This window comes from Subsaximicrobium wynnwilliamsii (genome assembly GCF_007997225.1).
GTDB lineage: Bacteria > Bacteroidota > Bacteroidia > Flavobacteriales > Flavobacteriaceae > Psychroserpens > Psychroserpens wynnwilliamsii.
Map to the genome: position 1 here is coordinate 115,344 of NZ_VORM01000001.1, position 57,671 is coordinate 173,014.

At 40.7% G+C, this 57,671-nt stretch carries 44 protein-coding genes (2 of these 44 cut by a window edge); 16 read left to right on the forward strand and 28 right to left on the reverse strand.

The features are described from left to right. A protein-coding gene (locus ESY88_RS00505) for a hypothetical protein (protein WP_147084894.1) crosses the window boundary here: on the reverse strand, window positions 1-742 show its start. Its footprint begins 806 nt before the window's first position; 742 of the gene's 1,548 nt are visible here — the first part of the coding sequence; the start codon lies at window positions 740-742; its stop codon lies off the left edge, out of view. A gap of 146 nt (window positions 743-888) precedes the next feature. Here ESY88_RS00505 and ESY88_RS00510 point away from each other — a divergent pair, with 146 nt between their 5' ends. From ESY88_RS00510 to leuB, 4 genes are all read left to right on the forward strand, one after another. After that, on the forward strand, window positions 889-2,064 hold the full coding sequence (locus ESY88_RS00510) for a 2-isopropylmalate synthase (protein ID WP_147084895.1): 1,176 nt from the start codon (window positions 889-891) through the stop codon (window positions 2,062-2,064). Window positions 2,065-2,090: 26 nt separating this feature from the next. After that, the gene (gene leuC / locus ESY88_RS00515; protein WP_147084896.1) at window positions 2,091-3,476 is read left to right on the forward strand and encodes a 3-isopropylmalate dehydratase large subunit; all 1,386 of its coding nucleotides are present in this window, start codon (window positions 2,091-2,093) and stop codon (window positions 3,474-3,476) included. A 116-nt stretch (window positions 3,477-3,592) separates the two neighbouring features. Continuing rightward, the gene (gene leuD, locus ESY88_RS00520) at window positions 3,593-4,180 is read left to right on the forward strand and encodes a 3-isopropylmalate dehydratase small subunit (protein ID WP_147084897.1); all 588 of its coding nucleotides are present in this window, start codon (window positions 3,593-3,595) and stop codon (window positions 4,178-4,180) included. 258 nt (window positions 4,181-4,438) lie between these two features. Next, entirely contained in the window at window positions 4,439-5,557 is a 1,119-nt protein-coding gene (gene leuB / locus ESY88_RS00525) for a 3-isopropylmalate dehydrogenase (protein ID WP_147084898.1), read from the forward strand. A 48-nt stretch (window positions 5,558-5,605) separates the two neighbouring features. On the opposite strand, the gene argH is transcribed toward leuB, so the two are convergent. The 17 genes from argH to gltB all read right to left on the reverse strand — a co-directional run bounded on the left by argH (window position 5,606) and on the right by gltB (window position 32,368). Continuing rightward, window positions 5,606-6,895 (reverse strand): argininosuccinate lyase, encoded by a 1,290-nt coding sequence (argH, locus tag ESY88_RS00530; RefSeq protein ID WP_147084899.1) that lies wholly within the window; start codon window positions 6,893-6,895, stop codon window positions 5,606-5,608. A gap of 131 nt (window positions 6,896-7,026) precedes the next feature. Beyond that, on the reverse strand, window positions 7,027-8,088 hold the full coding sequence (locus tag ESY88_RS00535; RefSeq protein ID WP_147084900.1) for a M20 family metallo-hydrolase: 1,062 nt from the start codon (window positions 8,086-8,088) through the stop codon (window positions 7,027-7,029). Next, entirely contained in the window at window positions 8,085-8,861 is a 777-nt protein-coding gene (argB, locus tag ESY88_RS00540; protein WP_147084901.1) for an acetylglutamate kinase, read from the reverse strand. Before argB ends, ESY88_RS00535 begins: the two co-directional genes overlap by 4 nt. Window positions 8,862-9,036: 175 nt before the next feature. Next, entirely contained in the window at window positions 9,037-9,972 is a 936-nt protein-coding gene (locus ESY88_RS00545) for a Rossmann-fold NAD(P)-binding domain-containing protein (protein ID WP_147084902.1), read from the reverse strand. Between the two features lie 204 nt (window positions 9,973-10,176). Continuing rightward, a complete protein-coding gene (locus ESY88_RS00550; RefSeq protein ID WP_147084903.1) occupies window positions 10,177-11,304 on the reverse strand; it encodes an aspartate aminotransferase family protein in 1,128 nt (375 codons plus the stop codon). 204 nt (window positions 11,305-11,508) lie between these two features. Further along, the gene (gene proC / locus ESY88_RS00555) at window positions 11,509-12,309 is read right to left on the reverse strand and encodes a pyrroline-5-carboxylate reductase (RefSeq protein ID WP_147085065.1); all 801 of its coding nucleotides are present in this window, start codon (window positions 12,307-12,309) and stop codon (window positions 11,509-11,511) included. Between the two features lie 188 nt (window positions 12,310-12,497). Further along, window positions 12,498-13,475, reverse strand: a complete 978-nt coding sequence (argC, locus tag ESY88_RS00560) for an N-acetyl-gamma-glutamyl-phosphate reductase (protein ID WP_147084904.1) — start codon at window positions 13,473-13,475, stop codon at window positions 12,498-12,500. Beyond that, the gene (locus ESY88_RS00565) at window positions 13,472-14,707 is read right to left on the reverse strand and encodes an argininosuccinate synthase (RefSeq protein WP_147084905.1); all 1,236 of its coding nucleotides are present in this window, start codon (window positions 14,705-14,707) and stop codon (window positions 13,472-13,474) included. Before ESY88_RS00565 ends, argC begins: the two co-directional genes overlap by 4 nt. Continuing rightward, window positions 14,691-15,335: a GNAT family N-acetyltransferase gene (locus tag ESY88_RS00570; protein WP_147084906.1), complete on the reverse strand. Its 645-nt coding sequence runs from the start codon at window positions 15,333-15,335 to the stop codon at window positions 14,691-14,693. The genes ESY88_RS00565 and ESY88_RS00570 overlap by 17 nt, the downstream gene beginning before the upstream one ends. Window positions 15,336-15,681: 346 nt before the next feature. Next, on the reverse strand, window positions 15,682-17,259 hold the full coding sequence (locus tag ESY88_RS00575; RefSeq protein ID WP_147084907.1) for an NADP-dependent glyceraldehyde-3-phosphate dehydrogenase: 1,578 nt from the start codon (window positions 17,257-17,259) through the stop codon (window positions 15,682-15,684). Between the two features lie 15 nt (window positions 17,260-17,274). Next, a complete protein-coding gene (gene ilvA / locus ESY88_RS00580) occupies window positions 17,275-18,540 on the reverse strand; it encodes a threonine ammonia-lyase (RefSeq protein ID WP_147085066.1) in 1,266 nt (421 codons plus the stop codon). 110 nt (window positions 18,541-18,650) lie between these two features. Next, the gene (gene ilvC / locus ESY88_RS00585) at window positions 18,651-20,159 is read right to left on the reverse strand and encodes a ketol-acid reductoisomerase (protein WP_147084908.1); all 1,509 of its coding nucleotides are present in this window, start codon (window positions 20,157-20,159) and stop codon (window positions 18,651-18,653) included. A gap of 800 nt (window positions 20,160-20,959) precedes the next feature. Then, window positions 20,960-21,493, reverse strand: a complete 534-nt coding sequence (gene ilvN / locus ESY88_RS00590) for an acetolactate synthase small subunit (protein WP_147084909.1) — start codon at window positions 21,491-21,493, stop codon at window positions 20,960-20,962. A gap of 244 nt (window positions 21,494-21,737) precedes the next feature. Beyond that, window positions 21,738-23,474, reverse strand: a complete 1,737-nt coding sequence (gene ilvB / locus ESY88_RS00595; RefSeq protein WP_147084910.1) for a biosynthetic-type acetolactate synthase large subunit — start codon at window positions 23,472-23,474, stop codon at window positions 21,738-21,740. 229 nt (window positions 23,475-23,703) lie between these two features. Continuing rightward, window positions 23,704-25,383 carry a dihydroxy-acid dehydratase gene (gene ilvD, locus ESY88_RS00600; protein ID WP_147084911.1) on the reverse strand — a complete coding sequence of 560 codons (1,680 nt, stop codon included), beginning with the start codon at window positions 25,381-25,383 and terminating at the stop codon, window positions 23,704-23,706. An 827-nt stretch (window positions 25,384-26,210) separates the two neighbouring features. Beyond that, window positions 26,211-27,677, reverse strand: a complete 1,467-nt coding sequence (locus ESY88_RS00605; RefSeq protein ID WP_147084912.1) for a glutamate synthase subunit beta — start codon at window positions 27,675-27,677, stop codon at window positions 26,211-26,213. Window positions 27,678-27,862: 185 nt separating this feature from the next. Further along, window positions 27,863-32,368: a glutamate synthase large subunit gene (gene gltB / locus ESY88_RS00610; RefSeq protein ID WP_147084913.1), complete on the reverse strand. Its 4,506-nt coding sequence runs from the start codon at window positions 32,366-32,368 to the stop codon at window positions 27,863-27,865. Between the two features lie 698 nt (window positions 32,369-33,066). On the opposite strand from gltB, the gene ESY88_RS00615 reads away from it, so the two are divergent. From ESY88_RS00615 to metK, 3 genes are all read left to right on the forward strand, one after another. Next, the gene (locus tag ESY88_RS00615; protein ID WP_147084914.1) at window positions 33,067-33,405 is read left to right on the forward strand and encodes a P-II family nitrogen regulator; all 339 of its coding nucleotides are present in this window, start codon (window positions 33,067-33,069) and stop codon (window positions 33,403-33,405) included. Window positions 33,406-33,413: 8 nt separating this feature from the next. Then, entirely contained in the window at window positions 33,414-34,646 is a 1,233-nt protein-coding gene (locus tag ESY88_RS00620) for an ammonium transporter (RefSeq protein ID WP_147084915.1), read from the forward strand. 366 nt (window positions 34,647-35,012) lie between these two features. Beyond that, window positions 35,013-36,266 (forward strand): methionine adenosyltransferase, encoded by a 1,254-nt coding sequence (gene metK, locus ESY88_RS00625; protein ID WP_147084916.1) that lies wholly within the window; start codon window positions 35,013-35,015, stop codon window positions 36,264-36,266. Window positions 36,267-36,341: 75 nt separating this feature from the next. On the opposite strand, the gene ESY88_RS00630 is transcribed toward metK, so the two are convergent. The 7 genes from ESY88_RS00630 to ESY88_RS00660 all read right to left on the reverse strand — a co-directional run bounded on the left by ESY88_RS00630 (window position 36,342) and on the right by ESY88_RS00660 (window position 44,761). Continuing rightward, complete coding sequence (locus tag ESY88_RS00630) at window positions 36,342-37,151, reverse strand: GLPGLI family protein (RefSeq protein ID WP_394343944.1); 810 nt, start codon at window positions 37,149-37,151, stop codon at window positions 36,342-36,344. A 576-nt stretch (window positions 37,152-37,727) separates the two neighbouring features. After that, window positions 37,728-40,460 carry a carboxypeptidase-like regulatory domain-containing protein gene (locus tag ESY88_RS00635; RefSeq protein ID WP_147084918.1) on the reverse strand — a complete coding sequence of 911 codons (2,733 nt, stop codon included), beginning with the start codon at window positions 40,458-40,460 and terminating at the stop codon, window positions 37,728-37,730. Window positions 40,461-40,834: 374 nt separating this feature from the next. After that, on the reverse strand, window positions 40,835-41,728 hold the full coding sequence (locus tag ESY88_RS00640) for a GLPGLI family protein (protein WP_147084919.1): 894 nt from the start codon (window positions 41,726-41,728) through the stop codon (window positions 40,835-40,837). Window positions 41,729-41,835: 107 nt separating this feature from the next. Further along, window positions 41,836-42,657 carry a GLPGLI family protein gene (locus ESY88_RS00645; RefSeq protein WP_147084920.1) on the reverse strand — a complete coding sequence of 274 codons (822 nt, stop codon included), beginning with the start codon at window positions 42,655-42,657 and terminating at the stop codon, window positions 41,836-41,838. A 269-nt stretch (window positions 42,658-42,926) separates the two neighbouring features. Then, complete coding sequence (locus ESY88_RS00650) at window positions 42,927-43,595, reverse strand: TlpA family protein disulfide reductase (protein WP_147084921.1); 669 nt, start codon at window positions 43,593-43,595, stop codon at window positions 42,927-42,929. Between the two features lie 50 nt (window positions 43,596-43,645). After that, a complete protein-coding gene (locus ESY88_RS00655; RefSeq protein WP_147084922.1) occupies window positions 43,646-44,371 on the reverse strand; it encodes a TlpA family protein disulfide reductase in 726 nt (241 codons plus the stop codon). A gap of 30 nt (window positions 44,372-44,401) precedes the next feature. Further along, on the reverse strand, window positions 44,402-44,761 hold the full coding sequence (locus tag ESY88_RS00660; RefSeq protein ID WP_147084923.1) for a hypothetical protein: 360 nt from the start codon (window positions 44,759-44,761) through the stop codon (window positions 44,402-44,404). 123 nt (window positions 44,762-44,884) lie between these two features. On the opposite strand from ESY88_RS00660, the gene ESY88_RS00665 reads away from it, so the two are divergent. The 6 genes from ESY88_RS00665 to ppk1 all read left to right on the forward strand — a co-directional run bounded on the left by ESY88_RS00665 (window position 44,885) and on the right by ppk1 (window position 51,159). Beyond that, a complete protein-coding gene (locus tag ESY88_RS00665; RefSeq protein WP_147084924.1) occupies window positions 44,885-46,426 on the forward strand; it encodes a sensor histidine kinase in 1,542 nt (513 codons plus the stop codon). Then, window positions 46,419-47,099: a response regulator transcription factor gene (locus tag ESY88_RS00670; protein WP_147084925.1), complete on the forward strand. Its 681-nt coding sequence runs from the start codon at window positions 46,419-46,421 to the stop codon at window positions 47,097-47,099. The genes ESY88_RS00665 and ESY88_RS00670 overlap by 8 nt, the downstream gene beginning before the upstream one ends. A 201-nt stretch (window positions 47,100-47,300) precedes the next feature. Further along, entirely contained in the window at window positions 47,301-47,468 is a 168-nt protein-coding gene (locus ESY88_RS20800; RefSeq protein WP_189702477.1) for a hypothetical protein, read from the forward strand. A 106-nt stretch (window positions 47,469-47,574) separates the two neighbouring features. Then, a complete protein-coding gene (locus ESY88_RS00675) occupies window positions 47,575-48,357 on the forward strand; it encodes a hypothetical protein (protein ID WP_147084926.1) in 783 nt (260 codons plus the stop codon). 2 nt (window positions 48,358-48,359) lie between these two features. After that, window positions 48,360-48,974, forward strand: coding sequence for a deoxynucleoside kinase (locus ESY88_RS00680; RefSeq protein ID WP_147084927.1), 615 nt, complete (start codon window positions 48,360-48,362; stop codon window positions 48,972-48,974). A 160-nt stretch (window positions 48,975-49,134) separates the two neighbouring features. Beyond that, window positions 49,135-51,159: a polyphosphate kinase 1 gene (ppk1, locus tag ESY88_RS00685; protein WP_147084928.1), complete on the forward strand. Its 2,025-nt coding sequence runs from the start codon at window positions 49,135-49,137 to the stop codon at window positions 51,157-51,159. Window positions 51,160-51,302: 143 nt separating this feature from the next. Here the strand turns inward: ppk1 and ESY88_RS00690 are convergent, their stop codons facing one another. Together ESY88_RS00690 and ESY88_RS00695 are read right to left on the reverse strand one after the other, a co-directional pair. After that, a complete protein-coding gene (locus ESY88_RS00690) occupies window positions 51,303-52,772 on the reverse strand; it encodes a serine hydrolase domain-containing protein (protein ID WP_147084929.1) in 1,470 nt (489 codons plus the stop codon). Between the two features lie 71 nt (window positions 52,773-52,843). Continuing rightward, window positions 52,844-54,424: a DJ-1/PfpI family protein gene (locus tag ESY88_RS00695; protein ID WP_147084930.1), complete on the reverse strand. Its 1,581-nt coding sequence runs from the start codon at window positions 54,422-54,424 to the stop codon at window positions 52,844-52,846. 925 nt (window positions 54,425-55,349) lie between these two features. Here ESY88_RS00695 and ESY88_RS00700 point away from each other — a divergent pair. Genes ESY88_RS00700 through ESY88_RS00710 form a run of 3 tightly spaced genes read left to right on the forward strand, consistent with a single transcriptional unit; the run spans window position 55,350 to window position 56,533 of the window. Next, window positions 55,350-55,925, forward strand: a complete 576-nt coding sequence (locus ESY88_RS00700; protein WP_147084931.1) for a hypothetical protein — start codon at window positions 55,350-55,352, stop codon at window positions 55,923-55,925. Continuing rightward, the gene (locus ESY88_RS00705; protein WP_147084932.1) at window positions 55,912-56,136 is read left to right on the forward strand and encodes a hypothetical protein; all 225 of its coding nucleotides are present in this window, start codon (window positions 55,912-55,914) and stop codon (window positions 56,134-56,136) included. The genes ESY88_RS00700 and ESY88_RS00705 overlap by 14 nt, the downstream gene beginning before the upstream one ends. Window position 56,137: 1 nt before the next feature. Beyond that, on the forward strand, window positions 56,138-56,533 hold the full coding sequence (locus ESY88_RS00710) for a protein-export chaperone SecB (protein WP_147084933.1): 396 nt from the start codon (window positions 56,138-56,140) through the stop codon (window positions 56,531-56,533). Window positions 56,534-57,586: 1,053 nt separating this feature from the next. Here ESY88_RS00710 and ESY88_RS00720 read toward each other — a convergent pair. Continuing rightward, window positions 57,587-57,671: the 3' end of an amidohydrolase family protein gene (locus tag ESY88_RS00720; RefSeq protein ID WP_147084934.1), read on the reverse strand. Its footprint extends 1,364 nt past the window's final position; only the last 85 of its 1,449 coding nucleotides appear in the window; the start codon falls outside the window, past its right edge; its stop codon occupies window positions 57,587-57,589.

The following is a 57,671-nucleotide window of genomic DNA, read 5'->3' on the forward strand; positions in this document are numbered from 1 at the left end:
ATTTGTAACAGTTCAGAAAATCCTGCATCAAGAAACTGTACCATAAATTGGCATTGTACAGCCATAATTTTTCGCGGAAACCCAATTCCTGAATGTTGTATTTTGGCAAACGCTCCTTAAAATAACTGGTTACCATTCTACTTTCATCCTCATTTTTCACGTAACCTGTTTTGAGGATAACACTGTACAATTGCAAGGACAAATTGGACAATTTACTTGCAATCACATTGAGCGAACTGATCTCTTTTGCCTGCACCGCAAGCTCATCTGCCCTGGTACTTATGCTTCGGGTAATGTACTGGGACTCGATAATTTTCTCGAGTTCGACGATTTCATAGGCTAAGTTTTTCTCTTCATGCTGCAGTGCGACTTCCTTCGATTTATCTAAAATCTTAAGACTTTGCTTGTAAAGCCCTTTATGGTATAGAATGGATGCAAAATCCAATTGTTCCCTTATTTGGGAGCGGATATTTTGATGCGAGGGATTCAGTTTTAAACTGATCAAAATCTGTTTATATAAATGCGCCTTGACATTTGCCAGCTGTTGTTTCTTGACGATCTTGGTCTTTAAAATAGCAGTCTCATCATACACCGAAGCCTTATCCAAAACATTGAACAGATTCAAGAATTTAGAATCCTGATTCACATCCAAACGCCCCACATAAAGCTTGAATTGACGTTTTTCAGACTTGGTCAATGATTTAACAAGTAAAAATAGATTATCCTTTTGGTCCTTAGTCATCTAGCAAAAAACGAGTTATAATACTGAATATCAATTTATTGAGAATTGTTATTTCCACTGAACGTCGTAAACTTACTGCGAATCCCCTGAAAAACAAGTATCCAAAGTATAAATTCGTTAGCTAACACGAAAATAAAAGTTGATAAATGTCTGATAATAACATCCAAATTTTTGACACTACCCTAAGAGATGGCGAGCAAGTGCCAGGTTGTAAACTGAATACCAAGCAAAAACTGGTCATTGCAGAAAAACTCGATTTTTTGGGTGTAAATGTGATAGAAGCTGGTTTTCCCGTTTCAAGCCCTGGCGATTTTAAATCGGTTTCCGAAATCTCGAAATTGATAAAAAACGCTACCGTTTGCGGATTGACAAGAGCCGTGGAAAACGATATCAAGGTTGCCGCGGAAGCTTTAAAATATGCCAAAACACCTAGAATCCATACGGGAATTGGCACCTCAGACTCCCACATCAAATATAAATTCAACTCTACCCAGGACAAGATTCTAGAACGTGCTTATGAAGCGGTAAAGTATGCTAAAACCTTTGTGGAAGATGTAGAATTTTACGCCGAAGATGCCGGTAGAACAGATAATGCCTTTTTAGCACGCATTTGCGAAGCGGCCATAAAAGCTGGTGCTACGGTGTTGAATATCCCTGATACCACTGGCTATTGCTTGCCCAATGAATATGGCGCTAAAATGAAATACCTCATGGAAAATGTCAAGGGCATTGAAAAGGCGATATTGTCCTGTCATTGCCATAACGATTTGGGGCTTGCCACAGCAAATTCAATAGAAGGCGTGATCAATGGCGCACGTCAAATTGAATGCACCATCAACGGGATTGGCGAACGTGCGGGTAATACCGCCTTAGAGGAAGTAGTCATGATTTTGAAGCAACACCCTTACCTCAATCTAGACACCTCCATCAACACAAGACATTTATATGCACTAAGCCAATTGGTTAGTGAAAGCATGGGCATTTACACCCAACCGAATAAGGCCATTGTTGGTGCCAACGCTTTTGCACACAGCTCGGGCATTCATCAAGATGGGATGATAAAAAATAAGAATACGTATGAAATCATTGACCCAAAAGATGTTGGCGTCACCGATTCTGCCATTGTATTGACCGCCAGAAGTGGACGTGCAGCATTGGCCTATAGAGCCAAAAATGTGGGTTATGATTTGACCAAACTTCAGTTGGATGATGTTTACGCCAATTTCCTTCATTTTGCAGATGAGAAAAAGGAAATTGATGATAACGATATCCACCACATCATTGAAAGCAGTAAGGTGTATCAACAGATCATTTCAGCATAACTTTCAAGAATTTTGTTACAAAATCTATGACTAAAAAAACACTATTTGATAAAGTTTGGGATGCACACGTGGTGGATACGATAGCAAACGGTCCTCAGATTCTCTATATCGACAAACACTTGATTCATGAGGTCACGAGTCCGCAGGCGTTTCAGGAACTGGAAGACCGGGATATTCCTGTATTCCGTCCAGACCAGATTGTTGCTACTGCCGATCATAATACGCCCACCATCAATCAACATCTGCCCATCCAAGATGAATTATCCAGGAAACAGTTGGAGCAGCTTTCAGCAAATTGTAAAAAGAATAACATTACACTTTACGCTTTAGGCCATAAATACAACGGAATAGTACATGTAATGGCACCAGAATTGGGCATTACCCAACCAGGGATGACCATTGTTTGTGGTGATAGCCATACCTCAACACATGGGGCTTTTGGCAGCATTGCGTTTGGTATTGGCACCAGTCAAGTGGCGCAGGTTTTTGCAAGCCAATGCTTATTATTGACTAAGCCTAAAAGTTTGCGAGTAACTGTAAATGGCCATTTGAAAAAAGGGGTTTTAGCTAAGGATGTGATTTTATACATCATCGCAAAAATAGGCACCAATGAAGGCACCGGTTATTTTTGTGAATATGCAGGCGATGTGTTTGAAAACATGAGTATGGAGGGTCGCATGACCGTTTGCAACATGAGTATTGAAATGGGCGCTCGAGGTGGAATGATTGCACCAGACCAAACCACTTTCGATTATGTCACTGGACGCGAATTTGCACCAAAAGCTGAGACACTACAAAACAAGATTACGTATTGGAAAACATTACCCACAGATGCTGATGCCACTTTTGACAAGGAATATCATTTTGACGCTGAAGACATTGAACCAATGCTTACCTATGGCACAAACCCAGGGATGGGGATCAAAGTGTCTGGTCACATTCCAGAAACCAGCGATGTCTCTTTTGAAAAATCATTACAATACATGAATTTTGAAAAGGGGGAAAGCCTCATTGGCAAACCTATAAATTTTGTGTTTATAGGCAGCTGCACCAACTCCAGAATCGAAGATTTTAGGGTTGCTGCAGAGTACATTAAAGGCAAACAAAAAGCACAAAACGTAACCGCTTGGTTGGTTCCCGGAAGCAAGCAGGTGGAATCTCAAATAATTGCCGAAGGCTTAAAAACCATATTTGACGATGCAGGCTTTGAATTGCGACAACCAGGATGCAGCGCCTGTTTGGCGATGAATGATGATAAGATCCCGCAAGGGGAATATTGCGTTTCAACCTCCAACAGGAATTTTGAAGGCCGGCAAGGACAAGGCGCAAGAACCATTTTGGCTAGTCCTTTAATGGCGGCAGCCACTGCGGTGGAAGGCAGGATTGTGGATATATCGAAGCAATTGAATTGAAAAAAACAGGCCACGAATTTATTTTATTCGTGTATTCGTGGCCAAAAAATAACTATAATTAAAAGTCCCCTTTGGGGATTTAGGGGCAAAAAGATACCCGCTTTCGCGGGCACAAGATGAAGAAATTTACAACCTTAACAGCAACCGCAATACCATTGGATATCGAGAATGTCGATACCGACCAGATCATTCCTGCGCGTTTTTTAAAAGCCACAGATAGAACAGGTTTTGGCGAAAACGCGTTTAGGGATTGGCGCTTTGATACAGATGGAAGCATCAACGACACATTTGTTTTAAACAATGATAACTACTCCGGTAGCATCTTGGTGGCGGGCAATAATTTTGGCTGTGGCTCCAGTAGGGAACATGCGGCTTGGGCTTTGAATGATTATGGATTTAAGGTTATCGTCTCCAGTTTTTTTGCAGATATTTTCAAAGGAAATGCACTCAACAATGGCTTATTGCCAGTACAAGTTTCTGAAGATTTTTTAAAGATTTTAATGGGAACTGTGCTTAATGATGCCAAGACTAAAATAAAAGTAAATCTCATTGACCAGACGATTTCTATTGAAGACACGGCACATTCTGAAGCATTTGAAATAGATGCCTATAAAAAGACCTGTATGATCAATGGGTATGACGATATTGATTATCTGTTGAGTAAAAAAGAAGCGATTGCGGCATTTGAAGGGAGTCTTCAGTAGGTAGTAGGTAGTTGGTAGTTGGTAGTTGGTAGTTGGTAGTTGGTAGTAAGAATGAAACTCCTGCAAGGTTTCCAAAACCTTGTAGGTATGATTGAAAAAATCATTCATTTCGATGAAAATAGATGCTTAATTGCAGCGTTTACTGTTGGATTTTTGACCAAATAAAGAAAAAGAGTTCCATAGAAATGGAACCTAAAATATAAAATAATAAATGGCAGGATGATTTCGAAAGCTTTCAGGACTGCCTTCGCAGGAATTATGAAATTAAAAATAGCTGTTTTGCCAGGAGATGGCATAGGACCCGAAGTTACCAAGGAAGCCATTAAGGTGCTAAAAGCCATTGCGCAGGAATTTGACCATTCCTTTCAATTCAAATACGCATCGGTTGGTGCAGTGGCGATTGAAAAATTCAACGATCCCTTACCAAAAAAAACCTTGGATTTATGCAAATCCACAGATGCCATTTTATTTGGTGCCATAGGCGACCCGAGATTTGACAACGACCCTTCGGCGAAAATTCGTCCGGAGCAAGGGCTTTTGAGATTGCGCAAAGCATTGGGCTTATTTGCAAATGTACGCCCCGTAAAAGCTTATGATACGCTTCTAGCAAAATCCCCTTTGAAACGAGATATTATCAAGGGTACCGATATTTGTATCTACAGAGAGTTGACTGGCGGCATCTATTTTGGCGAAAAAACCTTGAGTGACGATGGCAACCATGCGACCGACTTGTGCGATTATACTCGTGAAGAAATTGAACGTGTAACCCATTTGGCTTTTAAAGCAGCACAAAGCAGAAAGCAGAAAGTAACCTTGGTTGATAAGGCCAATGTTTTGGAAACCTCACGTTTATGGCGAAAGGTTGTCACAGAGATCGCTGCGGAATACAAAGACGTCAAGCTCGAATTTCTATTTGTCGATAATGCAGCAATGCAAATCATCTTGAACCCGAAACAGTTTGATGTGATTTTAACTGAAAACATGTTTGGCGACATCATAAGTGATGAAGCCAGCGTAATTGGCGGAAGCATTGGCTTATTGGCATCTGCTTCAGTAGGTGAAAAATACGCGATGTTTGAACCCATTCACGGCTCTTATCCGCAGGCAAAAAACTTAGGCATTGCCAATCCTATCGCGTCCATTTTATCGGCCGCCATGCTTTTGGATCATTTTAAATTGTTTGAAGAAGCAGAATTGATTCGTGAAGGCGTAGAACGTTCCCTAAAACTTAACATTACCACGCCAGACCTCAACACCAAATACGAGCATATCTCGACGAGTAAAGTGGGTGATTTTATTGAGGATTTTATCAATAACCCGAAAGATAACAACATGAATTTTGCCAACATCCACTTGGGACAATCTACTATTATTTAATTTAATATATTGTTAGTCAATTAAAATGGTAGTAAGAGAAAAGCATCTTTAGGGATGCTTTTCGCGTTTTGGGAATTTCGCTTTAATCTGCTCCAAACACAAATCCCCAATGCTGCCGGCGTGGGTATGTTGTTTTGACCTATCAGGTTCATAGGTGCCATCTTGTACTTGCTTGCCGATAATTTGATAAGCCTCTCGAAAGCTCATGCCTTCCTCTACCAAAGTGTTGATGTTATCTACTGTAAAGAGATATTGGTATTTCTCATCATTTAAATCTATGGTTTTCACTTCTATTTGCTGAATGGCATAATCGAAGATATCCAGAATATCAACCACATCATTTATAGCAATGATCATGTGCTCCTTCAGCAATTGATAATCGCGATGGTAGCCACTCGGAAGATTATTGGTAATGAGCAGCATTTCCGTTTGAAGCGCTTGTATTTTATTGCATTTTCCCCGAATGAGCTCAAAAACATCAGGGTTTTTCTTGTGTGGCATGATGCTGCTGCCTGTGGTCAATTCATCTGGAAAACTGATAAAACCAAAATTCTGACTCATATACAAGCAAATGTCCATGGCAAATCGGGACAGTGTATTGCACAAACTTCCCAATGCCATAGAAAGCGTGCGTTCGCTTTTTCCGCGAGCCATTTGCGCTGCGACTACGTTGTATTTTAATGTAGCAAATTGCAATTCCTTAGTTGTGAATTCCCGATCAATATTAAAGGAACTTCCGTAGCCAGCAGCAGAACCTAAGGGATTTTGGTCCACGGTCTTAAATGCTGCATTGAGTAAATAGACATCATCGACCAACAGCTCAGCATAAGCCGAAAACCAGAGTCCGAAGGAGGAAGGCATCGCCACTTGCAAATGCGTATATCCAGGAAGCACTTGCTCTTTATGAGTTTCGGCGAGCTTTAACAAGCTGTTAAAAAAGGCTTCGGTCTTATCCTGAATCAGATTTAAACTATCCTTATAATACAACTGCAAAGCAACCAAAACCTGATCGTTTCGAGATCTTGCGGTATGGATTTTTTTTCCGACCTCGCCATATTGCTTCGTGAGTTCGAACTCAATTTTAGAATGCACATCTTCAAATTGGGCATCAATGTAAAAGGTTCCTTCGGAAATGTCTTCCGCTAAAACCTTAAGGCCCGTTTGCAACTGCTCTAATTCCGAAGCATCCAAAATCCCAATGTTATGCAGCATTTTAGCATGCGCCATGGAAGCTCGCACATCATATTTGGCGATGTGTAAGTCCACTTCCCGGTCGTTGCCAACGGTAAACTGTTCTATTTTTTTATCGATACTAATACCTTTGTCCCAGAGTTTCATAAATTCCTGCGAAAGCAGGAATCGCTTCCCGCCATCTTTTTTTAATTAATTTCTTTTTTGACTGAATCAGTAGTTAGACCTACAAGGTTTTTGAAACCTTGCAGGTCGGTAAAACCGTCTTAATTCTATATTCAGAATATCCGCTCCAGCAATTCAACATACAACCCAATACCTTCCTCAATTTCCTTTAAATAAATAAACTCATCTGCAGAATGCGAGCGTGTGCTATCTCCTGGACCCAGTTTCAATGACGGACAAGCCAACACCGCTTGGTCCGACAAGGTTGGCGACCCATAAGTTTCGCGTCCCATGGCCAAACCTGACTGCACCAAGGGATGCTCTTTGGGAATGGAAGAGGAATTTAACCTTAAACTTCGAGGTATTATGCTATCGCAAGGCGATTCGTTTTGGAGCATTTCTGCAATTTCCGCATTGCTGTAACAATCGTTGACCCGCACATCGATGACCAAATCCACTTCCGCCGGAATCGCATTGTGTTGTTCCCCAGCCTTGATTTGCGAGACCGTCATCTTTACCTCGCCCAAAGTCTCAGAGGTCTTTTTGAAGCTATAATCCTTAAACCATTGCAGCACCTCAATGCAATTATAAATGGCATTATCGGGATTGGGATGCGCTGCATGACTTGGCCTGCCCTTTACTTTGGCATCAAATACCACCAGCCCCTTCTCTGCAATGGCAAGTTGCATCAAAGTGGGTTCGCCCACAATGGCAACATCCACCTTTGGCATGATTTGCAGCATGCTGTTCAACCCATTTGACCCACTATTTTCCTCTTCTGCGGAAGCCACCATGACCAAATTATAATTCAAATCTTCGTGTTCATAGAAATAGGTAAACGTCGCCAACAAAGACACCAAACAACCACCAGCATCGTTGCTGCCAAGACCGAATAATTTACCATCGGCAACAATTGCCTTAAAAGGGTCTTTGGTATAGGCAGAATTTGGTTTGACGGTGTCGTGATGCGAGTTCAACAATAGGGTTGGCTTGGCTTCCTCAAAATTTTTATTGACTGCCCAAACATTGTTTTTCGTTCTTGTAGCGTCAATGTTATGCGTTTTGAACCATTGCTCAATCAGCTCAGCCGTTTTATCCTCTTCAGAAGAAAAAGACTGGGTCTCAATTAGATTTTTCAGTAAGGCAATGGCCTCTTGTGTAAGTGTCGCGATCATTTGGTGATGGTTGTAAAATTAGCATTCGGGTTACTCAACATTTCGGGTTTACCGATGCATACTTTATTGACATTCTTCTGAATCGCATAAATGCAATTAAGGAGTTTGGGCAGCATGCCTTCGGAAATGATACGTTGTTGCATCAAATCTTGATAATTTTCAGTACTAATGTGTTTAATAACGGAAGTTTCATCGTCCACGTCTCGAAGCACACCATTTTTTTCGAAGCAATAATACAATTCTGTCTCATAGGTGTTCGCAAAAGCAATGGCCAATTCTGAAGCAATCGTGTCGGCATTTGTGTTTAATAGTTGTCCGTTTTGGTCATGGGTCAAGGCACAGAACACTGGCGCAACCCCTTGCGTTAACAACACTTCCAAAACAGCAGTGTTCACTTGCGCTATATCGCCAGCAAAACCATAATCAATTGGTGTTGCCGGTCTCTTTTTAGAAACAATGGTATTGCCATCGGCACCAGAAAATCCAATCGCATTGCAATGTTTCGCCTGCAATTGCACGACGATGTTCTTGTTGATTTTACCGGCATAGACCATGGTAATGATGTCTAAAGTTGCAGCATTGGTCACGCGCCTGCCATCAATCATGTTGACCTCCATCCCTAAATCGGTCGCAAGTTTTGTGGCCAGTTTGCCCCCACCGTGAATCAGGATTTTTGGGCCTTCCAATTTGGCGAACAGTTCTATAAATGCGGACAAGCTAGACGCATCATCAATTATATTCCCTCCAATTTTTATGATTTTTAGTGTTTTCATCTTTGTGCCCGCGAAAGCGGGTATCTTTTAATTTCAGCTCTGATTTTATAAGTAGTTCAATAGTTTCATAAATCCGACGCTAAGAGTTCCGAACAAACCGCTCATCAGACCTCACAGTCCCGAAAGCTTTCGGGACGGTGAGGTCTATAACGAAGTCCAACGGTGTTGCTCATCACTACAAACCTTCCAAAATATGTTTTAGCACTACTTGCGCTGCAAAAGTGCGATTGTTAGCTTGCTTTATCACTAGGGAATTGTCGCCATCCAACACCGCGTCCTCGACCACCACATTCCGCCTTACCGGTAAACAGTGCATAAATTTTGCCTTACCCAATTTTGCTTCGGTCATCATCCAATTGGGGTCTTGGTTTAAAATTTTTCCGTAGTCCTTAAAATTGCTCCAGTTTTTGACATACACAAAATCGGCATCTTTTAAAGCTTCCGTTTGCTTGTGATTGATGGGTGTGTTTTTCGTAATCGCTTCATCCAGTTCATACCCCTCGGGATGCGTGATGCTAAAATCAACTTCCATCATCTGCATCATTTCCACAAAGGAATTGGCGACTGCCTGCGGCAAAGCTTTAGGATGTGGTGCCCAAGACAAAACCACTTTAGGCCTTGGTTTATCGGCCAATTCTGAAATGGTAATCGCATCGGTCAAGGCCTGAAGCGGGTGGGCGGTGGCGCTTTCCATGTTAATAATTGGCACCGTTGCATATTTTTCGAAACTGCGCAACACGTATTCAGACTGGTCTTTGGCCTTATCGGTTAAACTCGGGAATGCGCGAACCGCAATCACATCGGCATATTGTGAAATCACTTTCGCTGCTTCCTTGATGTGTTCGGTACTGTTGGTGTTCATTATGCCGCCATCTTCAAACTCGATGTTCCAAGCGTCGTTGACGTTGAGAATGCTAACGTTCATGCCCAAGTTTCGAGCAGCTTTTTCGGTACTCAAACGCGTTCGCAAACTGGCATTGAAAAACAACATGACCAAGGTTTTATGCTTGCCCAAATGGGCATACTCGTACGGATTCATTTTCAGCAAAATGGCTTCTTTTATGAGTTCCTGTAGATTTTTGATGTCGTTGATTTGTGTGTATTTTTTCATGCCCTGTCCGCGAAAGCGGGTATCTTTTATGCTTTCCCCTAACGTCGATAACTATCGGAACCTAAGGGGAATGTTAATTTCGTTCTCAATTTAAAATTTTATCAAACCTACAAGGTCTTTAAGACCTTGCAGGTTGGTCGATTTGCGTGCTTTGGGGTTCAAACCTAACAGGTTTTAGAAACCTGTTAGGTTTAGTTTGTCACGTCATTTTAGTTCGTAACGAAGTGCCTCAAACAATTTATCTATGTGCTTTTCCTGAATGGTCAATGGCGGAAGAATGCGAATCAAATTAGGATTTTTTGCACTTCCCGTAAAAATGTGATGCTCGTAAATAAGAGCTTTTCGCAATTCTGAAATTGGAAACTCAAACTCCAAGCCTAACATCAAACCTCTACCTTTGACTGATTTCAAGCCGGGCAAACCTTCTGTTTTACTTCGGAAATAGTCTGAAACACGCTTCACATTTTCCGTCAATTGTTCTGTTTCCAAAACCTTTAAAACCGATAAAGTCGCAACACAGGCGAGATGGTTACCGCCAAAAGTGGTGCCCAACAAACCAAAAGAGGCCTTAATTTCAGGATGAATCAAAATACCTCCAACTGGAAATCCGTTGCCCATACCTTTAGCTATAGAAATGATATCTGGAGTTAAGCCATGTTTTTGAAAGGCGAAAAAATCGCCTGTTCTTCCAAATCCGGATTGCACTTCATCGGCGATAAAAACGGTGTTGTACTGCTTGCACAATTTTTCGAGACCTTGATAAAATCCGGAAGTGGATTCATCCAAACCGCCAACGCCTTGGATGCATTCAATGATTACTGCGCAGGTTTCCTCTTTTTTTAGAATGGCTTCCACCGCTTCCAAATCGCCCAATGCCACAAAATCGACTTGCTGTTGTGCGTTTAAAGGCGCTACGATTTTAGGATTGTCGGTAGCTGCAACCGCTGCAGAGGTTCTTCCGTGAAAGGCATTATTAAAAGCTAAAATCTTCTTTTTTCCATTGTGAAAAGAGGCCAATTTTAAGGCATTCTCATTGGCTTCCGCACCAGAACTGCACAAAAATAATTGGTAGTCTTCACAGTTTGAAAGTCTGCCCAATCGCTTTGCCAATTCTTCCTGCAGCGGATTCTGAATCGCGTTGCTATAAAAACCTAATTTTTCAACTTGATAGCAAATCGCCGAAACATATTCAGGATGCGAATGCCCAATGGAAATTACCGCGTGCCCACCATATAAATCGAGGTATTCCACGCCTTTGCCGTCATAGACATAAACATCTTTGGCGCTTACTGGCGTCACATCGTATAAGGGATAAACGTTGAATAGGTTCATGGGTTTATGTTTTCAAACAGTTCGTTTGAGTTGATGGTAATTATTTTTCAATTCAGACCTACAAGGTTTTTGAAACCTTGCAGGTCGGCGTGCTAACTTTGCAGGTCGGCGCGCAAAGCATTTAGGGCGGTTTGCAAACCTTGCAGGTCGCTCCAATATGTCATTGCTATCCAGATAATTATCGGGAGACGCACTCTTTTTATTTTAAATCTGCTCTTTCTTTATGTTACTAATTTTGTTAAACGACGCCACCATCCCTTGAATCAAGGACGAGCTTAAACCTTTGTGTTCCATTTCGTTCAGGCCTTCTATGGTGCAGCCTTTTGGTGTGGTTACGCGGTCTATTTCCTCTTCGGGATGTTTTTTATTCTGAATCAATAGACTTGCAGCGCCTTCACTGGTGTACATCGCCAATTCCTGAGCTTCCTTGGCATCAAAACCCAATTGTATGGCGGCTTGGGTGCTGGCACGAATGAGTCGCATCCAAAAGGCAATCCCGCTGGCGCAAACCACGGTGGCAGCTTGCATCTGAGTTTCAGGAATGACCAAAGAATGCCCCAATCGGTTGAAAATCGCTTCTGCAACCTTAATTCGCTTGGAGCCTTGCCCGTTACTGCATAAACAGGTCATGGATTTCCCAACCGCAATCGCGGTATTTGGCATGGCCCTGATGATGAATTGCTCCTGCCCCACGATGGCTTCTATCTTAGCAATCGAGAATCCGGTAACCGTAGAGATAATAATGTGTCTTTCAGTTAGCGATAACTTAATGTCGTTCAAAATACTTTCCAAATGTGAAGGCTGCACTGCTAAAATCAAAATATCCGACTTCTGTACCGCTTCCAGATTATCACTGGTCAAGCTTACGTTTTTGTAGCCTTCAAAGTCTGAAATGGATTCCAAATTGCGTTTTGTGAGCCAAAGTGTGGTTATGGCGTTGGTGGTAACCAAGCCTTTTGCGATGGATTTCCCTAAATTGCCGGTGCCTATAATTGCTATTTTCATCTTAGTGACCGCGAAAGCGGTTATCTGTTTCATTAAACTTGTTTTTTTAGACCTTTCTGTCCCGAAAGCTTTCGGGATGAAAACCTGACAGGTCTTTCGTATGCTCTGTCTTCCGTCTGCCCTCTCCCGTCTTCCGTCTTCCGTCTTCCCTCTTCCCTCTTCCGTCTTCAGTCTCCTTTTCTAATTCTTTAAAAATAATTCGCCTTCAGCCTCAACCCTTCCGTCTCCTCAAAACCAAACATGAGATTCATATTTTGAACCGCTTGGCCTGAAGCGCCTTTTAAGAGGTTATCGATACAACTTGTGATCAATAATTTGTTATTGTGCTTCTGTAAGTGCAACAGACATTTGTTGGTGTTGACCACTTGTTTCAGATGAATATCCTCCTCGCAAACCACGGTAAACGCAGCGTCTTTATAAAATTCCAAATACAGCCTTTTTGCCTCTTGCAAGCTGCCTTCAAAATTGGTGTAGGCAGTTGCAAAAATCCCTCTGGAAAAATTACCTCGGTTAGGAATGAAAAGTACTTCCGAAGAAAAATTGGTTTGTAATTGCTTAATACGCTCGTTGATTTCGCCCAAATGTTGATGCGTGAAACTCTTGTAATGTGAAAAGTTATTATCGCGATAGGTAAAATGTGTGGTTTCGGAAAGAGCCGTTCCCGCTCCTGTAGCGCCTGTCACTGCGTTGACGTGAATGTCTGCCTTCAGTAGATGTATGTCTGCCAAGGGTAAAATGGCCAATTGGATAGCAGTCGCAAAACAGCCTGGATTAGCGATGTAATTTGCTGTTTTGATGTCTTCCTTAAACAATTCAGGCAAGCCGTAAATGAAATCCATACCTTTAAAATGTTGGTCATGTTCTAGTCGGAAATCGTTGCTCAAATCGATAATCTTTGTGCTTTCAGAAAATGCGTTACTCTCTAAAAAAGCTTTGGAATGCCCGTGGCCTAAACATAAAAACAACACATCCACTTCGGGATTCAAGTCGCTGGAAAACTTCAAATCGGTACTGCCCACCAAATCCTGATGCACCTTTGAAAGTTTGTTTCCCGCATTTGAGGTGCTGTAAACGAAATCGAGTTTCGCTTCCTTATGATTGAGCAACAACCGAATCAATTCCCCAGCAGTATAACCTGCGCCTCCAACAATGCCAACTCCTATCATAATGTTTGATTTACTTGATGGTATATCTTGTTTTGATTGGCGAATATTTTGATGAAGCCCTTGGCCTCTTCTGCGGTCCAACCTGAGTTTACCTCGCCATATGCGCCGAATTTGGCGTTCATCAAATCGTGTTCAGAGCGAATGCCATCCAAAGAAAAATGATAGGGTTTTAAGGTAACGATGACTTCTCCGGAAACTTGTGCCTGGCTGCTCTCTAGAAAGGCTTCCATGTTGCGCATCACAGGGTCCAGATATTGACCTTCGTGCAAATGCATTCCGTAGAAACTGGATAAATAATCCTTATGCTGTAATTGCCATTTGGTCAAAGTATGTTTTTCCAATAAATGATGCGCTTTGATGATGACTAAGGCCGCAGGCGCCTCAAAACCAACGCGCCCCTTGATGCCCACAATGGTATCGCCCACATGAATGTCGCGACCAATGGCATAGGCGGAGGCCATATCATTAAGCACCTCAATATTAATTTCAGGACTGTTCTCAACGCCATTGACCGCAACCAATTCGCCTTCCAAAAAACGCAACAGCACTTTTTCTGGGTCGGAATGTTTCAATTGCGACGGATAAGCGGAATCTGGCAAAGGTTTTTCCGAAGTCAAGGTTTCTTCCCCGCCAACACTGGTGCCCCAAAGGCCTTTGTTGATGGAATACTTGGATTTTTCCCAAGACGAATCCACCCCATGTTGCTTGAGGTAATCGATTTCTTCCTGACGCGTTAATTTCTGGTCCCTAATGGGCGTTATGATTTCGATATGAGGCGCCAAGGTTTGGAAAATCATATCGAAACGCACTTGGTCGTTTCCTGCGCCGGTGCTTCCGTGGGCAATGAATTGGGCATCAATACTTTTGGCGTATTCCACAATTTCAATGGCTTGAATGATGCGTTCTGCACTTACTGAAAGCGGATAGGTGTTATTTTTAAGCACGTTTCCGAAGATTAAATATTTGATGACTTTCTCATAATAGGAAGCCACCGCATCGATATTCTTATAAGTAGAAACACCCATTTTATAGGCATTGCTCTCAATGTGTTCTATTTCTTCGGAAGAAAAACCGCCTGTGTTGACGCTTACCGAATGCACCTCGTAGCCCGCTTTGCTTAAGCTCACAGCGCAGTAGGAAGTATCCAAGCCACCACTGTAGGCCAAAACCAATTTACCCGATTTCTTGCTTTGCGATTGCGCTTCCGAAGAAGAATTAGTTGCTTCCTTCATTAGTTTGATTTTTAACTTTTCTCAATAGCATGGTTTGTTTGATGTTTTTCAAACGCGTCCACACTTTCTTGTCGTAAACATGCTCCTGACTCTCAATGCTATGTTTTGCTTTTGGATCGTATAACATGCCCGTACACAAACACATTTTTTGCTCGGTACGTTGCAGCACATCATAGTTTTTACAGGTTTGGCAGCCGTTCCAAAAGGATTCGTCATCGGTCAATTCTGAAAACGTGACGGGTTTATAACCCAAATCGCTATTCATTTTCATGACCGCCAATCCTGTAGTAATGCTGAACACCTTAGAATCTGGAAATTTTTTACGGGAGTGGTCGAATATTTTCTGTTTGATTTGCTTGGCCAAGCCCATTTTACGATAGCTGGGATAAACAATCAAGCCCGAATTGGCCACGAATTTCGCGTGGCTCCACGCTTCAATATAGCAGAAACCCGCGAAGTTCTCACCATCCAGCGCAATGACAGCGTTGCCATTTTCCATTTTGCTAATGATGTATTCTGGGGTACGCTTGGCGATGCCTGTACCTCTATCTTTCGCTGATTCCGCTATGGTATCGCAAATAATCTGGGCATAGACCGAATGGGATTTGTTAGCAATAACAATGTCCATTGTTTTGATTTATAAATTAAAATAATATTGAGATTGTGTTTTGAGAAAGAACCGGACTCACCTAAGTTCAAAAAATAGAGTGTACACCCAAAGGGCGACGCAACACCATGGGGAATCTCCTCAAGGCTTTGCTCGTTAAAGCAAGGCTATTTGAAAAATAAGATATGAAGTGGAAATGACTCAAAATAAAAAATATAAACGTTAATGGCTTCTTTTTAAGATTCAGAATGCACAGCGCCTGCGCAAAAATTGTGCGGGACACTCGGGACGTCTAGTATTTTGATTGATGATCATATTCAAATGTACTATTTTATTTTTCAACTCAATTTATTTTAAAAGTGTTTTTTTACAATAAATAATCGGTGCTCACGAAGTTTGACGCTTTACTATCCAACAAATTTTCGAGAATGGCATTGTTATAATCATTGTCTTTAGAAGCCACAAATGTACGGATGGAGAATGAGCGCAAGGCGTCATAAACACTCAAAGTGCCCACTGCAGAATCCTTTCTTCCCGTAAACGGATACACATCTGGCCCACGTTGGCAAGAACTGTTCAAATTGACCCTACATACTAAGTTTACCAAGGCATCAATGAGTGGCGCCAAGGTCTTGACATCACTACCAAACAAACTCACTTGTTGGCCATAATTGGAAGCTGCCATGTCATCTAAAGGCTTATCAATATCGCTAAAAGAAAGCACCGGAATCACAGGGCCAAACTGCTCTTCTTGAAAAACACGCATGTCTTTTGTTACCGGATACAATACCGCTGGATAGATATAATTGTCGGTGGTTTTACCGCCCTTCTCATTCAATATTTTTGCTCCTTTTTCTAACGCGTCATCAATCAACTCTTGAATGTAGGCTGGTTTATCTGGCTCTGGGAGTGGTGTCAATTTTACTCCATCGTCCCAAGGGTTTCCAAACTTAAGCGCATCGACTTTGGCCGAAAAGCGCTTATTGAATTCTTCTACGATGTCTTCATGTACATAAACAATTTTCAATGCTGTACAGCGCTGACCGTTGAATGAGGTTGTTCCTGAAATGCACTCATCAATCGCCAAATCTAAATCGGCATCTTTTAGAACTATAGCAGGATTTTTTGCTTCCAAGCCCAACACCAGTCTCAAACGGTTGCTTTTTGGGTGTTGGTTCTGCAAGGCATTAGCCGATTTACTATTTCCAATTAAAGCCAACACATCCACTTTTCCAGTTTTCATGATTGGACTTGCAACCGTGCGACCACGACCATAAATAATGTTGACCACACCTTTTGGAAAACTACTGCGGAAGGCTTCCAACAAAGGAGAAATTAGCAATACGCCAAACTTTGCAGGTTTGAAAATCGCAGTATTCCCCATAATCAATGCAGGAATCAATAGCGCAAAAGTTTCATTGAGCGGATAATTATAGGGACCCAAGCAGAGTACAACACCTAAAGGACCGCGTCTAATGTGTGCACGAACGCCATCATGCTTTTCAAATTTGGCGTTGTCCCGATCCAATTGCTTATATTCTTCTATAGTATTGTAGATATAATCGACCGTACGATCAAATTCTTTTTCAGAATCTGGTAAGCTTTTTCCAATTTCCCACATCAACAGTTTAACCACCTCATCACGTTTGGTTTTCATTTGAATCACAAACTTCTCCATGCATATTATACGGTCTTTGACCTTCATGGTTGGCCAAAGCCCTTGTCCTTTATCGTATGCATTGACTGCAGCATCAAGCGCTTCCAAAGCTTCAGTTTCACCCAAGGTTGGGATAGTTCCTAATAAGGTTGGTTTGTAATCTTTCGTAGAGGAAATTGAGGAATACACCTCTGAAGATTCGCCAGTCCATGGTCTTAATTCGCCATTTATTAGGTAGGTGTCTTGTTTTATTTCGGACTTTATTTGAAATTTTTCTGGAATGGTCATCGTGTTATTTTATGTTTATACTAAAAATTGAAATAAATCAGGTTTGTCATTAAGGTAGTCCCCAAAAAAGTTGCGCAATTTCATTCTAGCGATCAAAGGCTGCAAGTCTTTGGCATCCTTCAACTGAAGCCCCACTACTGCAGCACCATTCTCCCGATTGGTTTTTTTGGTGTACTCAAAATGCGTGATGTCATCGTTTGGGCCTAAAATTTCGACCACAAATTCCCGTAATGCTCCCGCGCGTTGTGGAAATTTGATAATAAAATAGTGTTTTAAATTGGCATATAGTAATGCACGCTCCTTAATTTCGGCAGTTCTTGTAATATCATTATTGCTTCCGCTTATCACGCAAACCACATTTTTACCTTTGATCTCTTCAGCATATTGGTCTAAAGCGGCAATGCTCAAAGCGCCTGCAGGCTCAATCACAATCGCTTCCTTGTTGTAAAGATCCAAGATGACTTGGCATATTTTACCTTCATCCACAGTGATCACATCGTGTAGATTTGCCCTACAGATTTCAAAATTGAGGTCGCCCACACGTTTTACCGCAGCGCCATCCACGAAATTCTCTATATTATCCAGCTCGGTATTTTGATTGTTTTTAATGGAAGTAGACATGGATGGTGCACCTTTTGGTTCCACACCAATCACTTTGGTTTGCGGCGATAATTCCTTGAAAACCGCAGACAACCCTGCCGATAAACCGCCGCCTCCCACCGGCACAAACACATAATGGATGGGATGCTCGAGCGCTTGGTCAATAATCTCCAGACCTACCGTAGCCTGCCCTTCAATCACTTTTTTATCGTTAAATGGGTTTATAAAGGTTTTATGCGAATCCTCACAGTGCATCATAGCTGCATGAAAGGCATCGTCATAGGTATCACCTATCAAAATCACATCGATAAACTCCTCACCAAACATTTTGACCTGTTCAATTTTTTGATTTGATGTTGGCGCAGGCATAAATATCGCGCCTTTAATCTTCAGTAATTTACAAGAAAGCGCTACACCTTGTGCGTGATTTCCAGCACTGGCACAAACGATTCCGTTTTCGGTTTCCGCAGCCGATAAGGATGACATCTTATTGTAAGCACCTCTTATTTTATAGGAACGCACTTGCTGCAAATCCTCGCGCTTGAAGAGAATATTACATTCAAATTGTTTAGAATGCCGCACATTTTTCATCAAAGGCGTCACAGCAGCAACACCTTCCAATTTTTTTGCAGCTGCTTCTACGGAAGCTAAGCTTGGGTAATATGTGGTGGTTATTTGCATAGTATATTCCTGCACAGGCAGGAATCTTTTGATTTTATTCAATTCATATAAAATTTCCCTAAATGACCTCTAAGCCCCGAAGCTTCGGGATTAAAACCTTAGAGGACTAACTATGATGCCAAAACCGATGCTTCAGCATCCACCTCATCAGACTTTATCACTTTCATGGCAGTCATGGCAGCGCGTAATCGTTTCCCAACTTTTTCGATGGAATGGTTTCTGATGGCATCATTTGCTGCAATCAATTCAATATTATCAACTGAATTTGAATTTGAATAGGATTTCCCAATAACCGAAGTATCGACCGATTTCATAAAATCTGCCAATAGTGGTTTGCAGGCATGGTCAAATAAATAGCAGCCATATTCCGCAGTATCGGAAATCACACGGTTCATCTCAAATAATTTCTTTCTGGCGATGGTATTGGCAATCAAAGGCAACTCGTGCAAGGACTCATAATACGCCGAATCCTCAACAATCCCAGCGCTTACCATAGTCTCATAAGCCAATTCCACACCCGATTTTACAAAAGCCACTAATAAAGTACCATGGTCAAAATAGTCCTGTTCTGAAATGTGCTCTGAAGTCAGTTTTGTTTTTTCGAAAGCCGTCTCACCGGTTTCAGCACGCCATTTCAAAAGGTTCACATCGTCATTGGCCCAATCTTCCATCATGGTTTTTGAGAAATGTCCGGAAATGATATCGTCCATGTGCTTTTCAAATAAGGGGCGCATGATGTCCTTCAATTCTTCGGAAAGTTGAAAAGCCTTCAGTTTTGCAGGATTGGATAAACGGTCCATCATATTCGTGATACCGCCATGTTTCAGCGCTTCGGTAATCGTTTCCCAACCATATTGTATCAATTTCGCAGCGTAATTAGAGTCGATACCTTCAGCAACCATTTTATCAAAACTCAAGATAGCACCTGTTTGCAAAAGACCGCACAGCATGGTTTGCTCGCCCATCAAATCCGATTTTACTTCTGCGATAAACGAAGACTGCAATACGCCAGCCTTATCGCCTCCGGTAGCCACCGCATAAGCTTTGGCCTGGTTCCAACCCTTGTTTTCCGGGTCATTCTCAGGATGTACCGCAATTAATGTGGGCACACCGAAACCGCGTTTGTATTCCTCACGTACCTCGGTACCAGGACATTTTGGCGCCACCATAATAACCGTTAAGTCTTCTCGAATTTTAGTGCCTTCCTCAACAATATTGAAACCGTGCGAATAACTTAGGGTCGCTCCTTTTTTCATCAAAGGCATCACGGTTTTTACCACATTGCTGTGTTGCTTATCGGGAGTGAGATTCAACACCAAGTCGGCAGTGGGAATTAAGTCGTCGTAATTGCCAACTGTAAATCCGTTTGAGCTCGCGTTTTTGTAGGACTCCCGCTTTTCATCAATGGCAGCTTGGCGCAGGGCATAGGAAATATCCAAGCCAGAATCGCGCATGTTCAAGCCTTGATTTAAGCCTTGCGCGCCACAACCTACGATGACGATTTTCTTGCCTTTCAAAGCGGTCACGCCATCCTCAAATTCTGAGGCGTCCATAAATCGGCATTTTCCCAATTGTTCCAATTGCTGTCTTAATGATAAAGTGTTGAAGTAATTTGACATGTCTTTTATTTATTTTACTGAAATTTATTTTGAAAATTGATGTTGTTAAATTTTAGAGAAGAGAAAATAGAGCCTAGAGTATAGACTTGATTTTATTAAACCTAATCATTCTTCTGTCATTCATCTTTTTTCTTTTTTCTCTTTTGTATGTTCTCTTTTCTATTCTAATTGTCAACTGCTGTTACTATCACCCTCAGACCTATAAGGAGACCTCCTACGTCGGCGACACTTTGCAGGTCAGCCACCTTTGAATGAATTTGAAACTAAGGTCTTTTTTGTCTATGCTCTAGGTTCTATTCTCTATATTCTAAACTCTATTTTTTCAATGGTGCAAAAACGCTTCCCTAAAATTCTAGAAAAAAGAATATAGAAGCTAGAAAATAGACTTGATTTTATTGAGCCTCATCATTTATCTATCGTTCATCTTTTTTATTTCTCGCTCTTCTATGTTCTTTTCTCTCCTCTAATTCTCAATTGTTGTTTTACTGTCATCCTCAGACCTACAAGGAGGCCTCCTGAGTCGGCGGCACCTTGCAGGTCAGCCACCTTTGAAGGAATTTGAAACTAAGGTCTTTTTTGTCTATGCTCTAGGTTCTATTCTCTATTCTCTTTGCTCTACCCTATTTTTAGACTCGTGCTATATTATCGTCTCAGACCTACAAGGAGGCCTCCTACGTCGGCGACACTTTACAGGTCAGCCACCTTTGAAGGAATTTGAAACTAAGGTCTTTTTTGTCTATGCTCTAGGTTCTATTCTCTATATTCTTTTCTCTTTTCTTTATATTCTAAACTCTATTTTTTCAATGGTGCAAAAACGCTTCCCTAAGCATGGTCGAAATCCGCATTTCATCTTTAGTGACCGCAATGCGACCCGAACGTGTGTATTGCATAATGCCGAAAACACTGAGCTCTCTTGAAAGCATATCGATTTCCTCTTTTCTGCCCGATTTCTCAATGACAAAAAATTCTCGGTTTACCGTAACAATGCGTGCGTTGCTTTCTTTGATGATGTTCTGAATTTGGCGTTCTTCAAACAACAAAGCCGACCTCATCTTAAAAATTGAGGATTCCTGATAAATGATATCATCTTCGGTATGATAAAAGGCCTTGATAACCTCCACTTGCTTCTCTAACTGCCCAATGATTTTTTTAATGCGCTCTTCGGAAAGTTCCACAACAATGGTCCATTTTGAGACATTTTCAATCTCGGAAGCCGAAGAATTAATGCTCTCAATGTTGATGTGTCTCCGCTGAAAAATCGCCGAAATACGATTGAGCAACCCGATATTATTTTCGGTGTATATAAAAACGGTGTATTGTATGTTGTCGTTCATTGTTTTTCTATTTTAGAGGGAAGTTGGGTAGAGGGTGGAATCTAGAGTCTAGAGTCTAGATTTGATTTTATTAAACCTCGTAATTCATCAATCGCTCATCTCTTTTCTTTTCTCGCTTTTCTATGCTCTTTTTCTAATCTAATTTTAGACTCTTTCTTTTTTTAAACTAATTTTAGGCTCTTCATGTATTTTCGTGGTCAGACCTACAAGGAGGCCTCCTTCGTGGGCAACACCTTGCAGGTTTTTACTCCAAACGAATCTCAGAAACACTTGCTCCAGTAGGAATCATCGGGAAAACATTGCCTTCTTTTTCCACGCGCACTTCAAGAAAATACGGCCCTTCAGTTTCCATCATGGTTTTGACCGCTTCTTTTAAATCTTCTCGTTTCGTCACTTTATTGGCTGCGATGCTATAGCCTTTGGCAATGGCGACAAAATCTGGATTTACCATTTCTGTGGAAGCGTAGCGTTTTTCAAAGAAGAGTTGTTGCCATTGGCGCACCATTCCGAGGAATTCATTATTTAAAACCACGATTTTTACTGGTGTTTTCTGCTGAAAAATAGTGCCCAATTCCTGAATGGTCATTTGGTACCCACCATCGCCTATAATGGCGACCACCTCACGGTCTGGAGCCGCCATTTTTGCGCCAATGGCTGCTGGTAAGGCAAAACCCATGGTGCCGAGACCTCCAGAGGTAATATTACTTTTGGTCTTATTGAAATTGGCATACCGGCAAGCCACCATTTGATGCTGGCCCACATCGCTCACAATCGCTGCATCGCCTTTGGTTTGGATGTTGATTTCTTTTAAAACCTCGCCCATGGTCAGGCCTTCCTTGGTGGGATATAAGTCGTGCTTAATGACTTTCTCATATTCCACATCATATAAGTCTTTAAATCTTTGATGCCATTCTTGATGGGTTTTTTCTTCCAGCAGCGGCAATAGGGCCTCAAGACTTGCTTTCGCATCGCCCAATACCGCAATGTCGGTTTTGACGTTTTTATCCACTTCCGCAGGGTCAATTTCAAAATGGATGATTTTTGCCTGTTTGGCATAACTCGCCAGATTACCAGTAACACGGTCGTCAAAACGCATCCCAATAGCGATGAGCACATCGCAATCGTTGGTCAATACATTAGGCGCATAATTACCGTGCATGCCTACCATACCTACATTCAATGGATGTGAGGTTGGGACGGCCGAAGCACCTAAAATCGTCCATGCTGAAGGGATTCCCGCTTTTTCGATAACCGCCTTAAACGCGTCTTCCGCTTTGCCTAAAATCACACCCTGTCCCCATACGATAAATGGTTTTTTCGCCGCATTTATAGCTTCCGCAGCCGCTTTTAAAGTGGCTTCATCGGTTTTAGGAACCGGTTTATAGCTTCTAATTCCTGTACATTTTTCATACTTAAAATCGAATTCCTCAAACTGTGCGTCTTTTGTAATATCAATTAATACAGGCCCTGGCCTTCCACTTCTAGCGATATAAAATGCTTTCGCCATGACTTCAGGAATTTGCGATGCTTTGGTAATTTGGTGGTTCCATTTAGTAACCGGTGTGGAAATACCCACAATATCGGTTTCTTGAAAGGCATCACTGCCCAACAAATGCGAGCCTACTTGACCCGTAATGCAGACCATAGGTGTGGAATCGATTTGCGCATCGGCGATACCGGTAATTAAGTTTGTCGCTCCCGGCCCAGAAGTCGCAATCGCGACGCCCACTTTCCCAGAAATTCTGGCGTAACCCTGCGCAGCATGGGTTGCCCCTTGCTCGTGTCGCGTCATGACATGGTGGATTCTATCCTGATACTTATATAGCTCATCATAAACAGGCATGATGGCACCGCCAGGATAGCCGTATAAAATGTCAACGCCCTCGGCCAATAGACATTTGATAACGGCTTCGCTGCCCGAGATGCGCTCGGTAACTTGTGAATTATTGGTTTCTTTTTGTATGGTTTGTGTTGCTTTCATAGGCTTAATCCTCCCTTAATCCCTCCAAAGGAGGGAAACTGTTATTCCTCCATAACCCTCTCCTCCCTTAATCCCTCCAAAGGAGGGAAACTGTTCCTCCCTAACTCTCCCAAGGAGGGACTGTGGCGGGAATACTTTTGAGTGATGGTTTAATTATTATTTGATTCTAGTTCCTCTTATGTCTTGATTCTTGGTTCTATCTTCTATCTTCTCTCGGCAAATTCTGTTTTCAAAACTCATCTGTTACGCAGCCTTTTGAAGCTGAAGAAACCGTTTTTGCATATTTATAGAGGACGCCCCGTTTGAATTTCAAGGCGGGTGCTTTCCAGTGTTGTCTTCTCTTCGATAATTCTTCTTCGGAAACTTCCATGGTAATCGTATTGGTTTCGGCATCAATGGCAATCATATCGCCATCTTTTACCAATGCTAGGTTCCCGCCCTCTTGGGCTTCTGGTGTGATGTGACCCACTACGAATCCGTGCGTGCCGCCTGAAAATCGCCCGTCGGTAATTAGGGCGACATCCTTTCCTAAGCCTGCACCCATAATGGCTGCGGTAGGTTTGAGCATTTCGGGCATGCCAGGACCGCCTTTTGGACCTTCGTATCGAATGACCACCACGTCGCCTTTTTCGACTTTTCCGTCACGAATACCATCGTTCGCTGCATATTCGCCTTCGAAGACTTTCGCTTTTCCGCGGAAATGCAAGCCTTCCTTACCTGTGATTTTTGCGACGCTGCCTTCCGTAGCTAAATTTCCGTAGAGCATTCTTAAATGTCCGGAAATCTTGATGGGTTCCTCAATGGATTTTATAACATCCTGACCTTCCGCCAAATCATCCACATCCAATAAGTTTTCGGCCAAAGTCTTCCCTGTAACTGTTAAGCAGTCGCCGTGGATGAGGCCATTTTTCAGCAAATATTTTAAAACCGCAGGGATGCCTCCAACACGATGCACGTCTTCCATGAGGTATTTTCCGCTGGGCTTTAAATCGGCCAAAAATGGTGTATTGTCACTAATCTCCTGAAAATCCTTCAGCGTAAAATCAATTTGAGCCGCTCGGGCAATGGCCAAAAAGTGGAGCACCGCATTGGTAGAACCACCTAAAATCGTGACCAATCGTACGGCGTTTTCCAAAGATTTTCTGGTAATAATATCGGAGGGCTTAATATCTTTTTCCAACAGCAATCGCAAAGCTTCGCCAGCTTTAACTGATTCTTGCTGTTTGGCATCACTCAAAGCCGGATTGGAAGAATTAAAAGGCAGCGTCATGCCCAAAGCTTCAATTGCCGAAGCCATGGTATTGGCAGTGTACATGCCACCGCAGGCTCCAGCGCCCGGACAGGCTTTCTCCACGATATGTTGATATTCGGTCTCGTCCATTGTGCCTGCGACCTTACTGCCCCAAGCTTCAAATGCTGAAACGACATCCAGTTTTTTACCATTATGGCAACCAGAATCGATGGTGCCACCGTAAACTAAAATGCTGGGCCTATCCAACCGAATCATCGCCATCAAGGCGCCTGGCATATTTTTATCGCAGCCCACAACCGTAATCAAGCCATCATAACTCATGGCCTGCACCACGGTTTCCATAGAGTCGGCAATGATATCTCGGGAAGGCAAGGAATAGCGCATCCCTGGAGTTCCCATAGAAATCCCATCACTTACACCAATGGTGTTGAAAATGAGCCCAATGATGTCCTCGTTTTTGGTGCCTTGCTTGACCAATTTCGCCAAGTCATTGAGATGCATATTACAAGGGTTGCCCTCATAACCTGTACTCGCAATCCCAACCATGGGCTTATAAAAATCTTCCTTTGTTAATCCAATCGCGTGCAACATCGCTTGCGCTGCAGGCTGGGTTGGGTCTTGGGTAACGGTTTTACTGTACTTGTTTAATTGGCTCATAATAAAATTTGATGAGACGAAATTAACCACTTGATTTTCATTGCTCTTAGAATTTGGGATTCGGAAGCTAAACCCAAGGCTCGAAGTGCCTATTTATTTTACTGAAAATCAGGGTTTTGACCTGGGCTAATTATGATGTTCAGGCGTGTTAATTTATTGTGGATTTAGAAGAATTTATCAGATGAATAATTTTTCGCTCTTAAAATGAGAATTCTCTTATTCTGAAGCTTTATAAATTGCGTAGCATAAAGCCTTTGATTAAATTTTTGATTGCTGAAAACTATTTAGAAAAAGCACTATAGTGAAATCGGAAAACAATGAATTTAAATCAATATTGTCCGACAAAGACTTAAGACCGCTGCGCTGCAAGACATAAGACTTGATTCGTAAACATTTGAGAATTAAGCCCATCTGATTGTCATTTTCACAACCAAAACTTAAAATGTCTTTAAGAGTTTAAGCAAGCTATTATATTTAAAATTTGCCTAAAAGCTTGCTGCTGTTAACAAAATCGTTGTTTATAAAAGTTTAATCGGACAACAATGAACTTAATCTTTTAGTAATTTGGGGTATTATAAGATTTCTCATTTTGTCAAGTCCCTGCTAAGATGGTGGATAATAAGAATATCTGCCCTTTTATTATTGATGACTTTGTAGGTTATTCTATAGCGCCCTTGGATGAGTTGCCTTAAATCTGCTCTTTCAAATTCTGGCTACGGAAACCTCTCAACTCGCAGTGACCCATATGAAAGTCTGTGTTTTTTTTGACCAAGATCCCGATAATTATCGGGACTGCTTCTGCCCTTCGGCATACAAGTTCGCAGGCATTAAGCTCGGGGTAAATCGCCCTCATCTTTCCTTGGCAAATTAGAGCTGCCCATCAAATAAGAATCGACGTGATACGCTGCTTCGCGACCTTCGGAAATCGCCCAGACAATGAGTGATTGTCCGCGTCGCATATCGCCAGCGGCAAAAACGCCTTTGACGTTAGTGGCATAATCTTTTATGGTCGCCTTGATATTGGTCCTGAAATCCATTTCGAGTCCAAATTGATCGGCCAAGGTTTTTTCCGCCCCCGTGAAGCCCAGTGCCAACAGCACCATATCACATTCCCATTGTTTTTCGGTACCTTCCAATTCGCGGAGTTCTGGGCGTTCGCCTTGCTTTAAAATCCATTCGACCTCAACGGTTTTGAGAGCCACGAGGTTTCCGTTTTTGTCTCCTATAAATTCTTTGGTCGAGACACTAAAAAAGCGCTCCACGCCTTCTTGGTGGGACGAGGTCGTTTTCAAGCGCATGGGCCAATACGGCCACGGTTGATGTGCGGGGCGACCTTCGGAAGGCTTACTCAGAATCTCAAAATTTGTGACCGATTTAGCGCCATGCCGGTTGCTGGTGCCAATGCAATCGCTGCCGGTATCGCCTCCACCAATCACAATCACATTTTTGTCTTTTGCGGAAACGATATCCTTTAACTCTAGCAATCCGTCAACATATTGGTTATTTGGTTTTAGGAAGTCCATAGCTTGATACACGCCTTTCAAATGATTTCCCTTGATAGGGATGTTTCGCCTTACCGTTGCACCTCCACATAAAACTACGGCATCAAAATCGGCTTTGATGGTTTCTACACTAATATTCTTGCCAACCTCAGCATTGGTTTTGAAGTGGATGCCTTCTTCCTCTAGAATCGCCAATCGCCTATCGATGACCTTTTTTTCCATTTTAAAGTCAGGAATCCCGTAGCGCAACAAACCGCCCACTTTAGAATCGCGCTCAAAAACGGTAACCTCATGGCCTGCGCGGTTCAATTGCTGTGCTGCTGCGAGACCTGAAGGCCCTGAACCTATGACTGCCACTTTTTTATCGGTACGTATTTTTGGTGGATGTGCTGTTATCCAACCCTCTTCAAAGGCGCGTTCAGCAATGATCTTTTCTATATTTTCTATGGAAACCGGGTCTTCATTGATGCCCAAAACGCAAGCTTCCTCGCAAGGTGCAGGGCATAAACGTCCCGTAAACTCCGGAAAGTTATTGGTAGCATGAAGAATCTGCGCCGCTTCCTTCCAGCGACCTTTATAGACTTTATCGTTAAAATCTGGGATGAGATTTCCCAATGGGCAGCCGCTATGGCAAAACGGAATTCCGCAATCCATACAGCGCGCCCCTTGGTCTTTCATCGCCTTTTCCTCTAAGGGAATGGTAAATTCCTGATAGTTTTTTACCCGCGTCTCAACCTTTACATAAGGTTCGTCCTCTCTTTCGTATTCTAAAAATCCTGTTACTTTTCCCAAAATTGTTATATTATATTAATTCGTGCCACGTTATTATATGGCGTCCCCTTTTATATATCGTCCTTTCAGGACTTTAGGGTTTTAGTTATTATTTGTTTTGTGTCGTTAAGTCTTAAGTCATTTGCCTATCACGTCCTAAAATAAAAAAAATTCAGACACTACTTTAGCAACCAATCTGGACCTGACTACGCTTCCACTTTTTGCTCTTCTTCCAATCGCAACAAGGCCTGTTTGTATTCTTCTGGCAGAATCTTGACGAATTTTGGAAGCTCATTCTGCCAATTTTCCAATAAGCGTTGTGCCAACGGACTCAAGGTCGCATTGTAATGATTTTCGACCAGTGCTTTTAATTCTGAAATATCTTCAGGAATTACCACCTCGTCCAAGTTCAAACCTTCGGTGTTGCAATTGGCTTCAAAAGTGCCTTTCGGGTTATAGACATAAGCGATACCACCGCTCATTCCTGCACCGAAATTTCTTCCGACTTCGCCCAAAATAACTGCGCGACCGCCGGTCATGTACTCGCAACCGTGGTCACCAATGCCCTCCACAACCGCATGTGCTCCCGAGTTTCTCACGCAAAAACGCTCGCCAGCTTTGCCGTTGATGTAAGCTTCGCCCGATGTGGCGCCATACAATGCCACATTGCCAATGATGACATTTTCTTCAGGAACAATCGTTGCTTCCTCAGGTACTTTTACAATCAGTTTGGCTCCCGAAAGGCCTTTTCCGAGGTAATCGTTGGAATTCCCATTGATGGTAAAGGTCAAGCCCTTGGTGGCAAAAGCACCAAAACTTTGACCTGCAGACCCTGTGAAATTAATTTTCAAAGTATTCTCCGGTAAGCCCTGGGCACCATAGATTTTTGAAATTTCATTACTCAATATGGCGCCGAAAGCACGGTCGCGATTGTTGATTTTCGATTCTATGACCGTTTTTTCCTTTCTGAATAAAGCAGGATGTGCCTGACGAATGATTTCAAAATCCAATGCTTTTTCCAACTGGTGGTCTTGGGTTTCGGTATTGTATAGTTTCGTCCCTTCTGGAACCGCCACTTGATGCAATATTGGTGTCAAATCCAAGCCCAGTGCCTTATAATGTGAAATTGTTTTATTGCGATTGAGTTTGTGTACCTGACCCACCATTTCATCCACCGTTCTAAAGCCCAATTGCGCCATAATCTCACGCAGTTCTTGAGCGATGAAATACATGAAATTGACCACATGCTCTGGTTTGCCCTGAAATTTCTTCCGCAGGTCTGGATTTTGGGTCGCAATCCCAACCGGACAGGTATTCAAATGGCAAGCGCGCATCATGATACAGCCCGAAGCAACCAGTGGCGCTGTGGCAAAACCGAATTCCTCTGCTCCCAAAAGACAAGCAATGGCCACATCGCGGCCGGTTTTCATTTGCCCATCGCATTCCAAAACCACTCGGTTTCGAAGGTTGTTCATGACCAAGGTCTGCTGGGCCTCGGCAAGCCCTAATTCCCAAGGCAAACCAGCGTGCTTGAGCGAGGTCAAGGGCGATGCACCTGTACCACCATCATGGCCAGAGATTAAAATCACATCGCCTTTCGCTTTTGCAACGCCTGCTGCGACCGTGCCTACGCCAACTTCGGAAACCAATTTAACGTTAATCCGAGCCTCGCGATTGGCCGATTTCAAGTCGTAAATCAACTGCGATAAATCTTCAATAGAATATATATCATGGTGCGGTGGTGGCGAAATCAAACCCACATAAGGTGTGGAATTTCTGGTTTTGGCAATATCCGGATTCACTTTTGGACCAGGTAATTGTCCGCCCTCACCAGGTTTTGCCCCTTGTGCCATTTTTATTTGGATTTCCGACGCATTGGTCAAATAATTGGAGGTTACCCCAAAACGACCTGAGGCCACTTGCTTGATGGCAGAATTTTTCCAATCGCCATTGGCATGTTTGTAAAAACGTTCTTCGTCTTCACCGCCTTCACCAGAATTACTTTTTCCGCCGATACGGTTCATGGCGATGGCAAGATTTTCGTGCGCTTCCTTAGAAATAGAACCGTAAGACATGGCTCCAGTCTTAAATCGCTTCACGATTTTTGTCCATGGCTCGACCTCTTCCAATGGGATTGGGTCATAATTGGCGAACTCAAAAAGCCCGCGAATGGTCATGAGCTGCTTGGTTTGCTCATTAATCAAATAGGAATATTCCTTATAAGTCTCATGCTTGTTGCCACGAACCGCCTCCTGCAATTTCGCAACCGTCAATGGGTTGAAACTGTGCTTTTCCCCATGACGCCGCCATTTGTATTGTCCGCCAAACTCCAGGTTTAAATCAGCATCAACCGCATTGGTTTTATAGGCTTTTTTATGGCGTTTGTAGATTTCCTTTTCAATCTCTCGCAACCCGATACCTTGAAGTCTCGTGACTGTATTTGGGAAGTACTCATTGACCACTTTTGTATTGAGCCCAACACACTCAAACAATTGTGACCCGCGGTAAGAATTGAGCGTGGAAATCCCAATTTTGTTCATCACTTTGAGGACGCCCATCCCAATCGCCTTATTGTAATTTTTGATGGCAGTCAAGTAATCCATGTTCTCGATTTCCTTTTGCTGCACTTGTTTCTGAACAATTTCGTTGACAATGTACGGATTAATCGCACTCGCACCATAGCCAAACAATAGGGCAAAATGATGCACTTCACGTGGTTCAGCAGATTCAATAACGATGCTCACTTTGGCACGTTTGCCAATTTTGTAGAGCTCATGATTTACGTAGGAACAGGCCATCAAAGCAGGGATTGGCGCTAACAGTTTACTTACACCCCTATCGGAAAGTATGATGATGTTTCCACCTTCATCGATGGCCTCAGAAGCGGTCTTGACCAAATGCTCGAGTGCAGATTCCAATCCGTTGAGACCTTTATCGACTTCATAGAGCATCGAAATGGTCGTGACCACAAAATGCGGATTGCTCTTATAGTTTTTGATTTTATCCAAATCGTGTTTCGAAATAACCGGATTTTGGATTTTAAGCTTTCGGCATTGATTTTCGTTGATTTGGAAGAGATTCGCATCCATACCCAAGGTAAGACTGATATCGGTAATCAGTTTTTCACGAATGCCGTCCAATGGCGGATTGGTAACTTGAGCAAACAACTGCTTAAAGTAATTGTAGATAAGTTGCGGTTTTTCGGAAAGTACGGCGATAGGCACATCATTTCCCATAGAACCGATGGGCTCCTTGGCATTTTGCGCCATAGGTTTGATGAGCACACTCAAATCTTCTTCAGTATAACCAAAAACCACTTGACGTTTAGCCAAGGCATCCTCTTTATGTTTGATAGGGCCTTCTTTTGCTGGAATTTTTGCAAGGTGCACCAGATTATCGTCCAGCCATTTTTGGTAGGGATAGCGCGTCACGATATTTTCCTTTATTTCCGCATCGTTGATGATTCGACCTTGATTCATATCTACCAAAAACATTTTGCCCGGTTCTAGACGACCATGCTGCTCAATATTTTTAGGGTCGATGTCGATAACGCCAGTTTCCGAAGACATAATAACGAAACCATCTTTGGTAACGGTATATCTAGACGGTCGCAGGCCATTTCTATCGAGCACCGCGCCAATATAGTTACCATCGGTAAACGGAATACTCGCTGGCCCATCCCAAGGCTCCATGATGCAAGAATTATATTCGTAAAAAGCGCGTTTTGCCTGCGACATTAGCGGGTTGCGCTCCCAAGCTTCGGGCACTAACATCATCATGACTTCTGGGAGTGAGCGACCCGTCATCAACAATAATTCGACCACCATATCCATTTGTGCGGAATCTGATTTGCCTGGTAAAATTATGGGGAAAATGCTTTTGATATCCTCGCCAAACCAATCACTCTCCATCAATTCCTGTCTTGACAAGACTCGGGAAACATTGCCACGAAGCGTGTTAATTTCACCATTATGGCACATATAACGGAAAGGCTGTGCCAAATCCCAGGTGGGGAAGGTATTGGTTGAAAACCGTTGGTGCACCAAGGCCAATCTGGTCACTAAACTCGGGTCCTGTAAATCGATATAATACAATTTGATATCCTCCGGAATCAAGAGCCCTTTAAAGATGATGGTCTTTGTGGAGAGGCTCGGCAGGTAAAAACGAGCGCTTTCAGATAATTTTGACGCAATTATAAAATGTTCGGTCTGTTTTCTGGCGGTAAATAATTTAAGGTTGAAATCAAAATCGGTTTGATGTTCTTCGCCTTTAGCAATGAAGACTTGTTTTGTGAACGGTTCCGTTTCCGCAGCGATTTTACCGATAACTTCAGAATTTACCGGCAAATCGCGCCAGCCCAAAATCTTGAGCCCTTGGCCTTTCATAAAAAGTTCCAATTTTTCGATACAGAAGTTGCGTTGGTTTTCTTTCTTCGGAAGAAAGACGTTGCTTACCGCGTATTGACCAAACTCAGGAAGTTGAAATTCACAGTTTTTCACGAAGAACTCATGCGGAATATCGATTAAAATCCCAGCACCATCGCCAGTTTTACCATCGGCACTCACAGCCCCGCGATGTTCCAGTTTTTCAAGAATCTCGAGCGCTTTGTGGATGATGCTATTTGAAGTATTGCCTTTGAGGCTGCAAATAAAACCCGCACCACAATTGTCGTGTTCAAATTCTGGTAAATAAAGGCCTTGGGCTGCTAACATATGTGGAGTTGTTTTGTGCTTTTTCTGAAGCGTTGAACCTCTAATATAAACGGAACGTACTGATTTATAAAACCTCACCTGCACTTTTCCGAATATGACAATTTCAAGTACAGTAATTGCAAAATTCCTATTTACAGATGGGTTAAATTCAGATATCAACAATTGCGTTTAATTCAATGAAGACTAACTTAATATAAGAAAATATTTTAAAAACTGACTCATTGAGAAGAATAACCCAAATAAAAGGAGTGGAAACTAAGAATTATTTAATTGTAATTTATCGAATCAATAGTATTTAGCGTGAAAATACGACATACCCTAAATCTTTAGGGGTAAAATATCTCTATGTGGTAAAAATTAAAACTTGACCCCAATTTTTTAGGGGTCAATACTTTTTATATATAGTTTTATAGCGAATAAAACAAAAAAGAACCATTTATAGAATTGAATTTGAACGAATTTATCCTATTCTCAATAATTATGGAATTAACGCAAGACGATCCCGCCGGAAAAACTCAAAATCAGCGGAAGCATGGAGGTCTATAGAAATACAATTATAGCGGCAGTAGTTTATAGATTCAAAGCAACAAGCTCGGGGAAAGCCCACAAGTTATGAATTGAAAGATGTTCTTTGTATTTCGAGGCAAGCCTCGGGGGAATAAAACCCTCTGCAGGGATTAAAAACCAACGCAATCATTATGAAAAAAGTAGAAGCAATCATTAGAAAATCCAAGTTTTCCGCAGTAAAAAAAGCACTTCACGAGGTTGGCGTCAACTTCTTCTCCTATTGGGATGTCACTGGGTTGGGCAACGAGAAAGAAGGCCATGTTTATAGAGGCGTGTCTTATAGCACTAGCGATATACAGCGACGCTATTTGTCTATTGTGATCAACGACGACTTTGAAGCCGCCACCATTAAAGCCATTCTTGATGCTGCCGCCACTGGCGAAGTTGGCGATGGGAAAATAGTTGTTTCAGACATCGCAGAAGTTTACAGGATAAGAACCGGAGAAAAAGGCGCCGACACTTTAAAATAACCAACCCTATGGAGTTACTTACAATAAATAACGTTTGGATGATGATGTGTACCGCTTTGGTCTTTTTCATGCATCTCGGCTTTGCGCTTTTAGAAATAGGCCTGACCCGTCAAAAAAACACGCTCAACATCCTTTTCAAAAACGTCTTTATCATTACCATTGGATTGTTATTATACTGTCTCGTGGGCTTTAACCTCATGTACCCCGGAGAATTCAATGGCTTTTTTGGATTTGCAGGATTCGGACTTGACTCGCCCCTAACCGCCGATGGCGCTCTAGATCTAACTTATAATGAAGGCTACACCTATTGGACCGATTTTTTATTTCAAGGCATGTTTGCAGCAACCGCAGCGACTATTGTTTCTGGTGCTGTGGCGGAACGCATGAAGATACTCCCATTTATGATTTTCACCATCATTTACGTTGGCTTGATTTATCCCATTGCCGGCTCTTGGAAATGGGGCGGCGGATTTCTACAAACACTTGAAACACCATTCCATGATTTTGCAGGCTCAACCTTAGTACACTCGGTTGGTGGCTGGGCAGCAGTGGTTGCCGTTTGCCTGCTAGGCGCAAGAATAGGCAAATACAAAGACGGAAAGCCACAAGCCATCCCAGGGCACAACATCCCACTGGCCACAGCGGGCGTACTCATTTTATGGCTGGGCTGGTTCGGTTTTAACGGAGGCTCGGTACTCTCTGCCGAACCTGGAATGACCTCATTGGTGTTGGTCAATACCTCCTTGGCAGCTGCTGCGGGAGGCGTGGTATGCATGTTAGTCTCCACTGTGCGTTATAAAAATCTGGATTTGACCATGTTTCTCAACGGAATTTTAGGAGGCCTGGTTGCCATTACTGCAGGCGCAGACCAGATGGCGCCTACCGATGCCATCATTATTGGCGCTATTGGCGGAGCCATTATTGTATTCGCGGTGTCTTTGATTGACCGCTTAAAATTGGACGACCCCGTAGGCGCCATTGCAGTACATCTAATTTGTGGTATTTGGGGAACTCTGGCGGTTGGCCTCTTCGGAAATTTAGCCGGAGGCAATCAATTTTTGAGTCAATTGATAGGTGTTGGATCTTATGCGCTGTTCTGCATTGTTTCCTCATTCATCATCATTTTCTTTTTAAAGAAAACCATTGGAATTAGAGTTTCCGAAGCTGAAGAGCTTGATGGTCTCGATGCCCATGAGCACGGGATGGAAGCCTACCCCAATTTTAGATTGAATGAACACTAACCCAAATCGTTTTTATTTCGAGGATAGGCCTTTAGAGATTTTTTCTAAGGGCTTATTTTTTTTTAACACCTATTTTAAGCTGTTCATTTTTCATAGTTTCAATATTATATGTACTTTTGACCACAATTAAAGAGAGGAAAAATTTGTTCTGATTGCAACCTCTTCCAGTTTTGGGGCATCTTTAAAATAGGTGTTAAAACCAACTGGAAATAAAATGCTAAAGCAGTTACCATTCAACTCCCTTAGCCTCTCCCAGAATTAGTGAAAACACTAATTTTGACCTCTCCAAAACAGAGGTAAAGAAAGCGTTTCAATCAAGAACAAATCATTCTTATAATTGTATAATTAATTATATAAAGAGAATTTATGTCGTATTTATTTACTTCGGAAAGTGTTTCTGAAGGCCACCCAGACAAAGTCGCAGATCAAATTAGTGACGCATTAATCGATAATTTTTTAGCCTTTGACCCCGAATCAAAGGTCGCTTGTGAAACTTTAGTCACTACTGGTCAAGTCTTTTTGGCTGGAGAAGTCAAATCAAAAACCTATCTGGACGTTCAAAAAATCGCAAGGGATACCATAAATAAGATTGGCTATACCAAAGGCGCTTATATGTTTGATGGCAGCTCCTGCGGTGTGCTTTCAGCCATCCACGAACAGTCTGAAGATATCAATCGCGGTGTCGATAAAGCCAATAAGGAAGAGCAAGGCGCAGGCGATCAAGGGATGATGTTTGGTTATGCCACCCGTGAAACCGAAAATTACATGCCTTTGGCTTTGGACCTCTCTCACCGTATCCTCAAAGAGCTTGCAGTATTAAGACGCGAGGAAAAGGACATTACCTATTTGAGACCCGATTCTAAAAGCCAAGTCACTATTGAATATAGCGATGATAATAGTCCGCAACGTATCGATTCCATCGTAGTTTCTACCCAACACGACGATTTTGCAGATGATGAGACGATGCTGGCAAAAATAAGAAAAGACATTATAGAGATTTTAATCCCGAGAGTGGTGGCCAAATTGCCTGAACAGCTTCAAGAACTGTTCAATGACGATATTACTTATCACATCAATCCCACAGGGAAATTTGTAATTGGAGGCCCTCATGGCGATACTGGATTGACTGGTCGCAAGATTATTGTGGATACTTATGGAGGGAAAGGTGCCCATGGTGGCGGCGCTTTCTCAGGAAAAGACCCGAGCAAAGTAGATCGATCGGCTGCTTATGCCACCAGGCATATTGCAAAAAACATGGTTGCCGCAGGCGTTTGTGACGAAATTTTAGTACAGGTTAGTTATGCCATTGGTGTGGTAGAACCCACTTCCATTTTTGTGGAAACCTATGGCACTTGTCCCTTCAACATTACCGATGGGGAAATCGCTCAAAAAGTACGCAGCCTTTTCGATATGCGACCAGCAGCCATTGAAAAACGCTTAAGGCTACGTCAACCCATGTATAGCGAAACAGCGGCTTATGGCCACATGGGGCGCACCTCAGAAACCGTTAGTAAAACCTTTGAACAATTCAATGGCGAATCGGTAACTTTGGATGTGGAGCTCTTTACTTGGGAAAAGTTGGATTACGTGGATGAGATCAAAGCCGCTTTTGGCTTATAAGCAGCAACATTAATCACAAAAAAACCTCTAGTTTCAAAAGCCAGAGGTTTTTTTGTGTTTCTATTTTAGTGAATATTATCCGCGACTGCGGCCAGTGCGATTGCTTCTAAATTCTTTCATTTTCTCAACAATGGTCGCTTGGTATTGGGTTTTAGTGATGTCTTTCCCCTTTTCTGGCGCTTTAATTTCCAAGCGCTCTGCTGGATTGAGAACCAGCTTAGAACATAACATCGTGGTATCTCCCGCGCTTACCTCCAAAATCAATCCGGGAAGTCCCCAATATTCTGAAGGGCCGTGACCCACTGGTATTTGTGGTGAGTACCAAGCCTCCACCTCTGTCAATTGCAGCGTTTCTTCCGACGCAGTTTCTTGAGTTCCTTCGGCGGTAGCGCTACTATTTTGTCTCAATTTATCCCAAGAAAAAGAGTACCAAGTCAACTCATTTGTCGGGATAGATGCCGTTGCTTTAAAGCAAGTATAATCTCCTATCTGTTTTGTTTCTGAGCCTAATTTCCAAGAGATGGGTTGCAGGCTGTCTTTTACCAAAAACCGTTTTCCGTAAAACTCCTGTTCCTGAATTTGAGCATTGGTTTTCACATTTTTATACTGGTCTCCTGCCGCAAAGTTTTTTCCCCATGAATCTGTCGCCCCAGAAATGGCATCCAACTTATCATTTTCCTTAAAAAATGATTCTGTTTTATTGAAAGTTAGCGTGTAGGTTTTCTCGAGCCGGTTCTTTAATTGGGCCTTAACCTGTTTCTTTTGCTCTTCAGATAATCGCGCTCCCCAATCTCCCAAATCCAAAGAAGACTTTGAAATATAAGTCGCTTGACCTTGAAAGTCTTTAGCGCCCTGTGCGTTGCCTGCAATTGGACTTAGTGTCATTAAAGCAAGACTTAGAAGGCATTTAAACGTGAAATTTACAGGTTTCATAAGCTCTGAAATTGAAGGTTTTGTCTAACAAAAATAGACGAAAGCTAAAACGCCTTCTGTTTTTGCCTTAAAATTAACAGGTTATGAAGCACATAATCTGTTAGCTAATAAAAATATGGCTTTTTTTTTAAATTACTGAATCTATGAGCAACTAAATGAACACCTCGATGCAAGCATACGAGGTAACAAATCCCAAAAAACAAATTCCAAATTCCAAAAAAGGAAAAACGAGGCAAGCATCGGGGGAATTAAACCCTAAGAGATTAAAACCTTCTAAGGGTTTGTTCATTTCTCTGCTTTCTTCGGAAAAACAACCTGCTTCCCTTGTGCGATAAAAAGCATGCCATGGGTTCGAGACCGCCCATGTAACAATTTAGAATGACCTCATGTTCTCAAGTTTAGCCTCTATTTGCAAACACATACCGCGTATCCCATAGAATAAGCAGAAGTTAAAAAAAGATTGCTTCTCTCAATAATTATCGGGATCGCATTGACCTTTATAGATTGGATGCATTAACGTGTATCAGCTTACAGCGTATAAATCAACCGAAACGTCACAAATCGAGGCTGGATGAAGGTTTCTGAACTAAATACCGAAATGGCATTGGCACCGTTGCTAACTTGTGAATCCACATCCAAAAGATTCGTGGCACGCACCTGATACTCCAATTTGGCGTCGCGGTCTTTACGATAGGACAAAGAAGCGTTCCAATTTTGAAAGGATTGCGATTGCCCAGTTCCATTATCTTGGTTAGTGTAGGCATAGTCGGTTTTGAATGTGACCGACTTCCAAATGTAAGCGTCAAATTCTAAGGTAGGAGAGTTGGTGGTAAATGTGGTAGCATTAGAGCCTTGGTTATTATTGGAAACCGAATAATTATAACTCACACTCACATTGGGTGCTTCCCTAAAATTAGTGCGCAGCTCTGGCGTGTAACTTTGCACAAAACGCTCGTTTACCGATTGGATGCCCTGTATAAACTGGTTGTTTTTGCTATAATTGAAACTCGTTCTCAACGACGCTCTCAATTTGCCAAAAGTACGTTGCACGCGACCAAAAGCGGTCAAGCTCTCATCTGCGAAATTGGAATTGAAAAAGGTGCTGGTCCTGATGACATTGTCAAAATTGGTAAGGTTACGAATTTCATCCACATTCTTATTATAGTTGATGACCGCATAAATGTTAGTGTAATTGAACATGTTAAAGCTAAAATAACTCAAATTCAAATTATGGGACAGCGCATTTTGTAGCTCGGGATTTCCAAATTGGATGCTGTTGAAATTGTTCAAGACCAAACCTTGCGCCAAGCTCGTCACATCGGTAAATGAGTTTCTCATATTATAGCGAAAAATCAAATTCTCAGATTTTTTGAATTGGATTCGGGTTTCAAAATCAGGAAGGATTCTAACGAAATTATCCTCAAATGTCTCGCCAAACTGAATGTTTTTGTTGCCGTAGGCATGTACGGAAAACCCTGGTGTGATCGTAAATTTTCCTGTTTTCAAGCGGTAGTGAGCGCCCAAATAGATATCACTGAAATTGTATTCGGTATCATTGGTATCCAAGCCTTCATTAATTACTGGCGTCGGATCAAAAAAGGAGCCATCATCTAAGAATTGAAAGATTTTGGAATTGAATTGCTGTTTGCTCAAAATAGTGCCCAAAGTAAAATTGATGTTGCTCACATTATTCAGAATGTGGTAGTAATCCAACTTGGCATCGAGCTGATTTGATTTGATGCGTCGTTCTTGATTGAGGTCGTAATTGAATTGGTTTCTGTCTAATCCCAATCCTTCCGCAGTGTTATCAAAAGCATCGGCATTAGGCCCATCCTCATTATTAGTTGGGTCGTTTGCCAAAACGGCATTGTAAAACGGGTCTTCATCCTTAAACAGATGCTGCGCTTCAAGGGCAAAAATATTGTTCTCGTTCAAGGTGTAATAATAGTTTAGATTTTGATTGATGCTGAAGGGTTTGACCTTATCCAGTTGATTGGTATTGCCTACCACGGAAGAAAAAAGGTTCTGTGCTTCCGTCCCATCGGAAATTCTTCCAAGCACATCATAATCTATTTGGTTGTTGGGGTTTGGCTTGTAAGAGGCACTCAATTTTGCCAAACCTTGGTTGCTGGCTTCACGACCCATTTCTACAGTAGCTTCATCTGGAATGCCCAATTCGGAATTGGTGTATTGCACAAAACTCTCCTGTCTGGTGCGCAATCTGCTGCTATTGTAAATCAAGAATCCGCTCAAATCCAAGCTCTTTTTTGGGGCATAACTAAAATTGGCTGCTGCCAGTTTTGTAACCACTTTTTGAGCATTGGCAATGTTGGTAAGGCCACTCAAGCCATTATCACCCAAATTGATGCTGGTGCCACTGCTCTGGCTAGGCGCTCTAAAGCCACCGCCAAAATTTCGAATATCGCGATTGGTCAACGCCACTTCGCCAATGTTATTAAGGTCTCCAATGAGGTTGATGCTATATTTTGGACTGTAATAAAATAATTTGGGCTGCAGCAGATAGAGGTCATCGGTGCCGGCCACACCAGAACCTGCGGTGACATCACCAAACCAGAAGTTCTTTTTGCCTTCCTTCAGCTTAATATTTATTGCAATATTATCTTGATTATTGGTCACACCGCCAAGTTGCCCTACTTCAGAATAGTTTTTCAAAACCTGCACCTTATCCACGGCATTTGAAGGAATGTTCTTGGTTGCCAGTTTAGTATCACCATCAAAAAAGTCCTTCCCATCGACCATCAACTTCGTGACGACCTTGCCTTCGACCTCTATTTGTCCGTCGGCATTGATTTCAACACCCGGTAATTTTTTGAGTACGTCTTCCAGCTTTCGCTCCGTACCATCCTTGAAGGAATCGGCATTATAAACCAACGTATCGCCCCTTATGGTCACAGGCATTTCATAAGTGAGTTCTACTTCATCCAAAACATTATCTTCCTTAAGTGTGTAATTCTTGTCAATGTTTGTGTCTATAGTGCTTAGCGTTTCAGAAAAAGTTTTCATCCCGATATAACTGACTTGCACCGTATAAGCTGTGTTTTTTTCCAGATCTAACTTAAACTCCCCTTTATCGTTGGTTATTGCATAAGAGGCCATGGCTTTTGTTGCGGTATTGATGGCGATAATGTTAGCAAGTTCCAAGGGTTGGCCAATGCTGTCTTTGACGACGCCTTTAACTATGATTTGTGCAGTGCAGAGGGTTGTTGTTAAGAGGAAGGTTAAGAAGGCAATTTGTTTCATTTGGTTGTTGACTGTTAGTTTATAAAATTGAACATTCTTTTCTCGCAGAGGCGCAGAGTCGCAGAGGTTAATCCCTATAATTATACTGAGAAATGAAGTTGAAAGCATCGACTTTAATTTCTCGCAGCCCTGCCTGCCGGCAGGTAGGGGCGCAAAGACGTAAAGTTGAAATTATCTTAAAATGCATCTATTTTTTGGTTCTTGGTTCTTGGTTCTTGGTACTTGGTACTTGGTACTTGGTACTTGGCTTTTAAAAAGGTGCTTTTACTGAGGCAATTTTGATGAACCGTTGAATTATATTTATCATAAATTTTGCGTCTTGATTCTTGATTCTAAAAGCGCAGCAGTCTTGATTCTACCGATAGTTATCGGGATTAATTCCTGCGTCCTCTACCACCGTACATCTCGCGCATTTCTTGGATTTTATCTTTCATGATCTTATTGTATTCATCACGGGTTACGACATCGCCTTTTTTAGGTCTATCGATGTTTTGTTTGTCTTTGGGGTTCATCACGATTTTAGTGCAGAGCATTATGGTTCTATCGGCATTGACCTCAAGGATGAGGCCTGGTAAACCGTGGTATTCCGCGGGACCTGTACTCACTGGGATTTGTGGTGTGTACCACGCGGTAACGATGATATATTTTGGCACTTCAAGCTCATCAAAAGGATCATCGGCTTCGGTTTTTGTGGAATCCTGAACTTTTTTTCCGTTTTTCTTTTCAGCTTCCTTTTTATCGTCGTCCTCTTTATTCTTCCGGCGCATGCTCATAAAATCCATCTCGTCCGCTTTTTTGGTGGTGGTGGCTTTAAAGCAAGTGTATTGACCAATTTGTTTGGTCTCGTTTTCCAGTTTCCACTCTAAGTTTGGGAGAGAATCCTGCACCAAAAAGGCCTTTCCGAAAAATTCCTGTTCCTGCAACAACACATTTTCCTTGATGTTTTTATATTGAGGGCCACCTGTAAAACTACTCATCATGCCACTCCACATACCACCACCAGATCCTGGAGCATCCAGTTTTTCCTCTTCCTTATATGTGGCTTCACTGCGATTAAAATTGAGCACATAGGTTTTTTCAAGCATATTCTTCATACGCTCTGCGATCATCTTTTTTTGCTGTTCACTCATTTGCCCATTACCCCAACTGTCCATATCTACAGAAGTCTTCGCTTGGTATATGGCTTGTCCCTGAAAATCTTGAGCTGCGGCATTGAGCCCTATCATGAAAATAAATACAATAGATAATTTGGCAGTAAACTGTTTCATTCGATGTGTTTTTTGGGGATTGGGATTAAAAATAATCCATTCTGAAACAGTAAGACTTCAATAGGGCGTGTTTGTTAGTTTTCATTAGGTTAAAGTTTTCTTAAACTTCAGTCCCCCAAATTGATTTCGATACGATTGCTACCATCCTTACTTTTAACCCCGTAACGCTCCAAAAACTCTTTGTTTTTTTGGTCTTTGATGGTATCAAATTCAGTCTGTGTAACTTCCTTGCCAGTATCGGGAGCTTCGATCTTATTGGTTTTTTTGGGATTAATCTGGATTTTGCTACAGATGATGGTTTGCTGTCCGTCGTTGATTTCCAAAATGAGTCCGGGAAGTCCTTGGTAAAGTTCTGGCCCATTGCTCACGGGGATTTGTGGCGTGTACCAAGCGGTAATTTTGCGGGCTTCAAACCTGAGGCTATCCTTGTCATTTTCAAAATCCCTAATGGGATGTTGATAGGTATAGGTTGCTTTAAAGCACGTGTAATTGCCAATGTTTTTGGTTTCGTTTTCCAATTGCCAAGCGATATCCTTTATGGAATCCTTAATCAAGAAGGACTTGCTTAAAATATCGGTTTGCTCTACATAAGTCTGTGTTTTTATATTTTTATAAAGCACATCGGTATTGGACGAAAACACAATTTGCGCAGCGTTTCCCATGGGATTTGGCTTTGCCAATGCTTCTTCCTGCTTATAGAGTGATTCTTCTTTACTAAACGACAACATGAAGGTCTTCTGAAACTGTTTTTTGAGCTGCTCATTAAACTGTTTTTGTTGGTCGGTACTAATTTTTGACTTGCTGCTGTCTATTTTTATGTTGACTTTTCGGTGGGTTTTGTAGGTGGCTTCACCTGTAAATTCTTGGGCGTTGAGATGGCCTGTTAAAACGAAAAATACAAGTAGTGAAAGTTTTCTCAATGTGTTCATTAGAATTGATTTAATTGTTATAAAAAGCAAGCGCAGCATTTCTTATTTTAGAACCGTTTATCTTTTGAGGATGACCATTGCATATCTGTTTATGAACCATTAGAAAAAAAGTTGAGAAATTCTTGGGGTTCTTCAGATCAAACCAAACGTTTATGAATGTGAGCTGTGGCGTGTTTTAGGACGAACTTCTTCAAATAAAAACTGACTTCCCAGAATCCGTAGATTTTCCAAGTGAGGCCAGACCAAGCCATAGCTTATATGTGGCTTAGCTACAGCAGTTTGTCCAGTTCTTTCTTCATTCCTCTATCTAAATCTTTAGAAAGGGACCCTTGATATGATTGTATTATACCATTCTTGTCTAAATAAATATTCAAAGGATAGCTTTTAGTATTCAATTTGTCCATTTCAATTTGAGCATCAATACTATGAGTGAAATGAAAAGTTCTATTTAACAAAAAATCCTCAACCTGTTTTTTCTTATCGAATGTTACAGCTAAAAAATTTACTCTGTCTCCATAATGTTCTTTTAATTCATTTAAATGTGGTATTTCCTCAACACAAGGCGGACAATTTACAAACCAAAGATTAACTAGTGTAGGTTTTCCGTTTAATGATTCTATATTCAATGTATCTCCATCAATGTCCATTAAATTTTCAAAAGGTAGTTTTTTGCCTATAAAATTCTCCATTTCAGAATAAGGATTTACTTCTTTAACTGTTGTTTCAAATAGATTTATTATAGAATCATTTCTTTCAACAGTCGATAAGATTGCTTCATGTATTGCGCCTCGTTGAGACAATTTTAGTTTAACTTCTTCATACTTTTCTGACGAAAATATTTTTCCATTTGGTGCCTGATAGAATATTTCCTTCTTCTGTTCAGTTTTACAAGACAATAAAGAAATTATAGACAAAGTAATTAGGATTGTTTTTATCATTTCGTTTTTTCTTTTTAGTATAGCTAACTAGTAATTACGCCAGATGTCAACTAGAGTAAGTTTTCCAACTGTTTTTCGAATTCGGACAAATCAAATTCTAATTCTACTTTTTTATTCTTGGTTTTCTCCTCATACGGTATTTCATTTTTAATTGCTCTTATAGTGCCGTTTTTGTCCATAAATATATTTCTGGGATATGTATTTAAACCTATATCATTAATAAAATCGTCTGCGTTAACGATATGTTTATAATCAAATTCTCTTTTTTCCAGAAATGATTCAACTTCCTTTGCATCGTTAAATGTAATTGCGACAAAGTTTACCCTATCACCATATTTTTTCTTCAACTCAATTAAAGCGGGCAATTCTTTAATACAAGGTGCACACTGTATAAACCAAAAGGATATAAAAGTAGGTTTGCCTTCTAAACCACTGAAACTAAATTTTTCCGACTCCAAAGTTAGCAGTTCATTTGAGGGGAATTTTTTATCAATATATGTATCTATCCTTTCTTTTTTGGTCGTTTCCGTTATTTCGACAAAGAATAACTTGAAATTTTTATATGTGGTTTGATGGGCAATACTATCTTTGATTTCTTCTTTAACTTCGCCAGTTTTACCTTGTTTTTTCATTTTGTCCTTAAAATTGTTTTTCATTTTAAGGTATTGAGATTCAGTCATAAGTTTCCCGTCTGCCTGTCGATAGATTATTTCTTTGTCTTGAGCCGATAATCTTAGCAAGGAAAAAAGGGCTAGAATAAGTGTGAGTTTTTTCATGGTTTTTTCAATCTGATCATTAGAATTGATTTAATTGTTATAAAAAGCAAGCGCAGCATTTCTTATTTTAGTGGCATATTTCAGGAAATCGCCTCTGTTATTTGCATTCACTTTATAGGTTACAGATTTGTTCATGTTAGCATTGTCCTGTTTAGTATTGCAAACAATTTCAATACTAATGCTTTCGTTTTCACTGAGGGATTGCATGAAGTCCTCAATATCTGATATCTTGAATGTCTTTTCTAGTTCTTCTGCAGAATCCACAGTTATGGAAACCGCCATATTTGAGACGATGATGTTTCTTTCCGAAATCGTTCCATTTAAGTTTTTGGCTTGCGAGAAGCTAAGGGCCATCGCAAATAAGGCTAAAATTGTAAGTGCATTTTTCATGATTCTTGTGTTTAAGATTAGTACATTACAAACTTAGAAGCAAGAGAGCTCAATCTTAGTTAACCAACGTTAACGTGTGTTAAGCGATTAGTTTTTAAATGTCTTAACGATTACTTTTGAGTCATGAACGATTCTAAATACCGCTACATCCTTTACCTCATCGTGCTGGTCATCATTGCCACAATTGGGATACAAGCCTATTGGAATTATAAAAATTACCTCGCCAATAAGCAACAGTTGATTAATGATGTACAAGTGAGTCTGGACGGGGCGATTGACGACTATTACGCCAACCTCGCCGAACGAAGCACTATTGGTTTTGGCATAGAGGATATGACGCAAAAGGAGTTTTTGAGCAATGGCAAATTTGATAGCATCTTGGATGGTATTGAAATGTCTGAAACCGACGGCTTTAGTGGTCTAGAATCGATTGACCCTAAATTGATTGAAGGCATTGCTATTGTTAAGGGCATTAACGCAGACTCTATCTTGTCGCGCCTTCAAATAAAAGGATCTGTTTTAAATAACAAAAAATTTAGTCCCGCTTCCCAATTGGCAGAAAACGCTCAAAAAGACCTTTTGACCTCAAAAAACGTACGACTCCTAACCTCAAAGGTCATTATTTCGATGACCACAGATTCGCTTTCTCTTGTAGGAATTGACACATTATTACAGGCAGAATTGTTGCGAAAAGACATTGTGATAAATTACCTTATTGCTTATAAAGACCCATCGGCAGATATGGATTATTATGATGCAATTGATAAAAATCTGGAGACCATTGATTCCCTTAAATATTCCAGTTATCTGCAAACAAGCTCTAAGTCCACTTTTCTTCCGAAGCAAAGTGAACTGAGCATTTTATTTAGCAATATAACAGAAACCATTTTTAAACGTATCGCCATAGGCCTCATCATTTCAACAGTCTTGGTCTTAACGGTAATCTCCTGCCTATTCTACCTCCTACACATCATCAACCAGCAAAAACAATTGGCAGAAGTGAAAAATGACCTCATCAACAACATTACCCACGAATTTAAAACCCCAATTTCAACCATTGGCGTGGCCTTGGAAAGCTTAGGTCATTTTGATGGCCTTAGCGATAAAGACCGCACCCAACGCTATTTGCAATTGAGTAAGGCGCAATTATCTAAACTGAATGTCATGGTCGAAAAACTTTTGGAAACCGCCACATTGGATAGCGAAGCGATTGAACTGCAATTGGAATCTGTAAATCTCAATGCACTGCTGAAACAATTGGTTGAAAAACATGGGTTTCAGCACAAAGACAAATCGATTGTTTTAAAGCCTTCCGAAGTAGAGATCACTATACATGTAGATGCCTTTCATTTTGAAAATGCCATCAATAACATCCTCGATAATGCCTTGAAATATGGAGGTTCTGAAATTGATATTTCTTCGGAAGTACTGCGGGATTCGGTTGAAATCCTGATTTCAGATTCTGGCAGCAGCTTGACCAAAGGGCAGAAAGAACAGGTTTTCGATAAATTCTACCGCGTCCCCAAAGGGAATCAACATGATGTGAAAGGCTTTGGCATCGGACTTTATTACAGTAAGAAAATCATTGAAAAACACCAAGGCCGTATTGTTTTGGAACTAAAATCGAATCTAACCACCTTTAAAATCAGCCTTCCAAATGGATAAACCCATCACGATTCTATTGGCCGAAGATGAACCAGCCTTAGGCCAAATCATCAAGGAGAGTCTGGAAACCCGACATTTTAAAGTGCTTTTGTGCGCTAATGGCGAAACTGCGCTTGAAACTTATAGAAACCAAGAACCCGAACTTTTGGTGCTGGATGTGATGATGCCCAAAAAAGACGGTTTTACCCTAGCCAAGGAGATTAGGGCCATAGACGAGCAGATCCCAATCATCTTCCTTACCGCCAAATCCCAGACCCAAGATGTGGTTGAAGGCTTCAGCATTGGCGGAAATGACTATCTGAAAAAACCGTTTTCGATGGAAGAACTAATCGTGAGAATCGACAATTTATTGCATCGAAAAACCCTTCAAATCACTTCGGAACTACTGGAAATTGGCAAATACCATTTCAATTTCCCCAAACAGTTGCTCTTTTTTGAAAATGCTTCAGTACAGCTAACCCATCGCGAAGCGCACTTACTCTTCCATCTGGTAAAGAACAAAAACAAAGTACTGGATCGTTCTTTGATCCTGAATAAACTCTGGGGCAATGACGATTTCTTTTCCGCCAGAAGCATGGACGTATTTATCTCCAAACTCCGCAAAAAACTGCAACAAGATGCTGAAGTCCAAATCATAAATGTGCGCGGGTTTGGGTATAAGTTGGTGTTTTAATTTCAGTCGCAGTTTTCAGTTGTAGTTTTCAGTTACCTTCCTTTGTTAATATTGGTTTTTCAGTAGTTTTCAGTCGCAATTATCTTCTAACCCTATATTAAAGCGAAGGCAAGTTTCATTAGTTGAGAATTGGATTGGTTTTTGTAACTTGCTTTGTGATTCAATCCTTTCAATATGCATGCCAATAGAAAAGAAAACTTGATGGATTGGCTAAAAACTATTGACGATGAGCACATTCTTCTCAAAATTGAAGCCATTAAAAAACAGAACGCATTTGATTTTGACAAAGCTATGCGCGAAGGTCTAACCTCTGAGCAATTTAAGGCTGAGATGAAAAAACGCATAGACACCTACGACACAAGAAAATGATAATTTGGAAGCAACAGGTTTTAGATTATTTTGAAGGCCTTTTTTATGCTATTTATGATGATAACCATATTGAGGACTCAAAATGGCTAAATAATGATTATTTGCAATGAATTTATCAAAACTCTTTCTCCTACTATTTTGCGCTTCCTGTTTTTCCCAAACCAGCATCAAGGCTACTTTTATCGATGCTACAGCATTGACAGCCGATCATTTGATAGCCATAGATAATTTTGGCACCCTATATTACACCAAAAATAATATCTTCAACCAAGTAAAAGCCAATAAACCGGCACTCAATTACAGCAACGTGCAATTGGGGATCATTACTTCGGTTAATGCCTTCAATCCTTTAAAAATAAATATCTTTTATCAGGACTTCAATACGGTGGTGATTTTAGATAACCGATTGGCAGAAATTTACAAGATTGATTTCAACACCATTCAGCCTTATAAAAACGTGACCCATATTAGTACAGGTTACGACAACACCATCTGGATATTCAATCAAGACTTACAGCAGTTAGAGCTTTTTGACTACAAGACCGAGCGAATCAGGGTTACAACAATCCCTGTGCAATCCAATGTTTTGGACCTCAAGAGCGATTACAACCATTGCTGGATGCTTACCGAGAAGTTTCTGTACCAATACTCCTATTTTGGCAGTCTCATCTCCAAGATCAAAAACGAGGGGTTCAAAGCCATAGCTGTGGAAAATGAAAATTGCCTCATCCAAACCAGCGATTCCTATCTTTACAAAGCCAAGGATCGCGAGGACTTAATTCCTTTGGCAATGCCCAAATTGTTAATAAATCAGTTTTTATTGGCCAACCAAACCTTGTATATTTACGAGCTCGATAGACTCCATAGATACCAACTTAAAATCAAATAGTTATGCACGTTGCAGTTGCAGGAAACATTGGCGCTGGCAAGACCACGCTCACAAATTTACTCGCCAAACATTACCGCTGGGAACCGCAATTGGAAGACGTGGTAGACAATCCCTATCTGGATGACTTTTACAACCAGATGGAACGTTGGAGCTTTAATCTACAAGTCTATTTTTTAAACTCCCGTTTTCGTCAAATCAAACTAATTCATGAGAGTGGGAAGGATATTATCCAAGACCGCACCATCTATGAGGATGCCCATATTTTCGCACCTAATTTGCACGCCATGGGCCTCATGACCAACCGTGATTTTGAAAACTACAAATCGCTTTTTGATTTGATGCAGACCTTCGTTGAAGGTCCAGACTTGTTGATTTACTTGAGAAGCTCTATTCAAAATTTGGTGGCACAGATCCATAAACGCGGTCGGGATTATGAAAACTCCATCAGCATCGATTACCTAAGCAGGTTGAATGAGCGCTACGAAGCCTGGGTGCATGGGTATGACAAGGGCAATTTGCTCATCATTGATGTGGATCAACTCGATTTTGTGAGCAGTCCCGAAGATTTGGGCTTCGTCATCAATAAAATCGATGCCCAAATCAATGGGCTCTTTTAAAGCTTAGCATTTAGCTAACATAATCCCTGTTTTTAATTCCTTATTTTACGGGCCTGAAAGGCGCACATTCATAATTCATCAGCCAATGAAATGATGGATCGCGAATAGCCGCTGCCGGCAGGCAGGGAGGTGTGCCCATAAAACCAATAGACATTAACACATGAAATTATACAACTCTAAATTTTATCATCGTGACCTGTCATGGCTTCGGTTCAACCACCGTGTCCTTCAGGAAGCTTCAGATAAGTTGAATCCGTTATATGAACGCATCAAATTCCTGGCGATTTTCTCATCAAATCTCGACGAGTTTTTCAGGGTGCGCGTTTCAGACATTCGGCAAATAAGACAGGTTGAAAAGCCACTTCGGAAGAAACTCATAACCAAACCCAATAAAGTCTTACAGGAAATAAAAAAACAGGTCGATATCCAACAAACGGCCTTTGGAAAGGTGTTTAAGGAAGAGATCATTCCCGATCTTGAAAAGGAAAACATTTTCTTGATCGATTATCACGAATTCAGCGATTCCCAAAAAGCCATTGCCAACGATTATTTCGAGAAAACGCTGAAAGATTTGCTGGCCCTAGAAACCACCTATCACAAAAATCCAGATACCATTTTTGTTGAGAATGAAGCGTCCTACCTCTGCACCATGTCTGGCGAGACCTTACACTTGGTCAAAATTCCGGACAGTGAACCGCGTTTTTTCTCCTTTCCTTCGGAAGGTGGGAAACACTACATCAGCTTTATCGATGATATTTTAAAATACAACTTGGCGAAAATCCATCCTGATGATGCCGTACGCTATTACGCCTTAAAGATTTCGCGAGATGCGGAATTGTACATCGAAGATGAGTTCTCGGGCGATCTCATGAAAAAAATCAAGGCTTCTCTCCCAAAACGCGACAAAGGCCAGCCCACCCGCGTGTTGATAGACGAGCGCATGCCAAAATCGTTTCAGGATATTTTAATGAAAGCCTTAGACGTTTATAATGCCGATTTGATTTTAGGCGGAAGGCACCACAATTTCAAGGACTTCTTTTCATTCCCAAATCCCACGGAAAATGAGAAACTCCATTTTGAACCCTTACCTCCCTTGCCACATCCCGTGCTATCAAAATCTAAAAACATATTTGACACCATTGAGGAAAAAGACCAATTGCTCAATTACCCCTATGAAGCTTTTGATCCTGTGATCACGCTTTTAGAGACCGCTGCCAGCGACCCAACCGTAACTGCCATCAAGATGACCTTGTATCGTCTCGCCAATGAGTCGCGATTGAATACCGCCATTGCCAAAGCTGCAAAAAACGGAAAGGAAGTCATTTTATTTATCGAAGTAAAAGCCCGTTTTGATGAGCAAAACAACATCAAATGGGGTGCTATTTTCAAAGAGAATGGTGCAAAAGTGATCTACAGTTATGCCGATATTAAAGTGCACTCAAAGATTCTCTACATAGAACGCTTGGTCAATGAGGAAATAAAACGATACGCCTACATAAGCACAGGTAATTTCAACAGCAAAACTGCTGAACTCTATGCTGATTATGGTTTGATGACTGCCCATAAAAAAATAACCAAAGACCTCAACAAGGTATTTATGGTTTTGCAGGGCATCACGCTAATTCCCAAAACCAAATGCTTGCTGGTATCGCCATTTAGCACGAGACATACTTTGGAGCAGCTTGTAGATCAAGAAATGGAAAATGCCAGAGACGGAAAAGAGGCCTACATCATTTTAAAGATGAACAGCTTCCAAGACCATGCCTTGATCAAAAAACTCTATGACGCCAACAATGTAGGCGTTAAAATCAAATTGATTGTGAGAGGGATGTGCAGCCTGGTAGCTGGCATTGAAAACCAGAGCGAGCATATTGAAGTCATTAGTATCCTCGACCGCTTTTTAGAGCACGGCCGGGTTTATATCTTCGGAAACGACGGTGACGAGATCATGTACATTGGTTCTGCCGATTGGATGACCCGAAACCTGAAACACCGCATCGAAGTCTTGACTCCTATTTTGGATGCCGATATCCATAAAATGCTGCGCGAATTGGTGGATATCCAACTTAAGGATAACGTCAAGGCGAGAATCATTGACGCCGAACAAACCAATACTTACGTCAAGAATTCCAAACCCAAAGTGCGGGCGCAGTATGCGACTTATGCGTATTTTGAGGGGTTGTAGTTTGAGATTTGTGATTTTGGAATTTTGAAGGGGATAATGATGACGGTTATAATATGAAAAGTAGGCGATTAAGAAGCACGAAACTTTCGGTTAAACACGAAGTTTGATACGAACCAAAAGCTTCAAATTTATTGCTATTTCGCCTATTTTTTATATACATTATTATCTGCTGGCTTTTCTCCAGTCTTCAGTATGTAGTTCGGTATCATTTCGTTCGGTGGTGTACTTTTCCCATAAAGTGCATATGAATTGTAATTTCCGCCCGTAAACACGGTAATCATATCCAGTTCGGGCCAAATATTGATTTTTTGTCCACCGTTACCCGAAGCTAAATACGAATTGTATTTTTGTCCGTCAATTACAAAATATTTATGTTCCCACAAATACCCGTAATCTCCTTCGTCCATATCAAATGTTTTGTTAATCCAACTTTCGGAAATTATTTGCTTGTCTTTCCATTTACCGCCATCTTTAAATAGCTTCGCCAACTTTATCAAGTCCCTTGGAGTAAGATACATTTGACTAAACGTTGTCATACTTGCCTGATTCGGTTCGAAAGTCCAATCATAATTCGAGACTCCCAATGGGTTAAATAGGTTTTCTTTTGCAAAATCTTCGATGTTTTTACTAGTTGCCATCTCAACCAAACTACCCAAAGTCAAAGCACAACCTGTACAATAGGATGATGATTTCCCAGATTCTTTGACCATTGGTAAATCAAGAGTGTATTTTACCCAATCTTTGCTTGCCATCATTGCTTGCTCGTTTCCTTTGCTTTTAGGGTTATCATTTTCACAGTCCATACCGTGTCGGTACATTAAGAAATTTTCTATAGTAATTTCTTTTTTTCGGTCATCCAAATTTGCAATTTCCGAGTATGTTGAATTGAAATAAGGTAAGAGTTTATCTTTTTCACTTTTTATGAATCCTTGGTCAATGGCAATTCCAAGAATTCCGCCAATGAACGGTTTTGTGGCAGACCTTAATTGATGCGGTATATTTTCATCATAACCGTAGAAATATTCTTCAAGTACCAATTTGTTATTCTTGTAAATTAAGATGCTGTGCACATCAGGAAATTTTCCTTTTATGGTTTCTTTGACCATATCGATTATAGGTTCGGGATTTTTGAATTCATCTTCTAAACTGCCCGTTTCTAGTCCATCTTCGGTTTTTTTGGGTTTATGATAAACGTAGCTATCAGGATTATGAAATAATTCTTTTCTCGGGAACATTTCCGTTTTTTCAATTTCGGAAGTAATTAGTTTAAATTCTAGTCCATCAGTTCTGTACCCTTTAACTCGATTGGTTTTGTCTCGTTCAAAAACGACTGGAACATCCTGAATATTGGTAAAACTATCCAAGGCGATATGTTTTAAAGGGTATTTCGCGTTATCTACGATTGCATAAAGTGTTGTGTCAAGTTCAGACGCTACAATGTCGAGTGTAGTTTTATCTACATATTCATATTCATAGTTTCCTTCATATTCCAAAAGTTTTTCATAATCCGATTTTTCTTTCGGTGATGAACATCCAAAAGCCAGTATTACGATCATCAATAGCAACGGGAATGTTTTTTTAAAATTATTTTTTCTGATTGTTTGTATTTCCATAAATATATATTTATTAGACTAATAAAATTGTAGAATCAGCAGTTGCTATATCTCTTTAAAATTGTTAATCGCTAGTTTAATTTAGCATAAAATTTACTGTTTTTTTCTGCTGCTTTGAACCCTAAAATTTCATCATTAGAATTTCTCTCAAATATGATTTTCTCTTCATCAACATTTAGAAAAATATTATCTTTGATAAAGAATATAGGGTAGTTCCTTCCATTTACTTTTGCATAAAGGGACTGTTCATTACTATTTACTTTGAGTATTATATCTGTGTTATTTTGAAATTCATAAATTCCTACGTAATCATCAAATTTGCCATTACCAATGAAATTTTTATATGGATTATCATCAGATAAAATAAGGCCCTCACCCGGAATCCATTTATCGTATTCCATATAATAAGCGACCTTTCTAGCAGCATTAAACCCTTTTAGTTTGGCCACTAAATGAAGTGCGCCATCTATGCCCGCAGAAATTCCCGCAGTAGTGATAACGTTACCATTGTCAACGAACCTAATATTTTTCAAAACAGTAGTCTCAGGGTACTTGTATTCAAATTCATCTAGCGCGTTATGAAAAGTTGTTGCGGTTTTCCCTTTTAGAATATCTGATTCCGCAAGTATAAATGCTCCAGTACAAACGGAAAAATAATATTTAGTACTATTTTGAGACTTTACCCAATTAATAACCTCAATATCCTTATATGCTTCTGAAGAATTTCCCCCAAAAAAGGCTAGTATATCAGCTGAAGGTGCATTTTTAATACTGTATTGCGGAATAATTTTCATTATCCCTTGAGTTGTAATAGGGTGAGTTGTTTTAGAGACAATGAAAATTTCATAACCTGCATAAGCAAAAACTTCCATAGGTCCAGAAAAATCTAAAACTTCAACGCCATCTTGTAGGTAAAATGCAATTTTATTAACCTCAAGTGTTTGTTTAGAAGTTAGAATAGAATCACTAAGATTATTACTTATAATACCCTTGTAATATTTATTTTTATTTGTGAAGCTCACGCAAAGAATCATAATAGTCAGTATTGCGGTAATAGATAATAATTGAAATGGTTTTTTTAGATGCTTTTTTGTGTTAGTCTTTAAAAAAGGAAATGATAGTGGATAATAACATTTTTGAGCAGTTATAGCTTTAAAAAGATTATAAGATATTACCAAAATATTGAAAGGAACAACAGCAATAAAAAATAAAAAGCCCCATCCTTCAACAGTTACCAAAGAAATAAATGCAAGAATATATAATATGGTTACACTTAATTGAAAATTAATTATTTTTATGCCGTGCTGATTATAAATAGGATTATCATCGCGTTTGTGCAGCCATATAAATAATGGGAATAAGACTGAAAAAGGGAAGATAAATCCCAACAGCGGAGAGCCGTGTAAGAATAATAACCATTTATTTTGTAAAGCTTCCTCTTTAGGATTCTCTAATATTATTAGGTCGTCCACTTCTATTTTTAAAGCATCTGCTAATAATTTTATGGTTTGAAGTTGTGGATTTACTTCGTCTTTTTCAATACGTTGTATTGTCCTTATTGCAACGTTTGATTTTTCAGATAATATGTCTTGAGTATATCCCTTCAATTTTCTTTGATACGCTAACTTTTTTCCGATTGTTTGCTTTTCCATAAATTTTTATTTGGCACAAAGATACCAACATACCTTCATTTTCTTTACGTCATATTGGTGTCATCTATCTGTCATTTCTTTGTTTTATAGGTTTTTGCTTGGTTTTTTTAGCTTGCAGATAACGCTCTTGAGATCGAGTAGACAAGGGGAATTTCACCCCAAGCCTCTCACAGTCCCGATAGCTATCGGGATCATCACTACTACGAATGAGTCTGCCACTGCATACAGAATTGGTATTCTGCCTCTAGGTTGTGCCTATTGTACATTTCCCTTAACATTTGTATGCAGCTTCCCAAGTTCCGTAAATAAGCCCAAATAAAGTTCCCCGATAAAAATCGGGGCAGGCTTCGACATCTGAATGACGCCAGCCTTACAGAAAATAAATAGGTTATCTCTGTAATTAATGTTGTCGCTAACATTAATTTTTACTCGGCACAGCCACCCACGCCAACTGGCTCGTTTGCTAAAAATGTCCGCAGGACATTTTCTTTACGCTCCGCCCTGTAGCTTTTGACTGGAGGTAGCAACTTCTCGACACCTCACCAATGGTTCTCCGCCTCAGGCGGATCAACTCCCCTGCCTGCCTGCAGGCAGGTTTATTCATACCTGTTAATCTCTTGGACTAGATTCTCCTAAAAGCTCAGTACCAAGACTATTAATCAAAGCACCTTTAGGTGGTTTAGAGCCATCGCCTATACGACGACTCTGATGGACCTACCATCATCTTATCTACAGCATGCAGCCAGTTTAATGCCGTGGCTGCTTCTTGGCACACTATGAAAAGTAGCGTGTAAATAAACAAGTACTTTTCCGCCTAAAATAACGTTATTAAATAAACAATGCAAATAGTATTTGGCACGGATTTAGCTATTTTTTATATACATTGTTGGCAGTAGTTTTTTATTTTTGTTCCAAATACTAATAAATGTTGTTACAATTTAATGGGTTTCACGGTACAAGTGTAAGCGCAGCAAAACAAATAGTAAGTTCAAACTATGAAACGTCAATAGGTGATGATGAATGGTTGGGAAATGGTGTTTATTTTTTTGTAAGTGGAATAAGTTCAAAACCAGAAGAACAAGCTAAAAAATGGGCAATTGCTGAAGCTTGGGATAAAGATAAACAAGTATATAAATATAAAAACTATTGTGTTATTAATTCAGTTATTGAAGTAGAAGAAGACAACTTTATAGATTTAACTAAAGAAGAAGGTGTTGAAATACTAACATACCTTGCTGAATGTTTTGAAAAGAAATTAAATAAAATTAGTAAAAGGTTTAAGGCAGTAGATGGTTTACTTATTAACTTAGCAAGAGAAGAAGGTATTTTGCCAATTGATGTTGTTAAAGGGAATTTTTATATTAAATTTGCAAAAGAAAGAATTAAAAGGATTACTTTAAGGACTTCTAATTGTACAATATGTACAGTATATGAACCAACTAAAAATATTACCAATTCTAACATAATAGAAATAGGGGATATAAAAGATGAAACTAAATAAAGAAATAAAGAATCGAATAGACCAATACTTTGAAAATATAAGTTCAGAAGAACTTTATTTTAAAGCAATTGGTAAATATGGTTTTAATGAAGATATAGATTTTGAAATCGACAATCAATTTTTTGATAATGCCGGACAAAATTTTTATTGTCCAAATTCAGATAATAGCTTAGACGCTAATGATATGGAATCTTTACTGTTAGCTGCTTAATATGAAAATTCAATTAGATAATTGGAAAGTTATAAACGTTAACTTTTCGTCCTTAAAAGATGAGCCAAGAGAAGATAATTCTTTTGACTTATCAACGGGTCACTTTTTTCCAAAAGAAATTGACAAATCATTTGGTGTTGGATTTGAAATCGAAATAAAGGATAAGTTTTTTGATTTATTCGTTGAAGCGATTTTTATGTTCAAACTTGATGAAGATATAACGGAAGAGTTTAAGCTTTCTAATTTTCCAAAAATAAATGCACCAGCAATTGCTTTTCCTTTCTTGAGGGCTTATGTGTCAAATTTAACTCTTCAGTCAGGTTTTGATCCTGTAATTCTACCTTCTATAAATTTCGTTCAGTTCGCAAAAGATAAGCAAGAATCTGAGGCTGAGTAAGCAAATTACTGCCAACGGTTTTGTGATCGAGTAGACAAGGGGAGTTTTACCCCAAGTCTCTCACAGTCCCGATAGCTATCGGGACGTGCTTGAAAGTCTCCCCTCACACGGCTCTTCTAATTTAATTTACAAATATAAGCTCATCCTTTTGCAAGTTGGCAAACCGTAAATATAATTAGCCCATCCCTTCGCTCCACTTCCATTACAGTCCCGATAGCTATCGGGATCATCACTACTACGAATGAGTCTGCCACTGCATACAGCATTGGTATTCTGCCTTTAGGTTGTGCCTATTGTACATTTCCCTTAACATTTGTATGCAGCTTCCCAAGTTCCGTAAATAAGCCCAAATAAAGTTCCCCGATAAAAATCGGGGCAGGCTTCGACATCTGAATGACGCCAGCCTTACAGAAAATAAATAGGTTATCTCTGTAATTAATGTTGTCGCTAACATTAATTTTTACTCGGCACAGCCACCCACGCCAACTGGCGCGTTTGCTAAAAATGTCCGCAGGACATTTTCTTTACGCTCCGCCCTGTAGCTTTTGACTGGAGGTAGCAACTTCTCTGCCTGCACCGCTTTTTGGCGGGGACACCTCATCAATGGTTCACTTTTGCCTGCCTGCCGGCATAGCCAGCCTCAACTCCCCTGCCTGCCGGCAGGCAGGTTTACTAATACCTGCCAACCTCATGGATTGGATTCTCCCAAACGCGCAATACCCCCGAGGCTTCGGGGCTCTTTACAATAGCACCTTTGGTTGGTTTAGAGCCATCGCCTATACAACGTCCCTGATGGATCTACCATCATCTTATCTAAAGCATGCAGCCAGTTTATTGCCCTGACTACTTCTTGGCACACTATGGTTAGTTGCGTGGTTGAGCAACTAAATTAGTAGATAAATAGGGGCTAGAGAAAATTTCAGTGGAATTTTCCAGATGAGCAATGACCAAAGCAATTATTTATACACCGTATTGGCATTTCGTTATCATGCATAAACGAGATGGTATTCCCAATGTTTTTCTAAATAATCAAAATAAAAACTCCAAGAAAATTTATTCAATCCAATAACCTTCGAGCATCACCTTATAGATGGTTCGCGAATTTTTTACGTCATCTAATGGGTTTTTATCCAGCATC

Coding starts and splice junctions, on each gene's coding strand:
- ESY88_RS00510 (WP_147084895.1), top strand. CDS start 889: ATGTCTGATAATAACATCCAAATTTTTGACACTACCCTAAGAGATGGC.
- leuC (WP_147084896.1), top strand. CDS start 2,091: ATGACTAAAAAAACACTATTTGATAAAGTTTGGGATGCACACGTGGTG.
- leuD (WP_147084897.1), top strand. CDS start 3,593: ATGAAGAAATTTACAACCTTAACAGCAACCGCAATACCATTGGATATC.
- leuB (WP_147084898.1), top strand. CDS start 4,439: ATGAAATTAAAAATAGCTGTTTTGCCAGGAGATGGCATAGGACCCGAA.
- argH (WP_147084899.1), bottom strand. CDS start 6,895: ATGAAACTCTGGGACAAAGGTATTAGTATCGATAAAAAAATAGAACAG.
- ESY88_RS00535 (WP_147084900.1), bottom strand. CDS start 8,088: ATGATCGCGACACTTACACAAGAGGCCATTGCCTTACTGAAAAATCTA.
- argB (WP_147084901.1), bottom strand. CDS start 8,861: ATGAAAACACTAAAAATCATAAAAATTGGAGGGAATATAATTGATGAT.
- ESY88_RS00545 (WP_147084902.1), bottom strand. CDS start 9,972: ATGAAAAAATACACACAAATCAACGACATCAAAAATCTACAGGAACTC.
- ESY88_RS00550 (WP_147084903.1), bottom strand. CDS start 11,304: ATGAACCTATTCAACGTTTATCCCTTATACGATGTGACGCCAGTAAGC.
- proC (WP_147085065.1), bottom strand. CDS start 12,309: ATGAAAATAGCAATTATAGGCACCGGCAATTTAGGGAAATCCATCGCA.
- argC (WP_147084904.1), bottom strand. CDS start 13,475: ATGATAGGAGTTGGCATTGTTGGAGGCGCAGGTTATACTGCTGGGGAA.
- ESY88_RS00565 (WP_147084905.1), bottom strand. CDS start 14,707: ATGAAGGAAGCAACTAATTCTTCTTCGGAAGCGCAATCGCAAAGCAAG.
- ESY88_RS00570 (WP_147084906.1), bottom strand. CDS start 15,335: ATGGACATTGTTATTGCTAACAAATCCCATTCGGTCTATGCCCAGATT.
- ESY88_RS00575 (WP_147084907.1), bottom strand. CDS start 17,259: ATGACCATTCCAGAAAAATTTCAAATAAAGTCCGAAATAAAACAAGAC.
- ilvA (WP_147085066.1), bottom strand. CDS start 18,540: ATGCAAATAACCACCACATATTACCCAAGCTTAGCTTCCGTAGAAGCA.
- ilvC (WP_147084908.1), bottom strand. CDS start 20,159: ATGTCAAATTACTTCAACACTTTATCATTAAGACAGCAATTGGAACAA.
- ilvN (WP_147084909.1), bottom strand. CDS start 21,493: ATGAACGACAACATACAATACACCGTTTTTATATACACCGAAAATAAT.
- ilvB (WP_147084910.1), bottom strand. CDS start 23,474: ATGAAAGCAACACAAACCATACAAAAAGAAACCAATAATTCACAAGTT.
- ilvD (WP_147084911.1), bottom strand. CDS start 25,383: ATGAGCCAATTAAACAAGTACAGTAAAACCGTTACCCAAGACCCAACC.
- gltB (WP_147084913.1), bottom strand. CDS start 32,368: ATGTTAGCAGCCCAAGGCCTTTATTTACCAGAATTTGAACACGACAAT.
- ESY88_RS00615 (WP_147084914.1), top strand. CDS start 33,067: ATGAAAAAAGTAGAAGCAATCATTAGAAAATCCAAGTTTTCCGCAGTA.
- ESY88_RS00620 (WP_147084915.1), top strand. CDS start 33,414: ATGGAGTTACTTACAATAAATAACGTTTGGATGATGATGTGTACCGCT.
- metK (WP_147084916.1), top strand. CDS start 35,013: ATGTCGTATTTATTTACTTCGGAAAGTGTTTCTGAAGGCCACCCAGAC.
- ESY88_RS00630 (WP_394343944.1), bottom strand. CDS start 37,151: ATGACACTAAGTCCAATTGCAGGCAACGCACAGGGCGCTAAAGACTTT.
- ESY88_RS00635 (WP_147084918.1), bottom strand. CDS start 40,460: ATGAAACAAATTGCCTTCTTAACCTTCCTCTTAACAACAACCCTCTGC.
- ESY88_RS00640 (WP_147084919.1), bottom strand. CDS start 41,728: ATGAAACAGTTTACTGCCAAATTATCTATTGTATTTATTTTCATGATA.
- ESY88_RS00645 (WP_147084920.1), bottom strand. CDS start 42,657: ATGAACACATTGAGAAAACTTTCACTACTTGTATTTTTCGTTTTAACA.
- ESY88_RS00650 (WP_147084921.1), bottom strand. CDS start 43,595: ATGATAAAAACAATCCTAATTACTTTGTCTATAATTTCTTTATTGTCT.
- ESY88_RS00655 (WP_147084922.1), bottom strand. CDS start 44,371: ATGAAAAAACTCACACTTATTCTAGCCCTTTTTTCCTTGCTAAGATTA.
- ESY88_RS00660 (WP_147084923.1), bottom strand. CDS start 44,761: ATGAAAAATGCACTTACAATTTTAGCCTTATTTGCGATGGCCCTTAGC.
- ESY88_RS00665 (WP_147084924.1), top strand. CDS start 44,885: ATGAACGATTCTAAATACCGCTACATCCTTTACCTCATCGTGCTGGTC.
- ESY88_RS00670 (WP_147084925.1), top strand. CDS start 46,419: ATGGATAAACCCATCACGATTCTATTGGCCGAAGATGAACCAGCCTTA.
- ESY88_RS20800 (WP_189702477.1), top strand. CDS start 47,301: ATGGATTGGCTAAAAACTATTGACGATGAGCACATTCTTCTCAAAATT.
- ESY88_RS00675 (WP_147084926.1), top strand. CDS start 47,575: ATGAATTTATCAAAACTCTTTCTCCTACTATTTTGCGCTTCCTGTTTT.
- ESY88_RS00680 (WP_147084927.1), top strand. CDS start 48,360: ATGCACGTTGCAGTTGCAGGAAACATTGGCGCTGGCAAGACCACGCTC.
- ppk1 (WP_147084928.1), top strand. CDS start 49,135: ATGAAATTATACAACTCTAAATTTTATCATCGTGACCTGTCATGGCTT.
- ESY88_RS00690 (WP_147084929.1), bottom strand. CDS start 52,772: ATGGAAATACAAACAATCAGAAAAAATAATTTTAAAAAAACATTCCCG.
- ESY88_RS00695 (WP_147084930.1), bottom strand. CDS start 54,424: ATGGAAAAGCAAACAATCGGAAAAAAGTTAGCGTATCAAAGAAAATTG.
- ESY88_RS00700 (WP_147084931.1), top strand. CDS start 55,350: ATGTTGTTACAATTTAATGGGTTTCACGGTACAAGTGTAAGCGCAGCA.
- ESY88_RS00705 (WP_147084932.1), top strand. CDS start 55,912: ATGAAACTAAATAAAGAAATAAAGAATCGAATAGACCAATACTTTGAA.
- ESY88_RS00710 (WP_147084933.1), top strand. CDS start 56,138: ATGAAAATTCAATTAGATAATTGGAAAGTTATAAACGTTAACTTTTCG.